At 42.7% G+C, this 57,671-nt stretch carries 47 protein-coding genes and 3 tRNA genes (2 of these 50 running past the window's edge); 23 read left to right on the top strand and 27 right to left on the bottom strand.

From position 1 onward, the window contains the following. The 6 genes from ISG33_RS05885 to dnaQ form a co-directional block, all read right to left on the bottom strand. Positions 1-40, bottom strand: the beginning of a protein-coding gene (locus tag ISG33_RS05885; protein ID WP_195732573.1) for an ABC transporter ATP-binding protein. It extends 653 nt beyond the left edge of the window; only the first 40 of its 693 coding nucleotides appear in the window; it begins with the start codon at positions 38-40; its stop codon lies beyond the left edge, outside the window. A 142-nt stretch (positions 41-182) separates the two neighbouring features. Further along, positions 183-259: transfer RNA gene (locus ISG33_RS05890), tRNA-Asp, on the bottom strand. A gap of 80 nt (positions 260-339) precedes the next feature. Then, positions 340-416: transfer RNA gene (locus ISG33_RS05895), tRNA-Asp, on the bottom strand. A gap of 27 nt (positions 417-443) precedes the next feature. Continuing rightward, positions 444-520 (bottom strand) — tRNA-Asp (locus ISG33_RS05900). A 189-nt stretch (positions 521-709) separates the two neighbouring features. Then, entirely contained in the window at positions 710-2,245 is a 1,536-nt protein-coding gene (locus tag ISG33_RS05905) for a TIGR03503 family protein (RefSeq protein ID WP_229333460.1), read from the bottom strand. Then, positions 2,208-2,909 carry a DNA polymerase III subunit epsilon gene (gene dnaQ / locus ISG33_RS05910; RefSeq protein WP_195732574.1) on the bottom strand — a complete coding sequence of 234 codons (702 nt, stop codon included), beginning with the start codon at positions 2,907-2,909 and terminating at the stop codon, positions 2,208-2,210. The genes ISG33_RS05905 and dnaQ overlap by 38 nt, the downstream gene beginning before the upstream one ends. Before the next feature lie 94 nt (positions 2,910-3,003). Between dnaQ and rnhA the strand changes: the two genes are divergently transcribed. Both rnhA and ISG33_RS05920 read left to right on the top strand, forming a co-directional pair. After that, positions 3,004-3,474, top strand: a complete 471-nt coding sequence (rnhA, locus tag ISG33_RS05915; RefSeq protein WP_370545296.1) for a ribonuclease HI — start codon at positions 3,004-3,006, stop codon at positions 3,472-3,474. After that, positions 3,471-4,652, top strand: coding sequence for a class I SAM-dependent rRNA methyltransferase (locus ISG33_RS05920; protein ID WP_195732575.1), 1,182 nt, complete (start codon positions 3,471-3,473; stop codon positions 4,650-4,652). The genes rnhA and ISG33_RS05920 overlap by 4 nt, the downstream gene beginning before the upstream one ends. 10 nt (positions 4,653-4,662) lie before the next feature. Here the strand turns inward: ISG33_RS05920 and ISG33_RS05925 are convergent, their stop codons facing one another. The 4 genes from ISG33_RS05925 to ISG33_RS05940 all read right to left on the bottom strand — a co-directional run bounded on the left by ISG33_RS05925 (position 4,663) and on the right by ISG33_RS05940 (position 10,701). Continuing rightward, positions 4,663-4,965 carry a PilZ domain-containing protein gene (locus tag ISG33_RS05925; protein WP_195732576.1) on the bottom strand — a complete coding sequence of 101 codons (303 nt, stop codon included), beginning with the start codon at positions 4,963-4,965 and terminating at the stop codon, positions 4,663-4,665. A 111-nt stretch (positions 4,966-5,076) separates the two neighbouring features. Beyond that, entirely contained in the window at positions 5,077-8,985 is a 3,909-nt protein-coding gene (hrpA, locus tag ISG33_RS05930; protein ID WP_195732577.1) for an ATP-dependent RNA helicase HrpA, read from the bottom strand. A gap of 183 nt (positions 8,986-9,168) precedes the next feature. Continuing rightward, positions 9,169-10,215, bottom strand: coding sequence for an isoaspartyl peptidase/L-asparaginase family protein (locus ISG33_RS05935; protein ID WP_195732578.1), 1,047 nt, complete (start codon positions 10,213-10,215; stop codon positions 9,169-9,171). A gap of 231 nt (positions 10,216-10,446) precedes the next feature. Then, complete coding sequence (locus tag ISG33_RS05940) at positions 10,447-10,701, bottom strand: hypothetical protein (protein WP_195732579.1); 255 nt, start codon at positions 10,699-10,701, stop codon at positions 10,447-10,449. A gap of 455 nt (positions 10,702-11,156) precedes the next feature. On the opposite strand from ISG33_RS05940, the gene sbcB reads away from it, so the two are divergent. Both sbcB and ISG33_RS05950 read left to right on the top strand, forming a co-directional pair. Continuing rightward, entirely contained in the window at positions 11,157-12,674 is a 1,518-nt protein-coding gene (gene sbcB / locus ISG33_RS05945; protein ID WP_195732580.1) for an exodeoxyribonuclease I, read from the top strand. A gap of 80 nt (positions 12,675-12,754) precedes the next feature. Continuing rightward, positions 12,755-14,401 carry a flagellar assembly protein A gene (locus tag ISG33_RS05950; protein WP_229333461.1) on the top strand — a complete coding sequence of 549 codons (1,647 nt, stop codon included), beginning with the start codon at positions 12,755-12,757 and terminating at the stop codon, positions 14,399-14,401. 76 nt (positions 14,402-14,477) lie between these two features. Here the strand turns inward: ISG33_RS05950 and ISG33_RS05955 are convergent, their stop codons facing one another. Then, a complete protein-coding gene (locus ISG33_RS05955; RefSeq protein ID WP_195732581.1) occupies positions 14,478-15,650 on the bottom strand; it encodes a thiolase family protein in 1,173 nt (390 codons plus the stop codon). Between the two features lie 256 nt (positions 15,651-15,906). Between ISG33_RS05955 and ISG33_RS05960 the strand changes: the two genes are divergently transcribed. From ISG33_RS05960 to ISG33_RS05985, 6 genes are read left to right on the top strand one after another with little or no spacing between them, the layout of a single operon-like run. Then, positions 15,907-16,299, top strand: a complete 393-nt coding sequence (locus ISG33_RS05960; protein WP_195732582.1) for a MerR family transcriptional regulator — start codon at positions 15,907-15,909, stop codon at positions 16,297-16,299. Further along, the gene (locus tag ISG33_RS05965) at positions 16,299-17,468 is read left to right on the top strand and encodes an isovaleryl-CoA dehydrogenase (protein ID WP_195733058.1); all 1,170 of its coding nucleotides are present in this window, start codon (positions 16,299-16,301) and stop codon (positions 17,466-17,468) included. The genes ISG33_RS05960 and ISG33_RS05965 overlap by 1 nt, the downstream gene beginning before the upstream one ends. 31 nt (positions 17,469-17,499) lie before the next feature. Continuing rightward, a complete protein-coding gene (locus ISG33_RS05970) occupies positions 17,500-19,107 on the top strand; it encodes a carboxyl transferase domain-containing protein (protein WP_195732583.1) in 1,608 nt (535 codons plus the stop codon). 39 nt (positions 19,108-19,146) lie between these two features. Further along, positions 19,147-19,974, top strand: coding sequence for an enoyl-CoA hydratase/isomerase family protein (locus ISG33_RS05975; RefSeq protein WP_195732584.1), 828 nt, complete (start codon positions 19,147-19,149; stop codon positions 19,972-19,974). Positions 19,975-19,991: 17 nt separating this feature from the next. Then, positions 19,992-22,019: an acetyl/propionyl/methylcrotonyl-CoA carboxylase subunit alpha gene (locus ISG33_RS05980; protein ID WP_195732585.1), complete on the top strand. Its 2,028-nt coding sequence runs from the start codon at positions 19,992-19,994 to the stop codon at positions 22,017-22,019. Further along, entirely contained in the window at positions 22,016-22,930 is a 915-nt protein-coding gene (locus tag ISG33_RS05985; RefSeq protein WP_195732586.1) for a hydroxymethylglutaryl-CoA lyase, read from the top strand. The genes ISG33_RS05980 and ISG33_RS05985 overlap by 4 nt, the downstream gene beginning before the upstream one ends. 40 nt (positions 22,931-22,970) lie before the next feature. Here the strand turns inward: ISG33_RS05985 and ISG33_RS05990 are convergent, their stop codons facing one another. Further along, a complete protein-coding gene (locus tag ISG33_RS05990; protein ID WP_229333462.1) occupies positions 22,971-24,257 on the bottom strand; it encodes an MFS transporter permease in 1,287 nt (428 codons plus the stop codon). Positions 24,258-24,589: 332 nt separating this feature from the next. On the opposite strand from ISG33_RS05990, the gene ISG33_RS05995 reads away from it, so the two are divergent. Both ISG33_RS05995 and glgC read left to right on the top strand, forming a co-directional pair. Continuing rightward, a complete protein-coding gene (locus tag ISG33_RS05995; protein ID WP_229333463.1) occupies positions 24,590-25,363 on the top strand; it encodes a mechanosensitive ion channel family protein in 774 nt (257 codons plus the stop codon). Positions 25,364-25,448: 85 nt separating this feature from the next. Further along, positions 25,449-26,696 (top strand): glucose-1-phosphate adenylyltransferase, encoded by a 1,248-nt coding sequence (gene glgC / locus ISG33_RS06000; protein WP_195732588.1) that lies wholly within the window; start codon positions 25,449-25,451, stop codon positions 26,694-26,696. Between the two features lie 11 nt (positions 26,697-26,707). Here glgC and ISG33_RS06005 read toward each other — a convergent pair whose 3' ends face one another. Both ISG33_RS06005 and ISG33_RS06010 read right to left on the bottom strand, forming a co-directional pair. Continuing rightward, positions 26,708-27,535 carry an alpha/beta fold hydrolase gene (locus tag ISG33_RS06005; protein ID WP_195732589.1) on the bottom strand — a complete coding sequence of 276 codons (828 nt, stop codon included), beginning with the start codon at positions 27,533-27,535 and terminating at the stop codon, positions 26,708-26,710. Position 27,536: 1 nt separating this feature from the next. Next, positions 27,537-28,559, bottom strand: a complete 1,023-nt coding sequence (locus ISG33_RS06010) for an AraC family transcriptional regulator (RefSeq protein WP_195732590.1) — start codon at positions 28,557-28,559, stop codon at positions 27,537-27,539. 170 nt (positions 28,560-28,729) lie between these two features. Here ISG33_RS06010 and ISG33_RS06015 point away from each other — a divergent pair, with 170 nt between their 5' ends. Beyond that, positions 28,730-29,965 carry an alkane 1-monooxygenase gene (locus ISG33_RS06015; RefSeq protein WP_195732591.1) on the top strand — a complete coding sequence of 412 codons (1,236 nt, stop codon included), beginning with the start codon at positions 28,730-28,732 and terminating at the stop codon, positions 29,963-29,965. A 214-nt stretch (positions 29,966-30,179) separates the two neighbouring features. Further along, entirely contained in the window at positions 30,180-30,983 is an 804-nt protein-coding gene (locus ISG33_RS06020) for an acyl-CoA thioesterase (RefSeq protein ID WP_195732592.1), read from the top strand. Positions 30,984-31,008: 25 nt separating this feature from the next. Here the strand turns inward: ISG33_RS06020 and ISG33_RS06025 are convergent, their stop codons facing one another. Continuing rightward, positions 31,009-31,854: an HDOD domain-containing protein gene (locus ISG33_RS06025; protein WP_195732593.1), complete on the bottom strand. Its 846-nt coding sequence runs from the start codon at positions 31,852-31,854 to the stop codon at positions 31,009-31,011. Positions 31,855-32,635: 781 nt separating this feature from the next. On the opposite strand from ISG33_RS06025, the gene ISG33_RS06030 reads away from it, so the two are divergent. Together ISG33_RS06030 and ISG33_RS06035 are read left to right on the top strand one after the other, a co-directional pair. Beyond that, positions 32,636-33,490, top strand: coding sequence for a GGDEF domain-containing protein (locus ISG33_RS06030; RefSeq protein WP_229333464.1), 855 nt, complete (start codon positions 32,636-32,638; stop codon positions 33,488-33,490). A gap of 87 nt (positions 33,491-33,577) precedes the next feature. Beyond that, positions 33,578-34,870 carry a glycosyltransferase gene (locus ISG33_RS06035; protein WP_229333465.1) on the top strand — a complete coding sequence of 431 codons (1,293 nt, stop codon included), beginning with the start codon at positions 33,578-33,580 and terminating at the stop codon, positions 34,868-34,870. 8 nt (positions 34,871-34,878) lie between these two features. On the opposite strand, the gene ISG33_RS06040 is transcribed toward ISG33_RS06035, so the two are convergent. Continuing rightward, positions 34,879-36,612, bottom strand: coding sequence for an aminotransferase class V-fold PLP-dependent enzyme (locus tag ISG33_RS06040; RefSeq protein WP_195732594.1), 1,734 nt, complete (start codon positions 36,610-36,612; stop codon positions 34,879-34,881). Positions 36,613-36,720: 108 nt separating this feature from the next. Here ISG33_RS06040 and ISG33_RS06045 point away from each other — a divergent pair, with 108 nt between their 5' ends. Continuing rightward, entirely contained in the window at positions 36,721-37,365 is a 645-nt protein-coding gene (locus ISG33_RS06045) for an energy-coupling factor ABC transporter permease (RefSeq protein ID WP_195732595.1), read from the top strand. A gap of 25 nt (positions 37,366-37,390) precedes the next feature. Here ISG33_RS06045 and ISG33_RS06050 read toward each other — a convergent pair whose 3' ends face one another. After that, positions 37,391-37,954 (bottom strand): phosphoribosyltransferase, encoded by a 564-nt coding sequence (locus ISG33_RS06050; protein ID WP_195732596.1) that lies wholly within the window; start codon positions 37,952-37,954, stop codon positions 37,391-37,393. A 71-nt stretch (positions 37,955-38,025) separates the two neighbouring features. Continuing rightward, complete coding sequence (locus ISG33_RS06055) at positions 38,026-39,231, bottom strand: lipoprotein-releasing ABC transporter permease subunit (protein WP_229333466.1); 1,206 nt, start codon at positions 39,229-39,231, stop codon at positions 38,026-38,028. A gap of 248 nt (positions 39,232-39,479) precedes the next feature. On the opposite strand from ISG33_RS06055, the gene ISG33_RS06060 reads away from it, so the two are divergent. The 4 genes from ISG33_RS06060 to ISG33_RS06075 all read left to right on the top strand — a co-directional run bounded on the left by ISG33_RS06060 (position 39,480) and on the right by ISG33_RS06075 (position 45,385). Beyond that, on the top strand, positions 39,480-40,061 hold the full coding sequence (locus ISG33_RS06060) for a PilZ domain-containing protein (protein ID WP_195732597.1): 582 nt from the start codon (positions 39,480-39,482) through the stop codon (positions 40,059-40,061). Positions 40,062-40,126: 65 nt separating this feature from the next. Then, complete coding sequence (gene mfd, locus ISG33_RS06065) at positions 40,127-43,654, top strand: transcription-repair coupling factor (RefSeq protein WP_195732598.1); 3,528 nt, start codon at positions 40,127-40,129, stop codon at positions 43,652-43,654. Next, entirely contained in the window at positions 43,644-44,777 is a 1,134-nt protein-coding gene (locus ISG33_RS06070; protein WP_195732599.1) for a CsiV family protein, read from the top strand. The genes mfd and ISG33_RS06070 overlap by 11 nt, the downstream gene beginning before the upstream one ends. Further along, positions 44,774-45,385, top strand: a complete 612-nt coding sequence (locus tag ISG33_RS06075) for a cob(I)yrinic acid a,c-diamide adenosyltransferase (protein ID WP_195732600.1) — start codon at positions 44,774-44,776, stop codon at positions 45,383-45,385. The genes ISG33_RS06070 and ISG33_RS06075 overlap by 4 nt, the downstream gene beginning before the upstream one ends. Here ISG33_RS06075 and nagZ read toward each other — a convergent pair. Then, entirely contained in the window at positions 45,382-46,455 is a 1,074-nt protein-coding gene (gene nagZ / locus ISG33_RS06080; protein ID WP_229333467.1) for a beta-N-acetylhexosaminidase, read from the bottom strand. The genes ISG33_RS06075 and nagZ overlap by 4 nt on opposite strands. 126 nt (positions 46,456-46,581) lie before the next feature. On the opposite strand from nagZ, the gene ISG33_RS06085 reads away from it, so the two are divergent. Then, positions 46,582-48,969: a penicillin acylase family protein gene (locus ISG33_RS06085; protein WP_195732601.1), complete on the top strand. Its 2,388-nt coding sequence runs from the start codon at positions 46,582-46,584 to the stop codon at positions 48,967-48,969. Here ISG33_RS06085 and ISG33_RS06090 read toward each other — a convergent pair. The 8 genes from ISG33_RS06090 to thrS form a co-directional block, all read right to left on the bottom strand. Continuing rightward, a complete protein-coding gene (locus ISG33_RS06090; protein ID WP_195732602.1) occupies positions 48,929-49,534 on the bottom strand; it encodes a hypothetical protein in 606 nt (201 codons plus the stop codon). The genes ISG33_RS06085 and ISG33_RS06090 overlap by 41 nt on opposite strands. 39 nt (positions 49,535-49,573) lie before the next feature. Beyond that, complete coding sequence (locus ISG33_RS06095) at positions 49,574-49,867, bottom strand: integration host factor subunit alpha (RefSeq protein ID WP_195732603.1); 294 nt, start codon at positions 49,865-49,867, stop codon at positions 49,574-49,576. 4 nt (positions 49,868-49,871) lie between these two features. Next, positions 49,872-52,259: a phenylalanine--tRNA ligase subunit beta gene (pheT, locus tag ISG33_RS06100; RefSeq protein ID WP_195732604.1), complete on the bottom strand. Its 2,388-nt coding sequence runs from the start codon at positions 52,257-52,259 to the stop codon at positions 49,872-49,874. A 14-nt stretch (positions 52,260-52,273) separates the two neighbouring features. Beyond that, positions 52,274-53,254 carry a phenylalanine--tRNA ligase subunit alpha gene (pheS, locus tag ISG33_RS06105; RefSeq protein ID WP_195732605.1) on the bottom strand — a complete coding sequence of 327 codons (981 nt, stop codon included), beginning with the start codon at positions 53,252-53,254 and terminating at the stop codon, positions 52,274-52,276. 388 nt (positions 53,255-53,642) lie between these two features. Further along, positions 53,643-53,999, bottom strand: coding sequence for a 50S ribosomal protein L20 (rplT, locus tag ISG33_RS06110; RefSeq protein ID WP_195732606.1), 357 nt, complete (start codon positions 53,997-53,999; stop codon positions 53,643-53,645). A 23-nt stretch (positions 54,000-54,022) separates the two neighbouring features. Next, positions 54,023-54,220: a 50S ribosomal protein L35 gene (rpmI, locus tag ISG33_RS06115; RefSeq protein ID WP_195732607.1), complete on the bottom strand. Its 198-nt coding sequence runs from the start codon at positions 54,218-54,220 to the stop codon at positions 54,023-54,025. A 112-nt stretch (positions 54,221-54,332) separates the two neighbouring features. Next, entirely contained in the window at positions 54,333-54,878 is a 546-nt protein-coding gene (infC, locus tag ISG33_RS06120) for a translation initiation factor IF-3 (RefSeq protein WP_195732608.1), read from the bottom strand. A 99-nt stretch (positions 54,879-54,977) separates the two neighbouring features. Further along, positions 54,978-56,894, bottom strand: a complete 1,917-nt coding sequence (gene thrS / locus ISG33_RS06125) for a threonine--tRNA ligase (protein ID WP_195732609.1) — start codon at positions 56,892-56,894, stop codon at positions 54,978-54,980. 190 nt (positions 56,895-57,084) lie between these two features. Here thrS and ISG33_RS06130 point away from each other — a divergent pair, with 190 nt between their 5' ends. Continuing rightward, positions 57,085-57,671, top strand: partial view of an SRPBCC family protein gene (locus ISG33_RS06130; RefSeq protein WP_195732610.1) — the 5' portion only. Its footprint extends 82 nt past the window's final position; only the first 587 of its 669 coding nucleotides appear in the window; its start codon is at positions 57,085-57,087; its stop codon lies off the right edge, out of view.

The raw sequence follows: 57,671 nt of genomic DNA on the forward strand, positions 1-57,671 counted from the left end.
ATTTGCTAATTTTTTGCGCATTGAAGAGTATATCAACCATGGTTTGTTTTCTTATTTTATCAGTCGGTATAGTTTACATGCATAAGGGATCTCAACCAACAGAAAGCGTAAAACTAGAGTGCAGTAGTTGTGTTTTCGAAGAATGTTAATTTAAGTGGAAGCGCGAGATACGATGAAATGAATGGCGGAGTGGACGGGACTCGAACCCGCGACCCCCGGCGTGACAGGCCGGTATTCTAACCAACTGAACTACCACTCCGCAGTGGCTTGCAAAACTACTCCTGCAAGGAGCAGATTGCTAGTAATGTTTGCGTTTGCATTTTACAAGACCAAGCTAAATGGCGGAGTGGACGGGACTCGAACCCGCGACCCCCGGCGTGACAGGCCGGTATTCTAACCAACTGAACTACCACTCCGCATTATGCGTTGTACTTGTTGTTAAATGGCGGAGTGGACGGGACTCGAACCCGCGACCCCCGGCGTGACAGGCCGGTATTCTAACCAACTGAACTACCACTCCGCTTTAACAAGCAAAATCAATGAGTTACATTTTTCCTTAGAAGCATGCTCCTTCATTGCGGCGCAGATAATACGGTTTCAACCTTTGTGAGTCAACAGCTTTTTTAAAAACATGTGTTTGTTGACGAAAAATTATACGCATTTAAGAATAATGCGAGCAGATAGATTGAAATACCCTGTTTGTAAGCGACTAAGATCCACTCTTAGTCTCTTTATTAATCTGACTTTCGTCACCCTCTTCGCTGTCTTCACTCTTAACTTTAGTTAATTTCTTGCTCACGATAGTCTTTATTTTTCCGAACGAGCCAAGCGCGGCTTGTTGCATTCTTTGCATAATATAATCGTCAGGGTTGTTCCTTTTATTAATGATTAGAAACAAGCCAATTGACCCAAATAACACGATAAATAAGTTAATAGAGATAACAATCGTAATGGTATCGGCCTCACTCCAACCTGGTTCGCTTGGCTGAATAAACTCTGATACATCCAATGGCTCAGTTCTCTCAAGGCCTTCTTCAGAGACTAATTCGACTACTTCAGGCGCTTTGGTTGCGAAGGTATACTCTGGCACATCAATGATCACGTCCCGATTGTCAACTGTCTCAGCAAATGCAGTTAACTTAATACGATATTTTCCAAAGCTATCATTTGGAATCTCAATTTCCTTTATATTTGGATTGGTTTCGGTCAACGCTATTTTCTGACTCTCACCATTTGGCCGACGTATCCTGCCGTCAAGTAATAGTGAATCCAATTTAATATGTTGCGTATCAACACTCACAAAGAGACGATGCGCTGCCTCATTTGTTTCATCTACTTGCAGCTCTAACTTTATTGGATTTGGATGCAGAATCACGGTTTCATTAACTTGCTCACGATTGTACATCGGGGTTCTGATGCTAAACGTTGGACGCCACTCCCCACTCGGAATTCCTAAATTAAATTGCCCGGTAAAAATACCATCTGCGGCTACTTCGTCGAGGCCTTCTCCATTATCTTGGAATCGTGCAATAGAACGCGAACCTAAGCCAAAATTTTCAAAGTTTGGATTGTTATTACTAACGAAGTCTATACTCAGTGTCACTACGTCACGAAATGGCGAAAAATCGACTTTTTCACCATTATTCTCGAGCACTGCAGTTTGCTTAATAATTTCACCTGAATAAATGTTTGTCGGGATTGGCTCCGCGTTCAAAGTAATATCTGCAATTATCATTACTCTCGAACCTGGCAGGATTTGACCAACCGCTTGCCACGGCCCAGGCATTGGCTTTTTGAGAGAAATCATATCGTAGGTTTCAGTTTCGTACCAACGCAGCATATCATTACGATCATCATCTTCAAGAAACACCTTCGAACCATCGGGTCTAACCAAAACTATTGGAGATGAGCCCGCCTCTCGAAAGAATATCATGGTCACTTCCTCAACATCGTTGTCAATACGGAAGCGGTTATCAAGAAATTCAATACTATTTTGGAATTCGTTACCAAGTTCAATAATAGGTACGGTAGGTTGCTTCACTTCGCTTTCATCAACAACAGGTCTTTGTAGCAAGGAATCAAGATCAGGGGTGCGCTCTTCCTGAGCATGTAAAGGAAGAGAGAAAAAACTAAATATAAGGATGATGAGCAGTGAGCTGGCGCATGCACGGCCCGCTCGCGAGAGGCAAGCGAGTGTTACTTTGTGGCTAAGTGCGCCAGAGTGCTTGTGATGATTTTTTTTCAATTTTGTCTAAATATGCTTCATGATTACTTAGTTCATCGGCAGATGCCTTAACAACCTTTAAAGAACCAGTAAGATTTACTTTCCTTGGAGCATTTTTAGCCGCAGGGTCTGTATTATCTGACTCTGTCGCCCAATTCATTGCTGTTTGCCCACCTGTCATCCACAGGTAAACTTCAGCTAGTATTTCGGAATCTAACAGGGCACCATGATAAGTTCGATGCGCATTATCGACACCATAAACTTTGCATAATGCATCTAAATTATTTTTTTGACCTGGGCGCATTTCTCGCGCCATAACCAAGGTATCGATAACCGAACAAATCTCGCTCGTTTTCGATACACTCGACTTGTTAATGGCAAATTCATGGTCCATAAAGCCAATATCAAAAGGGGCATTGTGAATGATTAATTCTGCACCTCGAATAAAGTCAATAAATGCAGGCGCTATTTCTTTAAACGACGGTTTGTCTTTTAGGAACTCATTGGTAATACCATGCACTGCAACCGCTTCCTCCTCCACTTCGCGAAAAGGATTCACGTACTGATGGTAAGTATTTCCTGTGAGTTTCCTGTTCACCATTTCAACACAGCCAATTTCAATGATGCGGTGGCCGTCTTTGGGGTCGATTCCGGTTGTTTCTGTGTCTAATACTACTTGGCGCATATTATTTCATCTCTTTAGGAAAAGCGGAGCATATTCGTCTGTATCCTAGTATACTGAGAAGCATCATATTCAGACAGTCCTTAATTAAATAAAAATGAAAAAACTTACAATATACACCGACGGTTCTTGTCTCGGTAATCCAGGCCCTGGTGGCTACGGCGCTCTGTTGATATTCAACAAACATAAAAAACGAATTTCTAAAGGCTTTAAACTAACGACCAATAATAGAATGGAGTTACTTGCGCCGATTGTTGCTTTAAATAGCTTAACAGAGCGATGCGACGTTGCTATTTATACCGACAGTCAATACGTCAAAAATGGTATCAACCAGTGGATCCACAACTGGAAAAAGAACGGTTGGAAAACCAAAGATAAAAAAGCCGTGAAAAACGCTGATTTATGGAAGAAGTTGGATGAAGCGGTAAACCAACATGAAGTTGAGTGGCATTGGGTTAAGGGGCATTCTGGCCAAGCTGAAAATGAAGAAGTCGACGACTTAGCCCGCGAGGCTGCATCGGGAAGTAAGCTCGATGTCGATACGGAATATGAGAAGGAAAGCAAATGAGTGCAATTACGCTTAGGCAGGAACGAGAAAAGTCGATGCTTCGCAGGCATCCGTGGATCTTTGAAGGCGCAATAGAAAAAGCGGAAGGCACTCTTCGTTCGGGAGAAACGGTTGACGTACTAGCTCATGACGGTACATGGTTAGCAAAAGCGGCATATTCCCCTTCTTCTCAAATTCGTGCCCGTGTGTGGTCATTTGAGCGCGATGAAGTGATAGATAACAGCTTTTTTAAACGCAAAATGCAGCAGGCACTTGGGCGCAAGCAGCATATTCTTGAAAAACACAATACCAACGCCTATCGTCTCATCGCTGCCGAGGCTGATGGCCTGCCAGGCATTACTATCGATGTCTATGCTGATGTTGTTGTTGTGCAATTATTAAGTGCTGGCGCTGAGAAACACCGAAAGAAAATCACATGGGCAATTGAACAACTTTATCCCACCGCGGTTATTCATGAACGTTCCGATTTAGACGTGCGTAAGAAAGAAGGCCTAGAGCCACTGGTACAAACGCTCAAGGGGGATTTGCCCGACTCTGTTGTTATTAGGGAGAACGGGATCAGCATTATTGTCGATCTAATCAACGGCCACAAAACTGGTTTTTATCTCGACCAACGAGAAAACAGACGAATTGCCGGTAGCTATTGCAAAGACAAACATGTACTAAACTGCTTCAGCTTCAGCGGTACTTTTGGTCTTTATGCTATGAATGCTGGCGCTAAGAGCGTTGTAAACGTAGATGCCTCATCATCTGCATTAGCCTTAAGCAAGGATATACTTGCCCTTAATAAGCTCGACAGCACAAAGGTGTCGCATTTAAAAAGGGATGTATTTGAGTTATTAAGAGAATATAAGGAAGCTGACAAACGCTTTGACGTTATTATACTCGACCCGCCGAAGTTTGTTGATAGCAAACACAATTTGAATAAAGCGGCTCGCGGATATAAAGATATTAATAGATTGGCTTTATCATTGTTGAATGAAAATGGTATTTTGTTGAGCTTTAGTTGTTCTGGCTTAATGCCACAAGACTTGTTTCAGAAAATTGTGGCCGATGCCGCACTAGATGCGCATAAAGATGTTTATTTCACCCAACGAATGAGTCAGAGCGAAGACCATCCAGTGAGTGGTAACTTTCCTGAAGGATACTATCTAAAAGGCTTAGTTTGCTCGGTGTAATGAGATGAAACTACTTCATCTCACTTATTTCTACACCAACCAGACAGGCGTTGTCGCCTTCTGGCTCGCAACGAAGTACTTTTGCTTTTGCATTAAGCGATGGGATTTGATCATTATTAGATTCGATAGCCACCTCTAGCAAAGTCCCTATTTCCATAGAGGCCTCCTCTATTTCAAGCGACATACCGGTTGCACTAATATCTTTGCATATTGCCGCAGTTTTACGCTGCGTGGGGTCGTCAAGTAGAGTCAGCTCACAAGGTGAGTTGATCATCATTCGGTAAAAATTGCGTTTGTCGTCATAGCCTAACATTAAATACTCCAGACTCTTTTTGTTATTGCAAACCGAGTGAGAGCTACTTGTTGATTTTTACTCTCGCTTTATCCTTTATATTGCTCTGAGAATCAGATGTCAACTGCTAGGCTACAATTCTGACAAGTTATTAGCTATTCGTTTAAGAGATATTGGCCTATTTGTTCCCAATTGTTGGGCAAATAAAGACACCTTAAATTCCTCTATCATCCACTTGATCTCATGTAAGTCATCTGGATATTCACCTAGCTTTTTATATTTACTCTCCACTTCGTCAAAACGAGACTGCGCTTTGTCCACTTCAATTTGATTCATTCTATCGCGATTAGGATCTACTTTAAGTTTTTCGAAGCGTTGGCTAAGGGCTTGTACATACCGATTCCAATCGTCCAAGCGTGTATTTCCAAAATCAAAAACAAAACCTTTATACACAAGCCGATTTAACTGTGTCTTTATTGCAGCAATGTTGCTCAATAAGTTTACGGGAATATTCCCTTTGCATTGCTTCTGTATATGGTGAGCTGTCGTCATACCCTTTTCAATTTTAAACGCAATGTCGAGAGCTTGATCGTTAATGTTAGCTCGAACGAGCTCACATACGGCATTAAAATCATCCTTAGTACGAATAGTCCGTTTGTTGTCATTTTCATAGGCTCGCACTAATGCATCTATTGCTGCGAGAATAATATCATCGATCAACACCGACACCTGACCAAACGGTGTAAAATACAAGCTCAACTTGGCCTTATTAGGTAATTTTTGCTGCAAATACTTCACGGGCGATGGAACGGTATTTCTAACAAGTTGATAAACACCCAAACGATGTTGTTTCTCTGCTTCATCAGCATTGTCTAGCAACACAATGTCAACTTTGTTCTGACGCTTCTGCAGGGCTGGATAGGCTTTTATCTGGTAGCCAGCATGTTGCTGTTCAAAAGATCGTGGAAGCGCATCGAAATCCCAATTCGTTAAGTCTTGACGCTCCAGTTCGGGGCTTGCAACTTTCTCGATTGTTTCTTTTACTTTAGCTTTTAACTTATTTTGTAAAGCAAGTAAGTCTTTCCCGCTCTTTTGTACTTTTCCATTTTCATCAACAATGGAAAATGTCATTTGAAGATGATTGGGCAGTTCACTACTATTAAAGTCTTCTTCTGACAAACGAACACCGGTCATTTTGAATAACTTATCCGCCACTGCACTTATAATCGTTTGCGGTGCGCCATTGTTGTCGATAGGTTGAATCTCGGCTAAACAAGCGTCTGCGAAGTTTGGTGCTGGCACAAAGTTCCGCCTTAAACGCTTCGGCAAGCCTTTGATAATAGCAACGACAAGCTCATGCTGGAAACCAGGCACCAACCAGTCGAAACCAATATTGTTAACTTGATTCAATAAAGCCAAGGGAATATTCACATTCACACCGTCACTCGGGGAGTTCGGTTCAAAAACATAAGTCAAGGGAAGGCGCATATTGCCTTGCTTCCATTCGTCGGGGAAATCCCGTTGATTGATCGACGATGTATCTCTCTTTAGCAAAGAATCAAGGTCGACATCTAATAAACGAGGTTGTTTTTCTACGGTTATTCGCCACCACTTTTTGAAACTCACTTCATTGCATACATCCTCAGGAAGTTTTGTTGCATAGAATTCACATAAGTCATCTTCATCTGCTAATAAATCCCTGCGTCGTGACTTATGCTCTAAATCTTCGACCTGAGCAATCAAGCCTTGATTCTTTCTCAAAAATGCGTATTGCATTCTTGTATCGCCGTTTACTAATGCTTCCCTGATAAAGAGCTCTCTACACAGAGCTGTGTCAATCGAAGAATAATTCACTAGGCGCCGAGAGACTATAGGCAAACCATATAGATTTACCGTCATGTAAGCCATTACCGCGCCTTTGTTTTTACTCCAATGTGGCTCAGCAAATTGTTTATTTACGAGGTGGGTGGAAAGCTCTTCTAAACACTTAACATCAATTTTTGCTACTTGCCGAGCATATAGCTTTGACGTTTCAACTAATTCAGCCGCCATTAACCATTTCGGACTGGCTTTAAAAACACCAGAGCCAGGAAAAATATAGAAGCGAGTATTACGTGCTCCTAAATATTCTCTGTTCTTATCTTTCATGCCAACTTGAGATAACAATCCCGAGGCGATGCTAGTGTGAATATTCTCATATTTTGCATCGCCACTGTTGAGCCTGTAACCAACTTCTACGAGCGACTTTTTCATTTGACTGACAATGTCTTGCCATTCTCGCATTCGCAAGTAATGAATATAGTTTTGCTTGCACCACTTGCGTACTTGGCTGTTTGATAAATTTTGCTGTTGTTCTCCAAACACTTTCCATAGGTTCAACAAGGAAATAAAATCGGAATCAGCGTCAGCAAATGCCTGATGCTTTTCATCCGCCGCTTGTTTTTTGTCTTGAGGTCTTTCACGTGGGTCTTGAACACTTAAGCCAGCGGTGATGACCATAACTTCTTTGGCACAATCACGCTGCGCAGCCTCAATAACCATCTTGGCATATCGAGGGTCCACTGGAAGTCGAGCAATCTTCCGTCCCACTTGAGTTAACTTTATCTTCCCAGCTTGCCTGGTGATTGCCTGAATCTCCTCTAAAAGCTTCATACCATCATTAATATTTTTATCATCTGGCGGCTGAACAAAAGGAAACTCGCTCACATTACCAAGCCCTAAGGAAAGCATTTGCAAGATAACTGAAGACAAATGCGTTCTGACTATTTCAGGATCCGTAAACTCGGGTCTTGATAAAAAATCTTGCTCGGAATAAAGGCGAATACAAATACCATTTGAAACCCTTCCACATCGCCCGGCTCTCTGATTCGCAGAGGCCTGGGAAATAGCTTCAATTGGCAGACGCTGTACTTTGCTGCGGTAACTGTAGCGCGACATTCTGGCTAAGCCAGGGTCAATAACGTACTTGATTCCTGGCACAGTGAGCGAAGTCTCTGCCACGTTTGTTGCCAAGACGATACGCCTACCAGAGTGTGCTTGAAAAATTCGGTTTTGCTCTGATGCCGACAGACGAGCATACAGAGGCACAATTTCAGTATTCCTATAGTGTTGTTTTTGCAATATATCTTGGGTATCTCTAATATCTCTTTCGCCACTTAAAAAGACCAATATATCACCAGGCTTTTCGCGCATTAATTCATCTACGGCATGAACAATCGCCTCACTTTGGTCAGCAACATCGCCACTTGTTTCATTGAGGCCTTCACTCGCACTATTCGGTTCATGATAACGGATTTCCACAGGATAGGTGCGCCCACTCACCTGTATGATAGGAGCATTATCAAAATGCGAGGAAAAGCGTTCAGGGTCGATAGTTGCCGAAGTAATTATCAGTTTTAGATCTTTTCGTTTCGGCAATAACTGCTTGAAATAACCCAAAAGAAAATCAATATTGAGACTTCTTTCGTGAGCTTCATCAATGATGATTGTGTCGTACTGTTGTAGAAATCTATCTTGCTGAATTTCCGCTAGTAGAATTCCGTCGGTCATTAGTTTTACATGACTGGTTTTACTTACGTTATCTGAGAAACGGATTTTAAAACCAACCGACTCACCCAATTCGCACTCTAGTTCTTCAGCAATACGATTAGCGACACTTCGAGCTGCAAGACGCCTCGGTTGTGTGTGCCCGATAAATCCATCAACGCCCCGCCCTAACTCCAAACACATTTTGGGAATTTGTGTTGTTTTTCCTGAGCCCGTTTCGCCAGCAATTATCACCACCTGGTTATGTTCTATGGCTTGCTTTATATCCTCGCGTTTGTTGGATACAGGAAGATCGGGATAGCTAATTTTAGGAACACTATCGAGCCTATGTCGACGCTCTGTTTGTGACGCATCAATCTTATGAAGAAGTGTTTCAAATGCCGCAAGTTTCTCGTCACCGCCGGCCAGAGAGCTGATTTTTTGATATTGTTTGTGTAAATGGAAGCGGTCTTTAAGGAGACAACGTTCCAGAGCGTCATTTATTTTAAACTGCATAGGATTATATCGGTTTGTTTTGATTATTTTAGATGAATTACAACAGTGGCAGTGCTTACGCGAAAATAAGGCTATTTGACCAAATCTACTATAAAAAACCTTTTATCTGTTTCGTTGATGACCGCATTTTACAGCCACCAACAATCGATAACGTAATTTTTCGTTATAATAGCACTTTGTTTGCTAATCGTTGCCATAAATACCGATATAAACGTCACCTTTTGTGTCAATACTGGCTCGATACATGCCTTCAGTATTAAAGGGCATGGCAATATTTCCTTGAGCGTCGATAGCGATGACGCCGCCGGTCCCCCCTGCATCTTTCAATACGCCGTTTATCACTTTAGAAGCCGCATCTTCAATACTCAGTTGCTGATATTCAACGCGGGCACAAATGTCAGCGGCAACATTATAACGGATAAAGAATTCTCCGTGTCCTGTGCTAGATACCGCGCAGCTGTTGTTGTCGGCGAAAGTGCCTGCCCCGATAATAGGAGAATCGCCTACACGGCCATATCGCTTTGCCGTCATACCTCCCGTCGAAGTTCCTGCCACCAGATTTCCGTTTTTATCCAATACAACAACACCAACCGTGCCGTATTTATAATCGATGTTGTGTGGAGCGCTATAAAAAGCTTGTTCATCCTTGAGTATTTCTTTCTTAGCTTTCTTTAAGGCGTCTAGGCGACGCGAAGAATTAAAATAGCGATTATCAACTTTTTCTAAGCCCTTTGCGAATGCGAAGCTTTCCGCCCCCTCACCTGATAGTAGTACATGCACCGACTCCGTTCTAACGAGGTTTGCAGCAGCAATAGGACTTCTAATTGTTTTCACTCCAGCTACAGCACCTGCAGAACGATCCGCACCATGCATAATAGAAGCGTCGAGCTCATGTTCTTCATCAAAAGTATATACCGCACCCACTCCAGCGTTGAACAATACGGAATCTTCCATTAACTGAATAGCCTTAATGACCGCAACTGTGCCATCCTCACCACTCTTTAATACTTCATAACCTGCTTTCAATGCCTTTTCCAGAATTTCTCGGTATGCCGCCTCTTGAGCGGGTGACAAATTAGCTTTAGAAATTGTTCCTGCTCCGCCATGAATGGCGATGGCGATGTTATTGCTCGTCGTAGCTTGCTCGTCATCAGCCTTGACGAAGGGTGCAAAACTGAATACGTGGAGCATTATGAGTGTGCTAGCGAAAGTACTAAGAAAAGTGTGCATGTGTAAAACTCCCTATTTTTCTACACAGTACAAAGACTTATCGACCTTGTCTATAGCCAAGTCTTTTTGATTAATATTTAGGAGCGAGGCTAATGCGTGCGGCGCAAGCTAAAGTGCCAAGCTAAGTCTACTTATAGAGCTTCGTGTCATAGCGAGTAGAGGAGAAGCGCTGCTTTCACGTGAGTCATACGGTCACCCAACAACGTTGAAAAGAAGCGCTTCAATAGTGATTTATCGGCGAGATGCTATGGACTGCCATTTGTTTAGCTCTATTTGTGGTGCAACAGCCGACATAACTTGGCTCTTGAAGGCGTCGTAGCTAGAGAATTCAAACCCGTTCGTTCCATTAAGTTCGTTGTATATCAATCTTAATTTCCTCACCGAAAAAAACGGCAGAATGGTACTATCTAAAGATGGTTGAGTTGAGGATATTCCATCATCAAGGTGGCTATTAAAGTCACTATCCATTTTTATTACTTCACGCATGTTGGCTTCCTAATTAAAAATGACCGTCGCATATTAGCGTCACATTAGGTGAAAAACATATTCTAAGATCGAACAAAAATGTTTTTTTTATTCCAAAAAACTATTAGATATCTTGAAAGCCAGTCTGCATTTATCCTTTAGCGGCATTGACTATTTTAGTATATATTTCTTAGAGTATTTTATTCTCACAAATTACAAAAGTGATACAAAACAAAATAACTAAAGAAAACACTAAATTATGAAAACATCAACGAAAACATAAAGTTAAATCTATTGACTTATCTTAAACACTTCATTTCCCTAACATTTATTTACAAACACAACATGGCATTTTCAAACGAGAAACGAAAGCATCAATTCTTAGGCTGAAGTCAAAAAAACACAAAGATCAGCTTTAATGCTTGAATAAGTTTGATACCATCGGTACTAATCCATGACCCTGCTGTAAGATTTCAATGTCAACTGAATCACTGAAAGACAATTTTTCATCCTTTTTGGTTGATATAACCGCCAAAAATGAACTTCCTGTTAAATCTGACTACGTAGGTCCTACTCTGCTATTTCATGACTATGAAAGTTGGGGAGTTAACGCAAAATATGACTTTCCTAGCCAATTTGCAGCCATTAGAACTGATCTCGACCTAAACATTATTGAGAAACCTGTTAGTTTTTATTGTCAGATACCCAATGACTATATCCCAAACCCTATGGCTTGCTTGGTCACTGGCATTACACCTCAAAAAACCCTTAAAGATGGTTACAATGAAATCGTTTTCGCACAGAAAATAAATGAACTAATGACACGAAGCGACACCTGCGTTGTTGGATATAACAGTATACGCTACGACGATGAGGTGACTCGCAACCTTTTTTACCGAAACTTTTATGACCCATACGAACGAGAGTGGAAAAACGGAAATAGTCGCTGGGATATCATTGATTTGGTGAGAGCCTGCTACGCGCTGAGACCAGAGGGTATTACGTGGCCAAAGCATGAAAACGGACTACCGTCGTTTCGCTTGGAAGATCTCACAAAAGCCAATGATGTTCTTCACGAGAATGCCCACGATGCGATATCAGACGTTAAGGCAACAATAGCGATGGCCAAGCTTATAAAAGAGAAACAGCCAAAGCTTTATGACTTTTATTTTGGTTTGAGAAATAAAAACACAGTATTGAATCACATCGATATCGACGCCAAGCTTCCCTTCCTTCATATAAGTGGCATGCTCCCCTCTACGCAAGGCTGCTGCTCGTGGTTCCTGCCAATATGCCAACACCCTACTAATAAGAACGCTATCATTTGTATTGATCTCTCCCAAGATGCGAGTGTGCTAGCAGAACTTTCAAGTAAACAGCTAAATCAATTACTCTACACAGCAGTTGCTGAAATGAAACCAGGCCAACATCGCCCTCCGGTAAAATTAGTGCACATAAATAAGTGCCCCTTTGTTGCTCCGGCCAAAACACTTACCCCAGAACATGCTCATCGATTGGGTATAGATCGAGAACACTGTCTACAACAATTGAAAATGGTAACGGGTATTACAGGTCTTGCAGAAAAGCTCAGTGATATGTTTATCGAAAACGAACGTAGTAATGAGGGCTTAGATGTCGACGGTGCATTATATTCTAGAGCTTTTCCCTCGTCTGCCGATAAACAGTGGAAAGCAGAAGTAAGAACCAGTGTTCCAGAACAACTCATTGTTTGGCAGTCGAAAGCACCAAACGATGATTATGCCGAACAATTATTTAGGTTACGGGCACGAAACTATCCTGGGACGCTAGAGCAACATGAATTTGACCGCTGGCAGCAACATCGTAAAACGCGTTTTACTATGAACGCTAAAAAGCAGTGTCTCTCTGTAGAAGAATGCCAGCAAGAAATGGCGGAGTTGGCCGAACGCTTCGCCGATGAGCCCAAAAAATTGGCAGTATTATCTGCAGTGGCTCGCTACCTTGAAGAGCTATAGATCGATTAATATTGACTCGGGCAATATAGCCAATAAACTAAATTAACATGTATTTTTGACTTACACGCGGTAAACAATAAATGATGAAAGGTGTAACACTTTTAGCAAACAAAGGAGCTAAGCAGCTCTCAGCTACCGTCGACCCACTTCTTTTTGAAGGTGTGTTAGAGCCTGCTGCCCTTGAAAAATATGTGTTATCAACCGAACATAAGAGTTTCTTTATGTTACCTAACGCCATTGCTGCTCTGTGCGAGAAGGCCAACAAGGCCAAGTCGAGCGATAGCATGGAAGAGCAGACAGCAGTGATAGGTGAAGTCAGAGACGCAGCAATCTCCGTCTCTATTGCCGACGACCAAATGAGCGCAGAGCTAACCATCGAGTCACCTTGGGCGGGTAAGGTGCCTTCATATGAAGGCGTTTTAGCCCTCGTCAACCAACAAGGCGTAGTAAGAGGAATTAGTAAAAAGCGTATTATTTCATTGATAAACGAAGCTGAACAAGGGAGTTCTGGCTCAGAATTCAAGGATGTGATTGCGAAAGGTTTAGTTCCTCGAAACGGCAAAGACTCATACTTAAAACCTTTGGTACCAAATGCCTTGGAACGGATTCTGCAGCCTCAAGATGCAGGTGACAATAAGGTCGATATGCGGAATCTTGGCGATATTTTATGTGTGCCTGCAAAAACGCCGGTCGCTCGTAGACAAAACCCGGGAAATGGAAGAGATGGTTTCACTGTGACAGGCGCCCCCTTGTCGCCAGATCCAGGCCAATGGAAAGATATCAAACTGGGTGTGAACACCATAATAAGCCCAAATGACGAAAACCTAATTATCGCCAGCGTCACTGGGCAACCAAAGTTCGAAAACGATGTAATGAATGTCGACGATACTTTTCAAACAAAAGGTGTAAACGTAGGCACCGGCAACATCAATTATGACGGTGCCGTACTAGTGAATGGTGACGTTACGGAAAGCATGCAGATAATAGCTAAGGGCGATGTTACGATAAATGGTTTCGTTGAGTCGGCAGTGATTCGGGCTGGCGGTGATATTATCATCACTGAGGGTGCGATGGGCAAAATGAACGAAGAGGACTGTCAGTTGATAGCCAAAGGTTCTGTTTTTGTGCAGCACGGACAAGGGCTCAACATCGTTGCTGGAAAGTCACTCAATGTAAGGCGCCAGCTTGCTTATTCCCGTGTGCGCTGTAATGGCAAGGTCGTAATAGGTGATATCGATAAACCTAATGGCAATCTGTTTGCGAGTGAAATTCATTGTAGCTCTACCCTCATTGCGGGCACAGTAGGTGCAGTCTCTGGAAGCTCTTTAACAATCGACTTTTCTGAAGGCATTAACCTGCTAAATAATCGCTACGATGCTCTCCTAAGTGCCTTGAAACAGCTAAGAGAAAACAACTTCGACCATGAGGTGAAACTCAGAGAGTTACACTCACAGCATATTCCCAATGCAATGTTTAATCAGCTTGAAAAAATTGATTCCGCATTTGAATCCGAAAAACACTTGCTAAATTGGCTCGAGAACATTGAAGACGACATGAGAAAGGCGCGTGACGACTATGAAAAAAATGCAAAGGTTATCGCCAATAAAGAACTTTTTCACGGAGTATCTGTAAAAATGAACAAGCGGAATTGGCGTTCTGAAAAAGAATATAAGAAGTCTGTTATCGAATTGAAAGACGGTCGCTGGCAATACACACCGTTAGTATAAGTCTGGTAATTGAACGAATGTAGTGAGCAACTCTACATCCGTTCTTTATTTACAAAAAGTGCTTTTCAGTAAATTGTTACATCATCTCCAGCGCCAAGGCAGTGCCTTCACCGCCACCGATACAAAGCGCTGCTATGCCTTTTTTCTTACCTTGCTGCTTCAGAGCATGCAACAAGGTAACGACAATACGAGCGCCAGATGCTCCTATTGGGTGACCTAAAGCACAAGCGCCTCCTTTAATATTTACTTTTGCAGCATCAAGACCTAGTTTATTTATGGCAAGCATAGTTACCATCGCAAATGCTTCGTTTATTTCAAAAAGGTCAACCTCATCTTTAGACCAGCCAGAAGCATCAAGTACCTTCTCGATAGCGCCTACTGGAGCTATGGTGAAGTCTTCAGGCTTTATCGAGTTTGTTGCATGGGCAATAACCTTCGCTAATGGCGTCAAACCAAATTCCTTAGCTTTCGATTCACTCATGACCACTAGCGCTGCAGCGCCATCAGAAATTGAACTCGAATTGGCTGCCGTGACTGTCCCATCTTTTTTAAAAGCCGGACGTAAGCTAGGGATTTTTTCTGGTTTAGCATTTCCAGGCCCCTCATCTTTATCAACGCTGACTTCGCCCTTGCGGCTATTGAAGACAACCGGCACAATCTCATCATCAAAACTACCTAGTTCAATTGCTTGCGTCGCCCGCGATAATGATGTGAGGGCAAACTCATCCATCTGCTCACGGCTGATAGCTTCGCCATCCGCGGTATCTTGTGCAAAACACCCCATTGCTTTGCCATCATATGCATTCTCAAGACCATCCAGCATCATGTGGTCGAGCACTTCACCGTGCCCCATGCGATAACCAGCCCTGGCCTTCGGCAGTAAATATGGCGCACAGCTCATGCTTTCCATCCCACCAGCCACAACCACATTGGCTGAGCCAGCCTTGATTAGGTCGCTAGCTAACATGATTGCTTTCATACCAGAGCCACACACCTTGTTGATCGTTGTAGCTCCAGTATTAATGGGTAAGCCCGCACCTAATGAAGCTTGTCGTGCTGGTGCTTGGCCCAATCCAGCAGGTAACACACAACCCATAATAACTTCATCAATAGCATTGACATTAATATCGGCAGTGGCAGCTTTTATGGCTGTTGCTCCTAGATCAGTTGAACTTACAGATGACAAAGCTCCCATAAATCCACCCATCGGCGTTCGTTTTGCGCTAACGATAACAATTGATTCACTCATATTTACTGTCCTATATTCATAGTTCTACACCCTCAAAAAAGGGCTGATTGTTTTCTTTACGCTTCCTAAGAAGTCAAAGCAATAATAATTTGAATTTTGTTGATATATTGATAACTTTACTTTACCTTTACGTTAACCCGACTTTACGTAAACGTAAAGAGGAATTAATATTCATTTTTAAATTGTGAACATTTGTGATCTTTAGCCTCGCAAACTAACGGCTAAGCTTCACAAACCCAATCTAAGGCGACACAGCATGCCAGACCAGCAGTTTAGTATAGGCGAGCTATCGAAAGACTTCGATATCACAGCCCGCTCAATACGCTTTTATGAAGAACAAGGACTCCTTGTACCAGAAAGGCAGGGACAAAGTCGTATTTATCATCTCAAAGATAAAGTTCGTCTAAAGCTAATTTTGCGTGGCAAGCGCTTAGGTTTTTCACTCGCTGAAATTAAAACTCTTTTTGAACTTTACGACACTAACCCTAATAGTGCAGCTCAGCTTAAAACAATGTTAGAACTAACAGAGCAAAAAAGAGCAGTATTAAATCAGCAACTTAGTGATATTCAAATGCTTATGACTGAGCTCAACGATGTTGAAGCTCGTTGTAAGGAAGAACTACTAGACTTACAAAAAGGTGATAAATGATGAATGCGCCCTACCCAACGTTAAACTTCGGTCTTGGTGAAGAAATAGATATGTTGCGTGACCACGTATACAACTTTGCACAAACTGAAATCGCTCCGTTAGCCGAAAGCGCTGATGAACAGAATATGTTTCCAAATCAATTGTGGCCAAAATTAGGTGATATGGGCTTACTTGGGGTTACAGTGACTGAAGAGTTTGGCGGTTCAAACATGGGTTATCTAGCTCATACGGTTGCCATGGAAGAGATTTCAAGAGCAAGCGCTGGTATTGGTCTGAGCTATGGCGCTCATTCTAATCTTTGCGTAAATCAATTGGCGAAGAACGGCAGCCAAGCACAAAAAGAAAAATACCTGCCAAAATTAGTTTCCGGTGAATATATCGGCGCACTGGCGATGAGCGAACCTAATGCAGGATCGGATGTTGTAAGCATGAAGTTACGCGCTGAGAAAAAGGGTGATAAGTATATTTTAAATGGCAATAAAATGTGGATCACCAATGGTCCCGACGCCCATGTTTTTATCATATACGCTAAAACAGACATCCATGCAGGTTCTAAAGGCATAACTGCTTTCTTAGTCGAGAAAAACACGCCAGGATTCACTCAGGCTCAGAAGTTAGACAAGCTAGGCATGCGCTCATCCAATACTTGCGAGTTAGTCTTTCAAGACTGTGAAATACCAGCAGAAAACATTGTCGGCGTTGAAGGTGGCGGCGTAAAGGTACTAATGAGTGGTCTAGACTATGAACGTCTTGTGTTGTCAGGCGGTCCGCTCGGTATCATGCAAGCTTGCATGGATGTGGTGGTACCTTACATTCACGATAGAAAGCAATTTGGTCAATCCATCGGTGAGTTTCAATTAGTACAAGGTAAAGTAGCCGACATGTACACTCAAATGAATGCCGCAAGAGCATACGTGTACGCAGTGGCACGCTCATGTGATCGCGGAGAAACCACACGCAAAGACGCAGCAGGTGCTATTCTTTACAGCGCCGAACTTGCCACAAAAATGGCACTAGACGCTATTCAGTTGTTGGGTGGGAATGGGTACATTAACGAATATCCAACAGGTCGTCTTTTGCGAGATGCTAAGCTTTATGAGATTGGCGCGGGTACCAGCGAAATTAGAAGAATGCTGATTGGCCGAGAGTTATTTAACGAATCAGCTTAGATTATCTCCTTAACTACACAGAGGTGCTGCAGTGCCAAAAATTCAATCCAAAATAAATGTTAATAGTCAGGACTTTGCAAACAATAAATCGCATATGCAAAGTCAGGTAGATGATCTGCGTAACTTAGTGCATAAACTCTCTCTTGGTGGTGGCGAAAAGTCTCGGCAACGCCATCTTGATAGGGGTAAGTTACTTCCACGAGATCGCATTAACGCATTGCTCGACAAAAACTCGGCTTTTTTGGAAATTGCTCAGTTAGCTGCTTACGAAGTTTATGATGATTACGTCCCCTGTGCTGGGGTTATTGCTGGCATAGGACGAGTATCTGGCGTTGAATGTATTATTGTTGCTAACGACGCTACGGTAAAAGGCGGAACTTATTATCCGCTCACCGTAAAAAAGCATCTTCGGGCGCAAACGATCGCCGAACAAAATAACCTTCCCTGTATCTATCTGGTTGATTCAGGAGGCGCTAACCTACCCCGTCAAGACGATGTTTTTCCTGATCGAGAGCATTTTGGACGCATATTCTTTAATCAAGCAAACTTGTCAGCACAGAACATTCCGCAGATAGCGGTAGTGATGGGTTCGTGCACAGCCGGCGGTGCTTATGTACCGGCCATGGCCGATGAGTCGATTATTGTGAGAGAGCAAGGCACAATATTTTTAGGTGGGCCACCATTAGTGCAAGCAGCAACCGGCGAAGTTGTTACTGCCGAAGAGCTTGGCGGTGGTGATGTGCATTGCAGAACATCTGGTGTTGTCGACCATTTAGCAAATAATGATTACCACGCACTGCAAATTGCCAGAGATGCTGTTGCTAGGCTCAACCGCAAGAAAGCGCAATCAAGTCTTTATCATAGCCCACAAACACCGGCATACCCGACAGAAGATATATATGGGGTAATTCCTAAAGACACCAAACAACCATACGATGTGAGAGAGGTAATAGCACGAATAGTGGATGCGAGTGAATTTGACGAATTCAAAGCACTTTATGGTACTACGCTTGTTTGTGGCTTTGCTCGAATAGAGGGCTTTACGGTAGGTATTGTTGCTAACAACGGAATTCTGTTTTCTGAGTCGGCACAAAAAGGTGCTCACTTCATTGAATTATGTGCTCAACGTAAAATTCCTCTAGTGTTTTTACAAAACATCACTGGTTTCATGGTAGGGAAACAATATGAGTCGGGCGGTATCGCAAAACATGGAGCCAAAATGGTTACGGCTGTGGCCTGTGCAAAAGTCCCCAAGTTTACCGTTCTTATTGGCGGAAGTTTTGGTGCTGGTAACTACGGAATGTGCGGTCGGGCATACGACCCTCGTTTCTTGTTTATGTGGCCAAACGCGCGCATCTCAGTAATGGGCGGAGAACAAGCCGCGGGTGTGTTGGCGCAAGTCAAAAAAGACCAAGCTACTCGCGCATCCGAAGAGTGGACTGACGAGCAAGATGCAGCAGTGAAACAGCCCGTTATCGATACTTATGAAAAGCAGGGACATCCGTATTATGCGTCAGCCCGACTCTGGGATGACGGCGTTATAGACCCAGCCGATACTAGAAGAGTGTTGGGTTTGGCTATTTCAGCATCTCTTAATAAAGAAATTGAAGAAACACGATTCGGTATATTTAGAATGTAGGTGGGCTGATGCAGCCTGTTTAATTAAAAGAGAATACTAATGACAAATGAAACAGCAGTACTACTTTCTGTGGATGAACGCGGTGTGGCTCACTTATGCTTGAATAGGCCTGAAGTGCACAATGCCTTCGACGATATAGTTATTCAAGAATTGATAGAAGCATTGAACGAAGTCTCGGAAAATAAAGCAGCAAAGGTACTGGTGCTCTCGGCCAACGGAAAGTCATTTTGCGCCGGCGCAGACCTTAATTGGATGAGGAAAATGGCCGCCTATTCCTACGAGGAAAACAAAAAAGATGCTGATCAGTTGGCTCGACTATTTAGCACTCTATACCACCTCAACAAGCCAACCCTTGCCAAAGTGCAAGGCTCAGTATTCGGTGGAGGCGTTGGCCTAGTAGCCTGCTGCGACATGGCAATTGGTAGCAAGTTAAGTAAATTTTGCCTAAGTGAAGTAAAGTTAGGGTTGGTACCTGCAACTATTAGCCCTTATGTTGTTGAAGCCATTGGGCCTCGCCAAGCTAAGCGCTATTTTACAACTGCAGAGGTATTTTCCAGCCGAAGAGCTCGCCGCTTAGGCTTACTCAGTGAAGCCGTAAGTGAAGATGAACTAGATCAGACCGTTGATAACATAGTCAGTGCAATTTTGAATAATGGTCCTGTTGCAGTTGCGTCTGCAAAAGCGTTAGTGAACGAAATAAAATATCAAGCCATCGATCAAGCCTTAATCAACAGTACAAGTGAGCTCATAGCATCGGTCAGGGTTTCTGATGAGGGACAAGAAGGGCTATCAGCCTTTTTAGAAAAGCGACAGCCTAGTTGGAAAACAAATCAAGGCTCAGCAGTAAATACGAATAGCAAGGCGTAACTATGCCGGAGCACAACATGATCAGAAAAATCCTTATTGCCAACCGCGGTGAAATAGCTTGTAGAGTCATTAAAACCGCTAAATTGATGGGCATTTCCACGCTCGCCGTTTATTCAGATGCAGACGCAAATGCCTTACACGTTAAAATGGCAGATGAAGCTGTTAGATTAGGGCCGGCACCATCAAAAGACAGTTATTTGAAAAGCGACCTTATCATTGAAATTAGTAAAAAAATGGATGTGGATGCAATTCATCCTGGTTATGGCTTTTTATCTGAGAATGCAGAGTTTGCTAGAGCTTGTGCACAAAACAATATCATCTTTATTGGGCCTACAATAGAAGCTATCGAAGCAATGGGTTCTAAATCGGCTGCCAAACAAATTATGGAAGAAGCGGGAGTGCCTCTTGTGCCCGGTTACCACGGTGATGATCAAGACCCCGAGATTATCAGAGAAAGTGCTAATCGCATGGGCTATCCAGTTCTGTTAAAAGCCGCTGCTGGGGGCGGTGGTAAAGGAATGAGGCAAGTATGGTCTGCTGAAGAGTTCGATAGCGCTCTAGCAGCGGCAAAACGTGAATCAATGTCGAGCTTCAACGACGATAAAATGTTGGTAGAAAAATATCTTACCGAACCTCGCCACGTTGAAATTCAAGTATTCTGCGACAACCATAAACAAGGCGTTTACCTTTTTGAGCGTGATTGTTCTATTCAACGTCGTCATCAAAAGGTAATAGAAGAAGCGCCTGCACCAAATTTGTCCCATGCACTTAGAGAGCAGATGGGCGAAGCAGCCCTCAAGGCGGCATTTGCAATTAACTACTCAGGTGCGGGTACGGTTGAGTTTCTATTAGATACTGACGGTAGTTTCTACTTCATGGAAATGAACACTCGCTTGCAAGTGGAGCATCCGGTCACTGAAATGATTACCGGTGAAGATCTCGTTGAATGGCAAATTCGGGTTGCCAATAATGAGCCGCTGCCGAAGTCTCAAGAGCAACTCAGCATGCGTGGCCATGCCTTCGAAGCAAGAATTTATGCTGAAGACCCAAACAATGAGTTTTTGCCTGCCACCGGCACGCTTTCTATGTTAAGTGCACCAAAAGAAAGTGCTAATGTAAGAGTCGATACAGGAGTTGAGCAAGGCGACGAAGTATCAATTTATTACGACCCGATGATAGCAAAGCTCATTGTCTGGGATGAAAGTCGAGAGAAAGCATTAGCAAGATTAGCCACTTGTTTAGAAGACTATGCAATTGGCGGCGTTGTAACTAACATCGATTACTTAAAACGCATAGCGCAGTCCTCTCCATTTAAAAAAGCACAATTAACTACCGACTTCATCGAGCGTCACGAAGCAGTTATATCTACACAATCTACTGTGCCAACAAGTCAGTTTATAGCTGAGCTTACTCTTTTTACCCTGTTGTCGCACAAACAGGCTATAGACATCGCTCAACAAGCAACCTTTAATCAAGACCCATGGAGCCTTCAAGACAATTATCGAAGTAACATTGTGCATCGCGAGAACTTGACACTGACGATAGGTGACGATGTGTTTACTGTGCATTGTGAAGAAATCGAAGCAGGCACATGGGCATTGAACATAAGCTCACCAACAACAGCAATAATGCAGCCGAACCTCGTCATAGGCGGAACGCTCAGCACAGGCGAGCTCCACGTTCAACGCGAGGGTATAAAGCGCAGCTACAAAGTAATGCATGACGATCTCTTATATGTATTATTTACCAAAGAAGGGCTAGTTCAAGCAAAGCTTATGGAAAATGATCTGGGTGAAAGTGGTGACGCTGAACAGGCAAATTCTGTGGTTGCTCCTATGAATGGTACCGTTGTCGATGTCGTTGTAAACGAAGGTAGCCTGGTTAACAAAGGAGACCTTTTGATTATCGTTGAAGCAATGAAAATGGAACATGCAATAAAAGCCCCCTACGCTGGTGTTATAAAAGAGTGTTTCTTTAAAAAAGGGGATTTAGTGAGTGGCGGTGTCCCTCTTATGGACATTGAAGCTGTTGAGGGTGAAAAATGAGCCTTAGCAGCAGTGTATTGCCAAAAAAAGTACAAATTGTCGAGGTTGGCCCTCGTGACGGACTGCAAAATGAAAAGTTAAGCCTGAGTGTTGAGACCAAAGTGGCACTGATAGATGATTTGTCTAGCACGGGACTCACTAGAATTGAGGCTGGTAGCTTTGTGTCCCCCAAATGGGTCCCTCAAATGGCAAATTCAGACAGCGTATTGGCGCAAATTACTCGTCGTGAAAATGTGAGATATAGCGCGCTAACACCCAACATGAAGGGGTTTGAGCTTGCCCTTGCTGCGGGAGCGCAAGAAGTTGCTGTTTTCGGTGCAGCGTCGGAGGCATTTTCACAAAAGAACATTAATTGCAGCATTAAAGAAAGTTTGGCTCGATTTGAAACCGTCATTGCCGCCGCACATCAAAACAAACTGCCTGTGCGAGGCTATGTCTCTTGTGTTTTGGGTTGTCCTTACCAAGGTAATGTTGCCATTGAAGATGTGGTTGAAGTCAGCAAGCGACTTATCGATATGGGATGTTATGAAGTTTCACTTGGCGACACCATAGGTGTAGGCACTCCCTTAAAAACTCAAACCCTGCTTCAGGCTTGTCTACAGGAAATTTCCCATGAGCAGCTTGCTGTGCATTTCCATGACACCTATGGACAGGCGCTAGCTAACATATTGAGCGCCTTAGAATTGGGCATCCATATTGTTGATAGCTCAGTTGCCGGTTTAGGTGGCTGCCCCTATGCAAAAGGCGCATCAGGAAATGTAGCCAGCGAAGATGTTATATACATGCTGCACAATATGGGGATTGAGACAGGGGTAAACCTTGAAAAGTTAGTGCAAGTCGGGCGAGCTATATCCGAGCAACTTCAACGCACAAATAATTCTAAGGTTGGACTGGCAATGAGCGCAGCATAGCAAAGCGTATTTTCAGAGGCTAATTGCTTTTTGGGGGTGGTTATTTTTCGGCGCTCATTCCCAAGCTCAGCAACAAACCCAATACTAGACTACTGGCCATTAGCGCCATTACCCATATATTTCCCAGAAAACTTAGGGCCGAGTAGCACAGCCCTAAGGTAAGCAGCACAACACCGATTGCGCTATTTGCTTTACTAATGAAGTCTGTCCTATCTGCACCAGATTTTATATCCAAGGCATATACCTTTCGACCAGCTCGCGCCCCCTCATGCCCTAAGCTAAGAAAAAAATACAAAACAACGATCATGACACCAGAGAGCTGATTTTCGGCGGATACTGACAATTTTAAGTACAGCACTAAGCCTATTACCAAAAATACAGTCAACGCACCTAACTGCATTGTCAGGCGAGCATTTTTGTCAGAGATCTTACCCCAAGCATAGGACGACAAAATGGCAGCACTGGCTTGCGCAATAATAAAGGAAGATAAACTCAACCACTTATTTTGCTCGCCCTGCTCGATTGCCCATACGATAAAAAATGGCGCGACTAAAGCGGTATGAACAAAACATGCGCGAACTAATACAAAACGCCCCAAACTGCCCCGAAAGATAGCCAGGAAGCTCTTTATCTTGAGTAAATAATACAAAGGCGGAGAGCCACTATTGTTATGAGCAGTGTCTGAAGAGGCAGCTTCCCGAGACTTTGACTCTACATTAGTGGACAAACCTGCCATCGAGAAAATGGACAGCGCCATCAAGACGACACTCAGGCAAGCTATTATGAATATAAGGTCATTATCAAGTTTACCAGACACTAAGCTTACACTCGCAAATAGCAGCGAAAGTAACCCTGCACAGGTTGAGGAAATACCAACTAAGTCTCCCCGTCGGCCTTTGTCAATGTGTTTACCTTGTATATCTTTCATAGTGAGCGACGTGAGCGCCCTAGCGATACTCAACAAGGCTAAGCTGGTTAACACGATCAATCCCAACAATAAGGCATTATCGCCGCCTCCAAAATATATCGCGCAATAAGGAGTGCCAAACATGATGACGATACTCAAGGTTTGCAAAACCATGCTGAATCGCCATTGCCCTTGTCGATTAGTTTTGTTTTGTAAGTATTTCCCCAAAAATGCCTGAGGTAGCAATGAACCGGATTCACGAATCGGTACCAGCAATGGGAGCATCCAAGATGGTGCGCCCAAATTAGTTAAGAAAGTAGGAAGCGTGGTTTTAGCTGACAACAATATGTCTACAATTTTGCTGAAAAAAAGACTGGTAACAATTTTCCATTTCGATTTATTTTCTATTACTTCTGACATCTGCCCTCGTTTTTTTGCAACTTTTAACACCTAATGAAGTGCTTATATAAGTTCATATCGATGAAGGTGCTTACAGCGAAAAAATGCAATTCGATCATTCTGTATGGTGGCTATGTAATGACTCTATCGAACAAAAAGCTCGCTTTCGGCTTTTCTGGTTTAGCTATTAGTCGTAATCTTTGATAGTGTTGATGGGAGAAATTCATGCTTACAGGACTCAGCCTAATTATATGCCTTATGAACAAGTTCTCACGTATCTAGACGACCCTACTCTGCAAAAGTCTATCATTAGTGTTTGTTTAATAATACTTGTCGGTATCACGAAATCCATATTGAAAAGAGTACTTGTAGATAGAGGCAAGAAGCACAAGAAAAACTATCGTTCACAGGTTAATACCCTCAACAATTCCCTCAATATTAGCTTAGTGTTTTTTATCGTTATCTTTTGGTCTGGGGAAATACAAGAATTCGCACTTTCCATTGCTGCTTTCATGTTTGCAATTGTATTTGCAACCAAGGAGTACATTCAGTGTTTTCTTGGTTACTTCTTCTATTTGAGTGCTAGGCCATTCCGAATTGGAGATTGGATACAAGTTCAAGATGGTATCGGAGAAGTTATCGCCGCAGACTGGACAAAGGTAACCCTCCTTGAGGTTGACCCCCATTCCAATGCTTACACCGGTAAACATCTATTTATTCCTAACAATCAATTGCTACTGAAAACCGTAAAGAACCTGAACTTCTTAAGGCGGTACTCAATGCATCAATTTACCATCACTTGTGAACCATTAATTGACATTGTTCCTATCGTAAGTCATTTGGAAAAGCGAGCGGAGCAGTATTTAGCAGACTTTCACGATGTAGCTGAGCGCTACAAAAGCGTTATTGAAAAACGCATGGATATAGAATTTATTGAAATAAAACCGCATTTTCATATACATACCAATAAATTTGCTAAAGTATGTATTACGGTAGATCTATTTTGCCCTGTAGAGCAGAACTTAGCGATCGAACAATCGATTACCCAAGAATTCTTTCAACTCTGGCATCTTGAGCTCAACAAACTACCCGTTCACGAAACGCTGAAACCTGCTTCTTTGAGTTAACTCAATAAGATGTGGATGATTTATGTACAAAAAAAAATAAATGCGTAAACTCATATAAAGAATAAACGAGTGAAGGAATACAAGCATGCCATCAGAAAATAACGTTCGCTATATTAGTAACTTGACTAAAGACACCTATGCCTTGGTCCTCGCTGGCGGAAGAGGCTCAAGACTTCATGAATTGACTAACTGGCGCGCCAAGCCTGCGCTATATTTTGGTGGTAAATTTAGAATCATTGATTTCCCTCTCTCAAATTGCGTTAACTCTGGCATCAGAAATATCGGAGTACTAACACAATATAAATCACATTCCCTTATCCGGCACTTAGTAAGGGGTTGGGGCCACTTCAAGAAAGAGCTAGGTGAATCGGTTGAGATTTTACCGGCATCTCAGCGTTTTTCTGAAGAATGGTATCAAGGTACCGCAGACGCCGTTTATCAAAATATTGATATCATCAGAGACGAATTACCCAAGTATGTCATGGTGCTCTCTGGTGACCATATTTACAGGCAAGATTACGGACACATTCTGGCGCAACACGTCGAGTCAGGTGCGAAAATGACAGTCAGCACTATTGCTGTTCCTGTCGAGCAAGCCAGAAACGCCTTTGGGGTGATATCGGTAGACGATAACAACAAAATCATAGATTTTCATGAAAAACCCTCCAATCCAACACCATTAGCAGGGAATGAAAGTCATTGCTTGGCATCGATGGGGAATTATGTTTTTGATACTGATTTCTTGTTCGAGCAATTAGAAAGAGACTCTCAAACACAAGGCTCCGAGCGTGATTTTGGCAAAGACATCATTCCAGCAATTATTGACAATCATGACGTTTATGCCTTTGAGTTTTCTAAAAGCAGCAAAAATGCTTCCTATTGGCGCGATGTGGGTACTCTCGACTCATATTGGGAGGCCAACATGGAATTGGTGGCACCGGTTCCAGCTTTAAATATCTATGATAAAGACTGGCCCATATGGACTTATCAAGAACAATTACCGCCAGCAAAATTTGTTATGGAAAGTGACGATAATAGAGGTGAGGCATTAAACTCTGTAGTGTCAGGCGGTTGCATTGTTTCTGGTTCAACACTCATAAAAAGCGTTTGTTTCAGTAATGTTAGAATTCAGTCTGGTAGTGCAGTTGAGCAAAGCGTACTCTTACCAGGTGTTACCATCGGTAAAAATACAAAGATAAGAAAGGCAATCGTCGACAGAGGAACCATCATACCTGACAACTTTGTTATTGGGCATAACCACGACGAAGACCGCAAAAGAGGCTTCCGCGTCTCGGAAAATGGAGTGGTATTAGTCACTAAAGACTCTATATAAAAGGCCAAATATTAGCCCACTATTTCCTTAAGTAAAACGTTAAGCCGTTGCGCCAGTTCAATCGGCCTTTCGAGCGGAAACATGTGCCCTCCAAATGTGAGCTCTTCGTGCTCAAGTGTAGGGTTAGCCTTTAGGAATCGCTTTCTTAGACTGGGAATACATACATCCGTTTCTGAGCCAGTAACAAGAAAGCCTGGGCACTGTAACTGACCAGAGAACTGATGCAGGTTATCTGGTAGCGTCCTAAAAATATTTGCTTCAACGTCGGTTGAAAAAGTTAAGTGTAGATGGTCACCCTCGCGAGACGTTACTGCATCTACATAATCAGCGATACACTCAGGATCCATATTCCTAAAAAGCGCTCGCTGGCTAAAATATTCGACTAAATCATCACTATGGTGCCATTGTTTATTCCTAATGTTGGTTTTCCCTGCTGGGGTAATTTTATCAATCAAGCGATTTCGCTTTGCGAATTTGAAGATCCAGCTTGCAGCCCCAGTTACTAGAGGAGGATCTAACATGATGAGCCCTGCAAACATGCTTGGGCATTTGCAGGCAGCCAAATAAGAGATAACAGCACCAAAGGAATGCCCTACCAATATTACAGGTAGCGAGGCTTGTAGTGCTTGCTGTTCACTTTCAAGGTAATCAAGCAGTTCCTCTACTTGATTAGCCCAATTATTATTCAAAGGAAAGCGTGGATTGTGGGCAAACTTCTCTAAGGCAATAAGCTTGAAGTTAGGATCGATGGAAGTCATTAATTTCCGGTAACTTTGGGCTGGAAAGCCGTTGGCATGAGCGAAATGAATCATGGCCTTATACTTTGCTGTTGTGTCCATTTTATCCTCGTTTACTCTTTAGCCAGTCTCGCGGCGATAAGCCATACCATGTTTTAAAGGCGCGCCGGAAGTTGGCTGCATCAGAATACCCCAGTTCATCGGCAACATTAGATATTGACATATTTTCTATCAGTAATAAGCGCTTGGCTTCATCTGAACGTCGCTTTTGCAGCAGGGCTTTGAAACTCGTACCTTCAGCCTCAAGACTCCTGTGTAAGGTGCGCTTGCTCATAAACAAGCGCTCGGCAACTTGCTCTAAACTGAGAGTGCAACCCTGATCCATACACAGTAATGAATACACTGCATCTTTGGTCGAATGTGTATGTTGTTGATAGCCCTCGAGTTCTTTTTTGCAGCGCGCAATTGCTCGTTGAAAACTAAACTCATCAACCATTGCTAATGCTCGTTGCAAATATTTATCAGAGAAAGTAATGCTGCATATTGCTTGTTCAAATTTTAATTCTTTGGCCTTCATCGCCTCATATTTTGCTACATAACTTGGCTTGCTATAGTCAAAACTAGCGCTCAAAATTTCAATTTTGGAAGCATCTTGAAAGTTGATGGAATGTAACATATTCACAATGGCAATACATATTGCCTCAGTTACTGAGCGATGTAAGCTCATTTGCCAATGCTTATCTTGCAACTCAATTTTTACGGTAGCGTTAACAAGCTTATAATCAAAGCTCACGAAGGGTAAACGGATTGATATAAATTGATTATGAAAATCAAGAACATCTTTAAGTGATGCGCAATTGAGCACAGCGAGACCAAAATCACCGTGATGAGCAAGCTCTAAACGCTTACCAACACTTATCCCAAAGTCTTCAAAACCATGATTTTCGATGACAACTTTCATCAACGCATCAAAGCGCTCAACGCTAACCCGAGCGTCAAGCTCGGTAAGTTCATCCATGTTCAAGTCCTGTGATGCGAGCCACTTATCCACTTGTACACCAGCACTTTTAAGCACGGCAATTACATGACCAAAATAATAGGTCGGCAGGCTGAGATGTTTGCGCACTTTTTCGGTCCTTTTACTGCAATTAAAAGCAAAGTTACTCAATTTATAGTCTTTTTAAAGCTACTCTAAAAATGTCAACTTGGCAATAAATGACTTTTTATTGGCAATTTTACCTACGATGACTTGTCAAATAGTGTGTCAATCTAAGCATGTCAAAAAAGGAGACAAACATGCTTCATTATCTTAAATTTGCAAATTATTTTTTATCGACAATGGCTGGGGTCACGGCGATTTTATTTGCTCAGCACTGGATATTGCTCGGTTTCGCCATATTCGTTGTATTTTATGTGTTAGGAGATGCGTTTTTTGGCGAAGACCTAAGTCAGCCCGAACTCAACAATAAGGCACTGCTAAATATAATGTTATATGCATCAGTGCCAACTACTATGCTGTTACTTGCGGTGAGTCTGTGGTTGGTAACGCCTTACGACTGGGCCATTATGCAATGGTTATCAGCCACTAGCGCCTATGATTTTATAGCGGCAAAAGAAGCGACCAACGCCTTCGAAATTGGCGTTGCCTTAGTGTTTTGTGGCTTAATGTTGAGCGGCGTAGCGACTGTCGTCGGACACGAACTCATACATCGAATTGGTAATAAAAAAGCGGTAACGACTGGCCGCTGGCTATTGGCTATCAGCTTTGATGCAAGCTTTTCAATTGAACATGTATTTAACCACCACGTTCATGTCGCCACAGAAAAAGATCCTGTAACGGCTAAACGAGGAACATCGGTTTACGCCCAAGTACCTCTAGCAATCATTCGCACAAGTATGGCGGCATGGCAAATAGAAAAAAAACGCCTAACACGTAAAAAGCAAAGTATTTTTAGTTTCCACAATCAGTACATTACTGGTTGGCTAATGTCTGTAGCTTGGTTAAGCCTCGCGACAGTTTTGGGTGGATGGCAAGGTTTGCTATTTGTTACTGGCGTAGGCATTGCAGCAAAAGTTATTCTTGAGATAGTAAATTACATGGAACACTATGGCTTAGTCAGACACCCTAGAGAGCCTGTAAGACCCAGACATTCCTGGAACAACAACCGACGGATATCATGTTGGGCAATGTTCAATTTGCCTCGCCATAGCCATCATCATGCAAAAGGCGCAGTACCATTTGAAAAACTAGAGGCTATGCCTGATGCTCCCATTATGATTGGAGGTTACATATCAACTATGCTTCTAGTATTAATACCACCTTTATGGTTTTCACTTATGCGTCCGAAACTCCAACATTGGGATAAGACGATGGCTAACGAGAAAGAACTGGAGATAATTGCGCAGCAAGCACAAGATGCAGTAGAGCGAAAAGAAAAGCGTCTGGCATTAATCAAAAGCCTGCATCCTATGCGTTTTATTCAAATCATGCTAGCTATGATGAAAAATCCAATCAAAGGTAACAATAGATAAAAATTAATAGAAATCTATCCACTTAGGTGAGGTATTAATTACCTCACCTTCCCCTCTGCCTGCAAAACACTCACTTTTCACGATTATCTTCGTTTCATCAAAAAGCAAAAGTACGCAAAAGCACTTGCACACTGGGAACAGTGCTCTACAATCACTAATCCGACCAGTGGCTTTGTTGATTAAACAAAACTCAAAGATAAAGGTACAGACATTCATGAACATTGATGACCTCATTGATGCCAGCGCCAATCATAAGCAAGATCCTGATGCCTCATTCATTGCATCTTCACAATGGGCACAAGGTAGAACTGTTTATGGCGGCTTATCCGCTGCCATGCTTTACGCGGCCGCCCGCCCCTACGTAGCGAGTGATAGAGTGATGCGCGCAAACTCTATCAATTTTGTTGGCCCACTTCTCAGCGATGCGCCATTTCAGATCACCATTGAAATCGTTCGCGAAGGAAAAAATGTAAGCCAAATTATGGCAAGAGCCTTACAAAATGGAAAAACCTGTGTTGTGTCGCAAATATGCTTTGGTTTGGGAAGGCATTCAAAAGTTAAAGTCGAGAGTGATGATACTCACGACATGCCGCTACCTAAAAAAGGCAAATTTATTCCTCAGATACCAAAAGTTACGCCTAAGTTTCTTAAGAATATTGACCTAGCGATTATCAGTGGTGGCATACCATTTACTGGCCGTAAAACATCTCACTACCATGGTTGGATGCGCCTAAAACAAGCACCTAAAGCAATTTCTGATGCTCATATCATCAGCTTAATAGATGCATGGCCACCCACTCTGCTGCAAATGATGAAATGGCCGGCCCCGGCCAGCACGGTCAGTTGGAATTTAGAATTCATTCACCCTCACCGTAAGATTGAGCCGACGGATTGGTTCGCTTACAAATCTGAAACAAGACAAGCGGCTGATGGGTATGGGCACACTGAAGCAAACATATGGGATGCTCACGGCGAGCTAATTGCTATATCGCGACAAACAGTTGCAATATTTGACTAGGCAGATTTGACTGGGCAGTGCGAAGCTATGCGACTTTAAATACATCTGGGTTAAATAAATGTATAACTTGTTCAACTTGATAGTTTGTAGAGTCCAATGCTTCCTCGACTTCGTCTAACGAGATGTTCAATGATTCGTAAAGAAAAGGACTAATGTGCTCTGCCACATTGTAGTGATGCCCATAAGTATTCACGATAGATAAGGAATATGCTAGCTGAATGATCTGAACTTCCATACTATCAGACGCCTTATCATCGTGATGTTGCATAGCAATCGTCGATACAATTGAGTCTGGGAGCAACCATTGTTGGCTTAAGGCCGCGGATATTTCAGCATAGGTAAATCCCAAGATATCGTATTGACATTCCTTGGGACTAAGTTTGGTATCGAACAACGAGCAGTCTTTAGCTAAGCCCGGATTTACCTTCAGCATTACAAGCTCACCTACATTATGAAGTAAACCGCTCACGAATACTCTATCTGCGTCTTTCATCCCATTGAGACTCGCGAAATGCTTGGCCAGTAACGCACAGCAAACGCTTTGTTCCCAAAATTTATCAAGGTCGACAAACTCTTTTTGGTCATTCCCAAACGCATTTGTCATTCCAAAAACCAAGGCATAATCGTAAACCGCGCTGGTGCCGATCACCTGTATTGCTCGCTGAAGGGTTTCGATTTTCCGCGGAAAACGATAAATAGCACTGTTTGCAATTTTGAGTATGTGCACTGAGAGACCAGGGTCAGTTTTCACTAAACTGGCAATACTGTCTGCGTCTGAGTGTTCGTCTTCAATTAGCTTTTTGACTCTCATTGCCGTTTTAGGCACGGCGAAGAGTTCAGTAACTTGTTTAGCGTAATCAATGGCGTTCATCTTTTTTATTTCAGCTCTTATAGTAATGTTTGATGTGCTTTAGTCATTTTGACAATAAACAAAATGTGCTTGGCTTAGCAAGCTTGTCTTTAATTTTCTACAGTGTTTTTCAGTCAACTTCAAGACATTTACGACGGTAAAATGAAGTTTTTCATCGAAAAAACCGCATTCTACACGTATTAACTTGACGAAAATGCATAAGCTAACCAGAATAGGATGACTATAAAAAGAACCAAAGCTTAGGTTAGCCCCTGTTTTTCAACTAGTTTTATGTGGGTGCGCTTAGGTATAGTTTTCACAACCTTTGTCTTAAAAATTAGCAGGAAGTTACTATTGATAGATGTAAAATCACAGCGTAATGTTAGCATCACCAGAGAAGGACAATGTCCTTAAGCTTATGACAGCAAAGACGTCTGCAATTTTCATTTCGCTTTTATCTGTCACGTGCCTTTTGCTAAAGGTGCTACTAGAGCTTCAATGGTCTGATTTTTTTGATTTAGAGCCACTATCATTACTTCCTTATATTACAATAAGCATGTGTTTTATTGTTCTATTTACTTTATCCATGAAGCAAGCTGTCACGATGTATGTGGCTTGTATAATAGGGCTTACTTGCTTAGCACATTTTTATGTTTTGCCCATACTGAATAAAAGCCTTGAGTCCCCTCTGCCTACCACTAGCGATTTACTCATTTCATTTATTATCTTGATCCCAATTTTTGCTTTGATAACGATACCATCATATAGAGTTTTAAAGAGCTTGTTATACCTAGGCGGTAGCTTGATAACATGGGTGTTTTTTGCAGTTCTTTTTGCAAAGTTCGATCCCGTTGTCAACACCTTCTCAGAGCTTGCCTTCGAAGCAGCATCAATGGATAACCCTTTTGCTGTGCTTCCTCTCAGCCCTTTGCATGTTTTACTTCTTTGCGTAAGTGCAATAACGATGGTCGTGGTATTAGTTACGTCGATGAAAGTTCTTTACTTGATGATAATCGCGGTGATGGCGGCTCACACCCTTTATTATTTCAGTGATTTAGGAATCATCCTACTTGGGCTTTTTGGGACACTACTGTGCATGTGTTCGGCTTTTCTGACAGCAAGAAACATGGCCTTCTGTGATGAACTCACAGGTATACCGGGGCGCAGGTCTTTGATGCAGATGTCTGAAGAACTACACCCACAATACTCGGTCGTCATGGTTGATATTGATTTCTTTAAGCGCTTTAACGACAGATATGGACATAGTTCCGGTGATGACGCAATAAAACTTGTCGCTAGTAAAATTACTAAAACTAAGAACGGAGCAAAGGGTTTTCGCTATGGTGGTGAAGAATTCGTATTGATATTTGATAACAAGCATATTGATGATATACGCGAGACAATCGAAAATTTGCGCGTCGAAATCGAAAGCTACCCGATGGCTATCAGGACACAAAAACGCCAAAACGAATCGGCCTCGCAGGCCAGGAATAGAAGGCAGAACCCGGTACGCCAACAGATAGTCAAAGTTACGTGCAGTTTTGGTATTTCTGACACCTACATGGGCAGTAAGGACTTCAAAAATACACTTAAGCGAGCTGATATGGCAATGTATAAAGCCAAAAAAGCTGGGCGCAACTGTGTAAGAACGGCATAAAACACTATTACCGTTTATGAAAACTAAAAATCGCCGGTAGGAAAGGTTATACTTGCTTATCGAGTTAACAACCAGAGTTTCATCCTCTTGACAAAACGCCAGCGTATCTTAATTATCGGTTTAGTGTGGCCTGAGCTAAGATCTTCAGCAGCCAGTCAAAATATTTTGAGTTATGCCTCACTGTTGAAGGATGCAGGGCACTATATTTGTTTTGCCAGCGCTGCAGACAAAACCCCACAATCTACTCAGCTTGATAATGTTGTTGACGAAGAACAAAGTATCTTGCTCAACAGCAGCACTTTCGATGACTTTGTAAGCAGTTTTTCACCCACTATTGTTATTTTCGACCGCTATCTTTGCGAAGAACAATTTGGTTGGCGGGTCTCGCAGTCCGCACCTTCATGTGTAAAAATATTAGATTGCGAAGATTTACATTTTTTACGAGACGCCCGGCATAAAGCTTACAAAAATAATGTAAACCCAGCGAATGAAAATGCAATTACAGAGTATTTATACAGTGACATGTGCAAGCGAGAGATCGCTTCAATCTTACGCTGTGATTTAAGTATTTTGTTATCTGATATTGAAATTAGGCTACTTGTCGAACGGTTTGGAGTGCCTGCTTCGCTCTTGCATCATTGTCGTTTTTTATTACCACAACTTGAGCAACGCATAACGAACAATGCCACAACGAATACATACGCCCAGAGAGATGGATTTATCAGCATTGGTAACTTTCGTCATGCCCCTAACTGGGATGCGGTATTGACGATCAAAACAAAGCTATGGCCAAGAATTCGTAAAGCGCTTCCTAATGCACAGTGCCACATCTACGGGGCATATTTACCACCGAAGGCGAAGCAGCTTGAAAATAGAAAAGAAGGTTTTTTGGTGCATGGTTTTGCTAAGGATGCGTTTTCTGTTTTAAGCTCAGCAAAAGTGCTTCTTGCGCCAATTAATTTTGGCGCCGGTATTAAAGGGAAGCTTATTGATGCCATGATGTGCTCTACTCCAAGTATTACCTCACCCATAGGTGCTGAAGGTCTTAGCATTGATGAAGGGAATACTGAATGGCCCGGTAGTATTATGCCATTGTTTGAAAACGAGGATGCCTTTGCGGATCAAGCTGTTCGCCTTTACGCGGATGAAGAATATTGGCTTCGTTCAAGTGAGTACAGCCATTTGTATTTAACGAGTATTTTTTCTTACCCTAAACAACGAGCATCACTTATAAAAAGAATTGAAGCGCTAACAAATATGCTTGGCGAACATCGTCGTCAACACTTTATCGGCCAGGTTCTTCAACATCACACCTTAGCTAGCACAAAGTACATGAGCCAATGGATTGAAGCAAAAAATAAGCGTCCTACCGACTCATGATAATCTGACTAATCTTCATTTGTCTTTGCATTTGCATTTGCATTTGCATTTGTCTTCATTATGACATCAATTGTCTTAATGGCGTTGGCAATACCGTCTCTTCTTCCTTCAGAAAAGTAGTGTGACAGGCCCAAAAACTCAAGATATTGAAGATAATCAAAATCATGAATACCGCAAGAGATATTGTGATCGGCTCTTTCAATCAAGAGCGCTAAGATACCTCTTACAACTTTACTTTGTGAATAAGCAGCAAAGCGATCATCCGCCATAGCCAGCCACAGGTCTGTTTCACATCCTGACACTGAAGTCAGCGAAGTTCGCAATTCCTGAGGCAAAATACGTAAACTCTTACTCGCTAGAAGGAGTTGGCGATACACATTATCCCATCCCCTAGATTGCTGAACCTTACTCGCAAGTAAAAAGTGCTGCTTGTTCTCATCAACACTCTTTGTTTCGGTCAATGCATGAAGCCGTGCTTGGCTCTCGTCCAAGCGCAAGAAGTGACTTATGTGCTCAATCAGATAGTCAATATCTTTTAAATCGCTATAGCATGCAAGTGACACCCTTAGCGTACCTTGCAGTTTCAACCGTTTCATTAAGGGCATAGCGCAGTGGTGTCCTACTCGTACAGCAACTCCCGCTTGCGATAAATAAAGTGCGAGGTCGTTAAGCTGCTGATTTTTGACTGTAAAAGAAAGCGTTCCAATACTAAGGTGCTCCGAAAAATCGTGATTGTTGATATTGTTTTTTGTGGGTAGCGCAGCTGAATTGCCGACCATGATGAGACTATCAAACTGACTCAATTGTCTTATTAAGTATTGGTGCAGCTTTTCCTCATGTCTTTTTATTTCTTCAATATTATTTTTTACAAATTCAGCAGCTTCACCTAAGCCTATCGCGCCAGCGATATTTGGCGTTCCGCCTTCAAATTTGAGAGGTGGCATCTGAAAACTCACCGCGCTGAAATCTACATCTACCACCATTTCACCACCAAGTTTAGATGGAGCCAGTGCTGTTAAGGCTTCGTATTTTCCATAAAGAACGCCAATCCCACAAGGACCATACATCTTATGCCCACTGAACACATAAAAATCACAATTCAGCTTTTGAACGTCGACGGAAATATGTGCAAGCGCTTGAGTGCCATCGACTACTGACACAATGTTATGCTTTGCAGCCTTCTCTATGATGTCTTCCAGCGGATAAATATTACCCAGTGCATTAGATACATGCGCTATCGCTATCAGTGCGATGTCGTCGCTTAGTTGTTCATACAAACGCGATAACTCTCTTTCCGAAAAGATACCATCGCTTGATAGCTCAATAACATCCATATTGAGTTTATGACGCTTGGCAAAAGCCTGCCAAGGCAATAAATTCGCATGATGTTCACTTGCCATGACTAAAATAGTCGTTCCCGACAAATCGTTTATTGATAAACCATTTGCGATCATGTTGATACTTTCAGTGGCACCACTCGTAAAGATGACTTCATCGGCTTTTTTTGCAGAAATGAGCTGTTGAATTTTTACTCTTGCTTGCTCATACGCCTTGGTAGCAAGTTGTGCGCTTTGATAGGCGCCGCGATGGACGCTCGCATTATATTCCTGATGATAGTTATCCATAGCAAGCAATACGGAATCAAGCTTTTGTGTGGTAGCCGCGCTGTCTAGATAAACGCGCGTGTTTTTGTTCTTATCATCGGCGTTTACAGAAAAATAAGGGAAACGTGATTTAAACAAAAATGCGACTCCAAGAATTAAACAAAACAGAATACGTGAAATGAGTCACGTATATTAGGTATCATATAAGCTAAGTCAAACCTAACTTTTCGCCTCATAGGAAAAAACATGACCTTTTTGCAATTCGTAGCGTTGTTAATAAGCTGTTTCATGCTACTTGCTGTGGTCAAAAATACGCAGATAAGCGCACTCAAATCCGATACAAAGATGCAGCATCGCTTCTTTGGCGCTACGGCGCTTGTTTTTATACTCTGGATATTTAGAACCGGCATCACCGAGGGCTTGGTTGTGCATTTTATGTGGTTAACGTCGTTAAGCCTAGTGTTAGGTTTTCGATGGGCCTTGCTGTCAGCGAGCATAGTGCTGGTTGCGGTAACAGGTTTAGGCTATGAAAAACCGAGCATGCTTGGGATTAATTGGCTGCTTGGAGTAGCCATCCCTATCGCCATCAGTTATGGCATATTTAGTTGGTCATTCCACAAACTTCCAAAAAATGTGTTTGTTTATCTTTTCGTTTGCGCTTTTTTTCCTGGGGCTATCAGCATCAGCCTAAAAATGCTCATGATGTCTGCCTACTTTGCTGGTGATACTGATTTAACTTGGAATGTGATTTATCAGAACTATTTGTTGCTAACACCTTTGATGTTGTTTCCAGAGGCTTTTTTCAATGGTATGACCATGACAGTCTTGGTAGTGCATAAACCTCAATGGGTCTATACCTACCACGACAAATTTTATATAGACAACAAATAGATATCAGATCGAATCACTTATAAAGCTACTCGTCCAATAACACATCTATGATGGCACTAAGCTCAGACTTTCCTTCTTTAATCTCGTCTTTTGATAAACCCGCTAGCTCGTGCGGGAACACTAGCCACTCGTCGCTTTCGTTAACGTAGTAGTTAGGAATAATATCGGTTTTATTGTTTGTAGGTTTATACCACGGCGTTGCAATTCGAATATCTTTTGGCGCATTTAAACGCATTAACGCTTCAATTTGATTTACTAAAGCCTCAACGCTTCTGCCCGAATCGAAAACATCATCGACAATCAACAGTCTATCGTCAGCATTCGCATTCTCAATAAGGTAATGCAAACCATGCACTTTTATTTCTTTGGCTTGTTGATTAATACCGTAGTAAGAAGAGGTTCTCACAGCGATATGATCGGTAGGCGTATTTTTATACTCAAAGAACTCCTGTACTGCGATACCAATCGGCGCACCGCCACGCCATATACCAATAATAAAATCAGGCTTGAAGCCATCCTTAAATACCTTAGAGGCTAAACGAAAGCTGTCTTCTAATAACGATTGGGAACTGATGTATTTTTTACTCAAAATTTTGGCTCTCTTAGCAGTTGGCGCTGATATTAGCGTTAGGACTGTATTGCATGTTCATAGTATAGCGATTATTGTGCCTGTAGGCTATTTGCTGGGTTAATTGATGCCGCTTTGAACGCTGGGTAAAGCGTTGCGCCTACACACAAGACCAACGAACCTAGGGAAATGTAAAGAATTTCGACTAAGCGTAAATCAATTGGCAGACCGGTGCCATTGGGGCCAAAAGCAAGCGGTGAACCCAATAGGCGCAGTATATCATTCAGATTCCACACCAATAGCAAGCCTAGCACGACTCCTGCAAGTATGCCTTTAAAGCCATTAAATATACCGTTAAGGATAAAAATTAACATAACATCTTTCGGTAATAAGCCTTGAGTTTGTAAAATAGCAATATCTGCTGTTTTTTCACTCACCACCATGACCAATGCCGAGACGATGTTGAATGCTGCAACCGCAATGATGAGAAGTAGCATGAGTGACATCATCGCCTTTTCCATACTCACTGCATCGAAAAGTGGTCCTTGCCGTTCTCGCCATGTTCTAAAGTCAATACCGTAGCTTGATAACTCATCCGTCACTGTTTTAAAGTCAAAGGCATCCTTCAGATACAAACGCTTGCTCGCAAAGTCGATATTACGCTGACGTGATAATTTAGCTACATCATCAATGTTCATTAGCACAACGCTGTCGTCGGCTTCGCTATCTAGCTGAAACAAACCACTCACGACAACTAGGCGTTGGCTCGGCATGCGCCCCAGTGGTGTAAATACGCTCGCTGATGGGCTAATCACCCTGAGTTGTTCCCCAACACTTACCCGTAACTTATTCGCTAAGGAGCGGCTTATTACAACCTTAAAGCTTCCCTTGGACATACTTTCCCATTTTCCAGAAACCATAGCATTAGCAATAACCGACTGACTTTTCTCTTTATCCACATCGATGCCCTGTAAAATTACCCCTTTGATAGTATTGCTGGACTGTAAAATGATTTCTTGTTCGACAAAGTCACTGCTGAACACTATTTTACGCTGCGCGGTCTCGCTCAAAGGCGGGAGTTGGCGCGTATCGACAACCACATGCGGTACGATGCCCAGTATTTTCTGTTTGAGTTGCCCCTCTAGTCCATTCATCACCGAGATAACAGTAATTAATGATGCAATGCCCAGAGCAATGCCAACAACGGAAAACATATTAATGAAGGAGACAAAGCTTCGTTTGTTTGAGGTTTTAGAGTAGCGCAAGCCAATTTTCGCAGCGATTGGTAGCATTGACATAGTTTGATGGTGATTCCAGTTAACAGCCGAATTGGGGCTTTATGAGAGCCATGGGTAGAGCAAAAAGCGGTCGATTTACAAAAGAAGGATTAACTTCAAGCTAAACAACAGTGTAAACAAGCCTCAACTTTGGTAAATTATGCACAATCGAAAACACATAGTCTATGCTATGAAGTTAGCGAAAACAAAAATCTCTGCACTTGATACTAAGCTTCTGCAGTTAACAGTGCCAATTTAGCGACCAAGGAATGTTATTAGTGAAAACAAGAGAAGAAAAACAAGCGAGTTTTGAATCATACTTTCTAATAAATCATCCTACAAAAGTCAATATCGAACCGGTTAATGAATCTGAAGCCACACTCTCTCTGGCAGAATTTGAGGCATCGATGCCTTACGCTTTTAGAATCGCGTCAGAGCTATCTGAGATTGAGTCCCAAGCTCTCAAACCGCTGCGCTCTCTTGGTGATAGCCTCGCAGACCTAGTAGATTACTTGCAACTGCAAGCAAGAAAAATCGACTTAATGATGTCATACATTTTACTCGAACAAGATCTCCCCGAACATCGTAAAACAGCCAGCAAGTTTGGTGGCGGTGGTGTCATTATTGAAAGTGAAACGGCGGTGGAGATTGGCTCGTTTGCCAAAATAAAGATATTTCTTGAGGCTGAAGCCGCTGCAATTTATTGTGTTGGTGAAGCAATTGATCAGTCGAAGAAGGATGATCTTTATCAGGTAAGCTACGTTTACACTCTCATTCGAGAGCAGGACCAGGAGCTATTAGTTCGCGCTAGTCTGCATTTACAAACAGCTCAGCTTAGAAAAGGACGCTGAAGCTCATATCATGCTTTCGATTCTTGTCCTTTCCAAATAATTTTAAATAAGTCGATTTTTCCTCTATGGCAAACTTGTTAAACCTTCCTTTACCTAAGACTCGTAGTACTAGCTCAAATGATAGAATAGTCGACCATATTCATTGGGGGGAATTGCATGGCGCAAGCCAAGCCTTAAGTATCGCAAAAGCCGCGAATGCTCACCATGGGCCGCTCATTGTTGTCACAGAAGACTCTGTACAAGCAATTAAGTTAGAAAAGGAACTTGCTTTCTTTTTGCGAACTGAAGATATACACGTGCAACTATTTCCTGATTGGGAGACCCTTCCCTATGATGGATTTTCACCGCACCAAGATATAGTCTCCCAGCGTCTAGAGACCCTCTATTTACTCAGTAAGAAACAAGCCGGAATTTTTATCGTTCCTATGAATACCCTGTTACAACGCTTGGCACCTGTCGAATACGTTGGACAACATCTGTTGTATTTAAAGGTAGGAGAAAGAATTGACACCGACCACTTCAAAAGAAAGCTTGAAAAATCCGGATACTTACACGTAAGCCAAGTAATGACACACAGCGAGTTTTCAGTAAGAGGGAGTATTGTTGATCTGTTCCCCATGGGCAGCGATCAACCTTTTCGAATCGATTTATTTGATGATGAAATCGATTCTATTCGCTTTTTTGATCCCGAAACCCAGCGCAGCCTGGATCAAACTGAAGAAATCAGACTACTTCCAGCACGTGAATTCCCTACCGACAAAGACGCCATTACCGGCTTCAGGGAGCGCTATTTAGAAAAATTTGAACGCAGTAATACGGCTGATAAAGAATCTATTTTCTATCAGGTGAGTAAAGGCACGATGCCAAGTGGTATTGAATATTATTTACCCTTATTCTTTCGCTCTACCGCCAGCCTGTTCGACTACCTTCACGATGACAGCCTTATTTTTTGCCTCGGAGATATGCAAGCTGCAGCCGACCAATTTACCAAGGACCTCGAACAGCGTTACGAACAATATCGCTATAATTTGGCGCGGCCACTGTTGGCGCCCATCGACTTATATTTAAACACGCAAGAATTACTTACTTCACTAAAGCAATGGCCTCGTGCCTTTATTAGTGATGCCAAGCAGCAAAACAAAGCCGGGAAATTTAACTTTTCCTGTAAGCCTATCAATAACATTGATATCGATCTCAGCGCGACTAACCCCTATCGGGCACTGCAGGCTGAGGTAAAAAAAGCAAAGGAAAAGAAAAAAACGGTTATATTTTGTGCCGAATCTGAAGGGCGTAAAGAAAACCTGATTGACGTGCTAGCAAAAGCTAAGATCTACCCGAGCAATACACCAACCCTCCATGACGCACTGCAAAGGACGGCATCAGAGACAAGCGGCAAAGATGTCTATGTTTGCATCGGTATGGTGGAAAATAGCTTTGAATTTATTGATGACAACAACGGATTTTTGTTCATCACTGAAACGCAATTGCTCGGTCATAAAGTTAGTCGACGAAAACTTAAAGATAAACGAAAGGCCACTGATGAAGCTGCGATTGTCAGAAATCTTGCCGAGCTATCCGAAGGGCAACCCGTTGTTCATATCGACCACGGCGTGGGACGCTTCCTTGGTTTACAAACGCTAGACGCGGGCGGTGTAACTACTGAATACCTCACGATACTTTATGCAAAAGAAGCAAAGTTATACGTACCTGTATCGAGTCTGCACCTGATTAGTCGCTATAGCGGTGGCGATCCTGAACATGCTCCAATTCACAATTTAGGTAATGATACATGGAGTAAAGCCAAGCAAAAAGCGGCTGAAAAAGTACGCGACGTCGCGGCTCAATTGTTAGACGTTTATGCCAAACGAGCTGCTAAACCTGGTTACGCCTACCCCATCGATTGGCAAGAATACCATAGCTTTGAGGATTCTTTTCCCTTCGAGGAAACGGTCGACCAAAAATCTGCAATCAACGCCGTACTGCAGGATATGGGTAGCCCTAACGCGATGGATCGACTTGTTTGTGGTGACGTAGGATTTGGGAAAACAGAAGTTGCAATGAGAGCCGCCTTTATAGCAGCGTCAACAGGAAAGCAAGTTGCTATTCTTGTTCCTACTACCCTGTTAGCGCAACAACACTTTGAGAATTTTAAGAATAGATTTGCGCAATGGCCATTTAAAATTGAAGTGATTTCGAGATTCGGCAGCAGCAAAGAACAGAAACTCGTGATAGACGATTTAGCCAGCGGTCAGGCCGATATCGTTGTTGGCACTCATAAGCTGCTGCAAGACGATGTAAAGTTCAAAGATTTAGGCTTAGTGATTATTGATGAAGAACACCGTTTTGGTGTTCGCCAAAAAGAGAAATTCAAAGCATTGAGAGCGGATGTCGATATTTTAACTCTCACTGCCACACCAATACCGCGCACACTCAATATGGCCTTGAGCGGCATGCGTGACTTGTCGATCATAGCAACACCGCCAGCAAAACGTTTGGCTATCAAAACTTTCGTACAAATGCGCCAACAAGATATTATTCGCGAGGCCATCATGCGCGAGATATTGCGCGGTGGCCAGGTATATTTTTTACACAATGAAGTAAAGACTATTGAAAAAACCGCTCGAGAAATTGAAGAAATAATACCCGAAGCTCGCATAGCGATAGGTCATGGACAAATGCGCGAGCGTGAGCTTGAAGCAGTGATGAATGACTTCTATCATCAACGCTACAATGTATTAGTATGCACCACTATTGTTGAAACCGGTATTGATGTACCCACCGCCAATACAATAATCATGGACAGAGCTGATCATTTGGGACTGGCACAACTGCATCAGCTTCGAGGCCGCGTTGGACGCTCTCACCATCAAGCCTATGCTTATTTACTAACACCTCACCCGAAAAGAATGACAAAAGATGCTAGCAAACGTTTAGAGGCTATTGCTTCATTAGAAGACTTAGGCGCGGGCTTTGCCCTTGCAACTCATGATCTCGAAATACGCGGTGCGGGAGAATTGCTTGGTGACGATCAGTCAGGACAAATCAACACCATCGGTTTTAGCCTTTACATGGATATGCTTGAACAGGCCGTAGAAGCCTTAAAAGAAGGCAAAGAGCCATCGCTTGATGATGTGCTTGCAGCGCAAACCGAGGTTGACTTGCGAATTCCAGCACTACTTCCTGATGACTACATAGGAGACGTAAACACACGCTTATCACTTTATAAAAAGCTGGCTAATTGTAAAACCCAAAACGAGATCGATGAATATCAAATCGAGTTAATCGACAGGTTTGGTTTATTGCCACAAAGCGCTAAAAACCTAGTCAGGCAGTCTGGTCTGAAGCTAACTGCACAAAAGCTTGGGATCAGAAAAATTGAAACTACACATACTGGTGGCTCAATAGAATTTGAAGCTAAGGCTAAAATCGATCCAGGCTATCTGATTCAATTAATACAAAAATTTCCATCTCAATATAAATTTGATGGACCACAGAAGCTTCGTTTCATGAAAAAGCTCGACAGCGCCCAACAAAAATTAGATCATGTGCGTGAATTATTGGATAAATTTGTGAAGGAATGCCATGTTGGCTAATGCTAGACGCTTGTTACCTATTATTTTATCGCTCGCTCTACTTGGCGCTACTCTCTTTGCCAATGCGCAAGGACAAAATGAACCCGACTGGTGGTTTGATGTTGAGCTCATCGCATTTAAAAGGGATATCGCAAGTAGCTCAGACGAGAAGTTTTCTGTATCTCCTAACAACATTACTGTAAACCCTTCAGCAAATAAAGCCAGCATCGACTTGCTTAGTGTGAGCTTGTTACAAGCTGAAAACCCCTTCTATTATTTGGCAAAAATGGCTTTTGAGTGCTCGCCATTGAGCTTCGGGTCTGTAGGCTCATCCTTGTCACAAGTACGAGGTTTTATGGATAGCAGCCAACGAATGCAGATCCTACTGAGTGATGATGCTTGCCCAGCAAACTTGGGAACAAACGAAAACAAGAAAAATGATTTCCTGCAAAACTACCTAGTACTCAAGGACCCAACAGAAGTGCCTATTTACCTCGATGCACCAAGTAGAGAAACCTTATCTTCGTCGCACTTGCTACCAAAAGAACAATTGCAAATGGCCGATTTTGCTCAACGCATATTTGCACAAAGAGACATCAAAGCATTAGCGCACTTTTCATGGCGTCAGCCTGTTGTGTTTGGTGAGGATAACGCAAGCTTCTATCGAGTTTATTCTGGAAAGAAGATTAAACAAGCAAAGCCAGCATCAAAATCGTTTGAGGAATTGCAAGCAATGTTTGAACCTGAAGGCATTGATGTGATTGATAAAGACTCGTCACGCTTTTTTGAGGAACTCAAGACACAATTGGCAGATGCTAAAGCCATTCAATGGAAAGAAGATGCCACTGCTCAAGACGGTAAATTGCTCGCGTCTTTTTCAGCTGAGCCTTGGGAGCTGGATGGCTATGTTAAAGTCTATCTACAATATGTTAACAGAGTACCTTATTTACATATTGAAGCCGATTTCGATTACCATGAGCTTGGCATTGATTCCTCTGGCGAGCCTGTCATTAAAAAGTTTCCTTTTAAGCAGCGCCGACGAATTATCAGCAAGCAGATCCACTATTTCGATCATCCAAAGATCGGTTTTGCGTTGCGACTAGTTCGCTTTGAGCGCCCATCAAATGAAGAGATTATAAATTGAAAATCTACACCAAAACAGGCGACAAGGGTGCTACCCAAATTTACACCTCAGATATGCTACGGGTATCTAAGAGCGACATGATTCTTGATTGTTACGGTACACTCGACGAACTTAATAGTCACATTGGGCTGTTGGCTGCTGCGATAGAGGAAAGTGAAAGCATTCGTAGCTTCATTCAAGCGGAAAAAATAGCGAGCCAAGACAACAACTTTGAATCAATTCAACCGACATTTTTTAAAAACATTCAGCTAAATATTTTTGCTATCGGATTTGCTATATCAGACAAACCTCAGCTAGAAGCTGAAGCAACTTTACAATTAGAAGAGGCTATCGACCAACTTCAATTAACTTTACCAGCTCAGACTAAATTCATACTTCCAGGAGGCAGCGTTCTAGCCGCCCAAGCTCATGTTGCTCGTACCGTTGCACGACGAGCCGAAAGGCAATTAGTTGCCTTATCGCTGCACCAGCAATCAAATAGCGAATTGGTGAGCTCAGAGCCCGTCCCTGACGTTTGTTTAAGTTACGTAAATCGATTATCTGACTACCTATTTGTTGTTGCTCGAGTTGTTAATAAACTACAACAAATCGACGACATAGAAGTTTAAGCTAGCACTACTTTAGCCTTGTTGATCACACGCAGGGCTTGTTCGTAACTATCTTTAGTAGTGATAAGTGCCGGCATCTTGTTTCTAGGTAGCAGGAGTTGGTGCCAATGGGCACTTTTCCCTTCTTGAAAATAGTGTTCAGATGGTAAATGATCGAGCACTTTCTCTGCTTGTTCAGGTTTATTACACACTAATATCATCGTGCAGCCTGCTGATAATGCCATATCGGCCCGGTCACAAATATTTCCGGCTACTGAAGCTGCCTCCATAGTAAGATCGTCGGAGAACACTACGCCGCTGAACCCGAGTGTTTCTCTCAGGATTTGCTTAATCCATCTATGCGAGAAGCCAGCAGGCTTCTCGTCGACTTCGGAATATATTACATGAGCTGGCATAATTGCATCGAGCTTGTTATTAGCAATTAATTGTCTGAAAACCTGCATGTCTACTTTATCAATTTCGTCGAACATGCGCTTATCTACCGGCAAGTTGATATGGCTATCTTCTTTAACAGAGCCATGGCCTGGGAAATGCTTACCACAGGCTTTCATACCCGCACACGCCATCCCTGTTGCATAGTGAGACCCTAAGCGTATTACCTCATCAGTCATAGCGGAAAAAGCTCGAGATCCGATAACGTCACTCACACCATTAAGATCAAGTACCGGTGCAAAACTCAAATCTATATCGTGAGCAATGAGTTCATGTGCCATCACATAACCCATACTATGAGCCAATCCATTTTGCAGATCATGTTGCTGCGGGTACGCAAGCTCTATATCTTGCATTGCTGGAATTTCGCTGAAGCCCTCTCGAAAACGCTGAACACGCCCCCCTTCATGATCAACTGACACTAAAAAAGGCCGCTTAACTGTTGCACGGATGTCCTTCACTAGGGCGCTTAACTGCGCAGGCTCAGCATAATTTCGACTGAATAAAATGAGCCCTCCAACGGCAGGATGCGCTAACTTCTCGCGCTCCACATTATCTAATTCGAAAGATTCAACATCCAATATCACGGGCGACATCATAGGGCCCTTGGCGCTTGTTACTGAGTAAGACTTGGTCATATTTGTATTCTTTTTCACAACCCTAGAAAAATGATGATAATTATCATCCACTAATTTGCAGCGCTTGTATGCTTGTTCACTTTGGCATAGCCTAGCATTATCTTGAACAAACAATACGAAAATTAGATGAAGTTTATCAAGCCTTCTTTAAGCGTGTTAGCAGTATTACTGCTTATCCTTCTATTAAGTGTCATCATTGTACTCAAAGCAAGCTTGCCCCAGCTAGATTCCACTATACAAAGCCATGTCGTCAGTGCAGATACGATACTTGAAAGGGACGACATAGGCACGGCTATTATCACCGCACACAATCGTGCTGATGCATCATTCGCTCTCGGTTACGCTCATGGTCAAGATCGACTTTTCCAGATTGATCTCTTGCGTCGTAGCGCTGCGGGTGAGCTATCTGAAATACTTGGAACGGCTGCGCTTGGCATTGACAAGCGTAGTCGCTTTCATCAGTTCAGGAAGCGTGCAGAAAGTGTTTTTATGCAATTACCTAAAGCACAACAGTCAGTTCTATTAGCGTATAGCGCTGGCGTAAATAAAGCGCTAAGTGAATATACGGTTAAGCCCTTCGAGTATCTGCTCACCAATAGTGCATTTGCAAAGTGGAAGCCTGAAGACAGTTTACTAGTTAGTTACAGCATGTATTTGGACTTGCAAGGTGGGCAAGTTGAGCGTGACTTGGTAAATACCATTATTAAACAGCATTTTGGTAATACAATGCTACAGTTTTTTAATCTCGCGAGCCCATACCAAGCAGCGCTGGACGGCAGTATTATGTCTAGCCCGTCAATCTCTATACCCGAAATGAATCCATATATTTTATCTCGCAATGAAGAACAACCCAGAGACTATGACGCTCATAATCCCAAGAGTCTGGCGTTTTCAACACAGCAGTATGGCTATGATAGCATTGAAGAGCTAAATGAGATGGGTAGTAACAACTGGGCAGTCACTGGCAAGCTGACCGAAAGTGGCCATGCAATGATGAGCGACGACATGCATCTAGGTTTGCGAGTACCACCTATTTGGTATCGTGCGCAGCTAAACTATGAGCACCAAGGCAAGCCTATCACCATAACTGGCGTCTCATTACCAGGTACTCCACTGATTATAGCCGGAAGTAACGGAAACCTTGCTTGGGGCTTTACCAACGCTAATCTAGATAACGCAGATTGGATAGCGTTGGATGACCTTAGCAAAACAGAGAGGGTTGTTGAGGTAATTAAAACTAAGGAAGGCCATAAAGACTTATACATTGAAATTAGCGAGCATGGACCTGTGCGAACACTAATGGGTAAAAAATATGCATTAGCATGGGTTGCCCACCAGCCATATGCGGTGAATATGACCATGACGGATATGGCTCATGCAGCCTCGCTAGAGGAGGCTTTTTCGATTGCTGATTCGGTTCGAATTCCGGTGCAAAACCTAATACTCGCGGATAGCAAAGGCAATGCTGGTTGGAGGCCTATCGGTGCAGTAAGTGCTAGAGATAATCCCAGTTTAGCTGCGATACCTGAACAGCACTACTCCAGTAAATGGCGGTATGCAGAAACGCAGCTACCAAGTCATGTTAACCCAGATGAAGGTCGGCTCTGGACTGCAAACGCTAGAGTGATGGCAACTAGCGATATGAAACGTTTTGGTGACGGTGGTTATGCTTTAGGAGTGCGCGGATTACAAATACGCGATCGCATGTTTGAAAAAACTTCCTTTGATGAACAAGCTTTCTATGACATACAGTTAGACAATGAGGCAAGATTTCTTCAGCCCTGGCATAGCTTGCTCTTAAAGACATTGCGAGCTCAACCTAATGCCGAGGATTACCAACAAGACATACAAGCGCTTGAAAATTGGGGAGGCTGTGCATGCGGTGACTCAATTGGCTATACCCTTGCACGAAAGTATCGTAGCGCGGTAATCAATAGCTTGCTGGCTCCTATCGATAGAAAAGTCAGGGAGTATAACTACTCATTAAGAAATGCCCTTCGCAAAATCGAACCCGCTGTTTGGTTACTACTTGATAATCAAGTCTTCTCTTGGCTTCCATCTGGCGAGCTTTCTTACGATAGCTTTCTAATAAATACTTACGATAAGCTTAGAAGGGATTTAGTTGAAGACTACTCTGCAAATTCACTAACGCTAGTAGGGCTCGAATGGGGTGAGGTTAACAAGCTTGCGGTACAACATCCCTTTTCGGCAAAGTTAGGCCCTTTGGGTAGTCTGTTAAACATGCCAGAAGTAAAAGGTTTCGGGGATAGTTATATGCCAGCAGTCCAAAGCACGAGTTTTGGTGCATCCCAACGTTTTATTGCGCAACCTGGAATGGAAGAAAATGCGATATTGACACTGCCAGGTGGTCAATCAGGACATCCCCTTTCAGACTTCTATAAAAAAGGCTTTGAGGAATATGCAACACATCAACCCCAAGCATTGCTTCCTGGTAAAGCAATACATAAGCTCGTCATTCAGAAACAGGAAGTGGCATCGAATAGCCCAAAATAAGTTCGACTTTACCGCTGTTTATCATGAAGTCTCGCCATTGTCGGCGGGCCTCGGCTTGAACATCCCCCTCAAAACCATCTTCTTGAAGCACAATCATGGCCTTGCTGACTAACGCATCACGCTGTTCAACAAGCATCTCGGCCTTATTGTGCAAAGCTTCTAAGTGCGGAAATTGGTTAATAAGCGTATCAAGGCTCTCAAACTCAAGTAAACGTTTTACAAACTCTTCATTAAATATGAGCTTTTTGGCCTGATATTCGAGAAAACGCAGCCCCTGCTCTGAACTCAACAAAGCAATATCTTTCTGGCTAAGTCTAGCTTCTACTGCGACTAACAGGGCTTGCTCCTGCCAATATAAATATAGATCGCGGTCGTTTTGTGTATATGCTTGCTTGATGCCTTCTTGCAAATCGCTGGCACTTAACAGCTCAGACAAGCTTAGTAAGGCTTGCACGTCGGTATTATCGCTAACGGTAGATTTCTCTGAAGGACTGCATGCCAGTAGGCATAAAAAAACGCTCGCCATTAGCGAACGTTTTGCAAAAATATTAGCGTTAACTCTCATTCAAAGCCCAAACAAGCCTACGGAAAAAATCCAAAGAAGTTAGCTCAACTTGACGTTTTCAACACGGCTTTTTAACTTTTGCCCAGGTCGAAATGTTACTACACGCCTTGCTTTTATAGGAATGTCTTCACCGGTTTTGGGGTTTCTTCCGGGGCGCTCATTCTTGGTACGAAGGTCAAAATTACCAAAGCCAGAAAGCTTAACTTGTTCTCCAGATTCCAAGCACGCTTTAATCTCTTCAAAGAAAGCTTCCACAAGATCCTTTGCGTCGCGTTTATTTAAACCCAATTTTTCAAACAAATGTTCAGCCATTTCGGCTTTGGTTAATGCCATTCGATTAATCTCTCAAAGATGCACTAAAGTTATTTTCCAGCGCTTGCACTACTTTATCGACAGATTTTTGAATATCTGCATCTTCAAGTGTGCGCTCGGAATTCTGCAACCAAATTGATAAAGCGAGACTCTTATAGCCAGGCTCGATACCTTTACCTTGGTATACGTCGAATAAGTTTAGGTCAATCAAATCAGTTACGCCAAGTTTTTCGATACTTTTTAGTAATTTACCAGTATCGACCGTTTCTTTTACTGTAACAGCAATGTCGCGGCGATTCACTGGAAATTTAGAAATTGCTTTGATCCAAGGCAATGTTCTTGTTGAAATACTAACCAATTCCAACTCAAATGCAAAGGTCTTACCTTGTAATCCTAGTCCTTTTTCAAGTTTAGGATGGATTGCACCAACATAACCAATCAGTTTATCGTCTTTAAATACGCCTGCGCATTGTCCAGGGTGGAACGCAGAATGAGTTTCTGCTTTAAATTCAATATTCTGCTCGTTTCTGCTTAGAGAGAGAATGTTTTCAACAACAGCTTTCGCATCGAAGAAATCAAGTGCTACAGAAGGAATAGACCAATGCTCGTTAGCTCGGTTACCAGACAGGACACCAGACAACATATTTTCTTGTACGACACCTGACTTTTCGTGCTCACTTGGAGTGAAACGTAAACCTGTTTCAAATAACTTAATGTTGCTTTGTTGTCGTTTTTGATTATACGACAGCGCACCAAGCAAACCAGGTAATAAGCTGACTCTCATGACCGACATATCTGCAGATATAGGATGAGGTAGTACTAAGCCTTGGAGGTCAGGAAACAACAAAGATTGTTTTTTAGGATCAACAAATGAGTACGTAATCGCCTCTTGGAATCCTTCGTCTACTAATAAGTCTTTAAAGCGATTCAAATCGATACTAGCTTCAGCGCTGTCACACATTTTTAGACTAGCAACAGGGGCTTGATTAGGAATGTTGTTATATCCGTAGACTCGCGCAATTTCTTCTATCAAGTCTTCTTCAATATTCATATCGAAACGGTATAACGGCGCTACAACTTCCCATCGGCCATCTTGTTCACTGACTTCAAGACCCAAACGATGAAGAATATCGCTCACGCGTGCTGAATCGATATTGATCCCCAGTACACGAGCTAAGCGCTCAGCACGTAAAGTAATTTTTGCAGGCGAAGGCACATGCGAAGCGTCTTTGGCTTGAAATACCGGCCCTACTTCACCACCAACTGCGGCGACAAGTAATTCAGTTGCTCGCTCCATTGCCTGCAATTGTAGCTCTGGATCAACACCACGTTCATAGCGGTGAGATGCATCAGTATGCAAACCATATTGGCGCGCTTTGCCCATAATCGCATCCGGCGAGAAAAACGCACTTTCTAGGAAAATGTTTTTTGTTTTTCCACTGACGCCTGAGTGCAATCCGCCAAAAATACCCGCCATCGCTAAGGCTTTATCTTGGTCTGCAATCACTAAAGTGTTCGACTTTAAGGTGACTTCATTCTCATCCAATAAGGTAAGTTTCTCACCTTCTTCAGCCATTCTTACGACGATATCCCCTGATAGGACGTCGTCGTCAAAAGCATGCATTGGGTGACCAAGTTCGAGTAATACGTAGTTAGTCACATCGACAACAGCATCAATACTACGAATACCGCTGCGTCGCAGCTTTTCCTGCATCCACAAAGGGCTTGGTTTTGATAGGTCGACGTTCTTGATAACTCTGCCGAGATAAATCGGGCAAGCTTCAGCTGCCGCTAATTGTATGCCTCGTTGTTCATCGCTAGTCACATTCGCTGGAGTAATGACGACTTCTTTTACATCAAGTTGATTCAGCACGCCGACTTCTCTTGCGATACCTTTCATACCTAAGCAATCTGCGCGGTTTGGGGTCAAATCGACTTCGATACTATTGTCGTCCAAGTCGAGATATTCTCTAATGTCTGTCCCAATAGGTGCGTCCGCTGGTAATTCGAGTATACCACTGTGGTCTTCGCCCATACCGAGTTCAGAAAAACTGCACAACATACCAAAAGAGGGTTGACCGCGAAGTTTCGCCTTTTTAATTTTAAAATTACCAGGCAGTACTGCGCCAACCATAGCAACTGCCACTTTTAAGCCCAAGCGACAGTTTGGTGCACCACAAACGATATCAAGTAGCTCATCACCACCGACGTTGATTTTGGTTACTTGAAGTTTGTCAGCATCTGGATGCTGGCCACATTCAACCACCTCACCGACGACCACACCTGAGAAATCTTCTGCGACCGGCGCTACATCATCTACTTCTAGGCCAGCCATACTTAGCTGTTCGGATAACTCGTTTGTAGAGATTGCTGGGTTCACCCACTCTCTTAACCATTTTTCACTGAATTTCATTGATAAACTCTGTTCTACTTAAATTGCTTCAGGAAACGAAGATCGTTCTCGAAAAAAGCTCGTAAATCATTTACGCCATAACGTAACATTGTTAGCCGCTCTACGCCCATGCCAAAGGCAAAGCCAGTAAACTCTTCTGGGTCAATGTTAACCGCCTTCAGTACATTGGGATGCACCATGCCACAACCCAACACTTCTAGCCACTTGCCATCTTTGCTCATGACGTCTACTTCAGCTGAAGGTTCTGTGAATGGAAAGTATGATGGTCTGAAACGAACTGTCATTTCTTCTTCAAAAAAATGATTTAAGAAGTCGTGCAATATCCCTTTTAACTCAGCAAAGCTAACATTCTTGTCCACCATCAAACCTTCTACTTGGTGAAACATTGGCGTATGCGTTTGGTCGTAGTCATTTCTGTAAACACGCCCTGGGGAAATTATTCGTAAAGGCGGTTTCTGCGATTCCATCGTTCGAATTTGAACGCCTGAAGTTTGCGTACGAAGCATAACATCTGGATTAAAATAGAAAGTATCATGATCAGCTCGCGCTGGATGATTAGCTGGAATATTCAGAGCATCAAAATTATGAAAACCATCTTCGACTTCCGGTCCGGTTTTTACAGCAAAACCCAAGTCGCCGAAAAAGCCTTCTATGCGTTTGATTGTGCGGCTAACAGGATGAATATTGCCCGGAACCTGCGAGCGACCAGGCAAGCTTACGTCAACCGATTCAGAGGCCAACTTAGCGTTCAACTCAGCGTCTTGTAGGGCTTTCAGTTTGGTATTGATTAAACCCTGCACTGACTGTTTCGCGACGTTGATCTTTTGACCAGCTGCAGGCCTTTCTTCATTGGATAAAGCGCCAAGTCCTTTCATTAAACTTGTGACTTTACCTTTTTTACCCATGAAAGCGACACGCACTGCATCTAGTTCTGCAGGTGAATTTGCAGCCTCAACTGCTAAACGCGCTTCCTCTACGATGGCTTCAAGCTCCATTACTTCCTCTTATTGCAAATTTAGTTCTGCATTGTTGCTTAACTAACTCGTCAACAACAAACAGCAATTCAATGACATATTGCTGTTATTTTACATGCTTTTGACTTCATTTACGCAATAAATTTACGCTTTTAAGCGAATATTTATGGTTGTTTTTTGGGGGTTTCAACAATCGTGTTTCGGTAAGGAAAATAAATGACTCGTTGCGCATTACTATCGCTGTATCCAGCACTCTCATTCACTTGTGCAATGAATAAGCTACCGTCTTGATACTCGACTAAGAGCTTTTTTGTAAATGCAGATAGTAGAAAAATAAGATCTTAAGATCAAAAAAGCGAGCATCCTGCTCGCTTTTTCAAAAAGAACTTAAACTATTTGTTAATAGATTTTACGCTAATGCGCCTTTTGCTGCGTTAACAAGTGCAGTGAATGCATTCTTGTCGTGTACAGCGATGTCTGCAAGTATCTTACGATCAATTTCAACAGAAGCTTTTTTCAAGCCATTGATGAAACGGCTGTAAGACATACCATTTTGACGTGCAGCAGCATTAATACGTGCTATCCATAATTGACGGAATTGACGCTTACGTTGACGACGGTCACGATACGCATACTGACCCGCTTTTGTTACCGCTTGTGCCGCTACGCGATACACTCGGCTGCGAGCTCCGTAATAACCTTTAGCTTGCTTTAATACTTTCTTGTGACGTGCGCGTGCAACTACACCGCGTTTTACTCTAGCCATTATTCAGTCTCCTAAGTCTAAGGTTATACGTATGGCAACATACGTTGGATAAGAGCAGTATCACTAGTGTGAACCAATTTCTTTCCACGTAGGTGGCGTTTACGCTTAGAACTCTTCTTGGTCAAAATGTGACGCAAGTGAGACTGTTTACTTTTGAAACGACCAGAAGCAGTTTTTCTAAAACGCTTGGCAGCTCCGCTGTTGGATTTCATTTTAGGCATTGCTAAAACTCCGCATTGTTAATAACTAACTTAGGTTGCAGACCCTGTTAGTGGTTTATGTTTGCAGCAAGGTGAGTATAGGTGTGCAGGCCAATACTACTTTAGACCGTTACTACTTCTTAAGTGGGGCAAGCACCATGATCATCTGACGACCCTCTACCCTATTAGGGAAGGACTCGCAGTTTGCAATGTCCTCTAAATCCTTTTTAACACGATTTAAAAGGTCAATGCCGATCTCTTGGTGAGCCATTTCACGCCCGCGGAAGCGGATGGTTACTTTGGCTTTATCACCGCCTTCTAGAAAGCGACGCAGGTTGCGCAGTTTTACCTGGTAATCGCCTTCATCAGTGCCAGGGCGAAATTTAATCTCCTTGACCTGAATTTGCTTTTGCTTCTTCTTCTGTTCTTTCTGTTCTTTGCTCTTTTCGAACAAGAACTTCCCGTAATCCATTACTTTGCATACGGGCGGCTTTGCATTGGGGCTAATTTCAACTAGGTCTAAGCTTGCTTCGAGAGCAATGCTTTGAGCCTCAGACAGTGTCACAATACCAGCTTGTTCACCGTCTTTACCAATTAGTCTTACTTCAGTACCTGTAATTTCATCGTTAATTCGAGCTTTGTCGCTCTGAGCCTTATTATTAGCGCCTTTAATTTGCATTTCCTCCAAAACATTAAAAGATGCCGAGAAGCAATCGACATTAAAATAGTCGCATGGCTCCTCGAAACCGCATTATTATACCTATATTTTCAATTCCTGCTATGGAATTTTTTTACTTTTAATTTCTTCTTGTAAAAGTAAGACCAACTCACTGACTGGCATCGACCCTAGGTCAAGCCCTTTACGCGTTCTTACCGCTACCATACCTGAGTCTTTTTCTTTGTCACCAACAACTAAAAAGTAAGGTACTTTACGTAAGGTATGTTCACGAATTTTGAACCCAATCTTCTCATTTCGTAAATCGGATTTGACCCGTATTCCAGCCGCTTTTAATTCGGCAACAACACCATTAACGTATTCAGCTTGGCTATCTGTGATATTTGCAACAACTGCTTGAACAGGAGCAAGCCACAATGGATATGCACCCGCGAACTCTTCCGTCAAAATACCAATAAAGCGTTCGAGCGAGCCCAATATTGCTCGATGGATCATTACCGGCGTTTTACGCTCGCCGTCTTCAGCAACATAAGTCGAGCCCAGGCGTTCTGGCATAGAGAAGTCTAATTGAACCGTTCCACACTGCCACGCTCGCTCGAGGCAATCGTATAAAGTAAATTCAATTTTAGGGCCATAGAAGGCACCTTCACCAGGTAAATATTCAAAATCGATATCGTTTGCCTTCAACGCATCAGCAAGTTCTTTCTCGGATTTATCCCAAACCTCATCAGCCCCTACTCTCTTTTCAGGCCGCGTAGATAGTTTCACTGCGATATTGGTAAAGCCGAATGCTGCGTAAGTATCGTACACCATTTTAATACACTTACTTACCTCATCAAGTACTTGATTTTCAGTACAGAAAATATGCGCATCGTCTTGTGTAAACCCTCGTACCCGCATAAGACCATGCAAGGAGCCACTTGGCTCGTTTCTATGACAGCAACCAAATTCCGCCATTTTCAGAGGTAAATCACGATAAGACTTCAAACCTTGATTAAATATTTGAACATGCCCCGGACAATTCATTGGTTTGATGGCGTACTCACGTTTTTCAGACTCGGTTGTGAACATATTTTCGGCGTATTTGTCCCAATGGCCTGATTTTTCCCAGAGGGAACGGTCCATCATCAAAGGTGCTTTTACTTCGTCGTAGTCATACTCGCGCAGCTTCTCGCGCACGAATTTCTCCAACTCAGTATAAATCGTCCAACCGTCGTTATGCCAAAACACCATACCTGGGGCTTCATCCTGCCAATGCCACAAATCCAAGGATTTCCCTATTTTTCTGTGATCGCGTTTTTCGGCTTCTTCCAAGCGTTGTAGATAACCCTTAAGCTGTTTTTTATCTGCCCAAGCTGTGCCGTAAATCCGCTGCAACATTTTATTATCACTATTGCCACGCCAATAAGCGCCAGCCACTTTCATTAATTTAAAATGTTGGCAGAACTTCATATTTGGGACATGGGGCCCGCGGCACATATCAATATATTCTTCATGATGATACAACGCTGGTTGATCGTCTTTTGCGATGTTCTCATCAAGAATTTGCATTTTGTACATCTCATCTCGCGACTCAAAAGTATCTCTTGCAACTTGCCAGTTGACTACTTCTTTAACCACTGAATAACTCGTTTTCGCGAGTTCTTTCATTCGTTTTTCGATTTTGTCGAGGTCGTCTTGATTAATAGCGTGGTCAATATCAACATCATAATAAAAGCCATTATCGATGGTAGGCCCAATTGCCATTTTCACATCGGGGTAAAGCTGTTTAATTGCATGACCGATCAGGTGGGCACATGAATGGCGTATTATCTCTAAGCCTTCGTCATCTTTTGCTGTAATAATTTGCAGAGTTGCGTCGTCTTCAATCATGTCGCAAGCGTCTGCTAATTTGCCATTAATTTTACCGGCAATGGTGGCCTTTGCTAGACCTGGACCGATATCCGAAGCGACATCGAGGATTGAAACAGACTTGTCGAAAGTACGCTGACTTCCATCGGGGAGTGTAATGACTGGCATAAAATTCCTATACAGTGGTGACACCTACGATGTGCCACTTGATATTTTTCGTCGAAATTGACGTATAAATAATTGGTTGTGCTAAGTTAATTGTAGTTAGCGCGACCGGCGTGTTATGCCAAATTATACAGACATGCATCGCATTCTTGCAATTGCTTGTTCACATTAAACGAGAGATGGTTGGGAAAGCATGTGTAAAATACATTATCAGCGGGCTTATCACCGCACATTGCTCTGGCTAGCCTTTATCTTTATTAGTATACAAAGCGCTTCAGCAAAAGAGCCTCAGCCGGGTGATACTAATGGGATCTACACAGAAGCCATTGTTGAAGCTAAGCGTTGGCACGTTGAAGCCTCGATGAGTGTATCGATGACAGCACAACAGTTTGTTAATGTATTGAACCGTTCGCCTCACGATTGTACTTGGTTACAAAACTGCAAATCAGTGCATCTGTTGGCTACACCCTCGGAAAACAGTCAAATAATCGCGACCCGTTTTGACAGTCCTTGGCCACTAAATGACAGAATCATGATAACTCGAGTTGTCGTTACTTTTTCTAATGATGGGCGCAGTGTTATCGTTAGCATTGATTCAAAAGGCTTGAGCAACTCAAGCTTATTAAATGAAAGCGGCGCTATTGGTCCAGAAAGTGCGCCTTATGTTCTTGTAAATAAACCGTCGGGAGTATGGAAGCTTAGCAGTACAGTGAATGGACATAATATACTCAGTTACAAAGGTTCAGCAGAAAAAGACCGAGGCTTCCCGCTATTTCTATT

The organism is Marinibium conchae (assembly GCF_015595035.1).
Taxonomy (GTDB): domain Bacteria; phylum Pseudomonadota; class Gammaproteobacteria; order Enterobacterales; family Alteromonadaceae; genus Glaciecola.

Coding starts and splice junctions, on each gene's coding strand:
- dnaQ (WP_195732574.1), bottom strand. CDS start 2,909: ATGCGCCAAGTAGTATTAGACACAGAAACAACCGGAATCGACCCCAAA.
- rnhA (WP_370545296.1), top strand. CDS start 3,004: ATGAAAAAACTTACAATATACACCGACGGTTCTTGTCTCGGTAATCCA.
- ISG33_RS05920 (WP_195732575.1), top strand. CDS start 3,471: ATGAGTGCAATTACGCTTAGGCAGGAACGAGAAAAGTCGATGCTTCGC.
- ISG33_RS05925 (WP_195732576.1), bottom strand. CDS start 4,965: ATGTTAGGCTATGACGACAAACGCAATTTTTACCGAATGATGATCAAC.
- hrpA (WP_195732577.1), bottom strand. CDS start 8,985: ATGCAGTTTAAAATAAATGACGCTCTGGAACGTTGTCTCCTTAAAGAC.
- ISG33_RS05935 (WP_195732578.1), bottom strand. CDS start 10,215: ATGCACACTTTTCTTAGTACTTTCGCTAGCACACTCATAATGCTCCAC.
- ISG33_RS05940 (WP_195732579.1), bottom strand. CDS start 10,701: ATGCGTGAAGTAATAAAAATGGATAGTGACTTTAATAGCCACCTTGAT.
- sbcB (WP_195732580.1), top strand. CDS start 11,157: ATGTCAACTGAATCACTGAAAGACAATTTTTCATCCTTTTTGGTTGAT.
- ISG33_RS05950 (WP_229333461.1), top strand. CDS start 12,755: ATGATGAAAGGTGTAACACTTTTAGCAAACAAAGGAGCTAAGCAGCTC.
- ISG33_RS05955 (WP_195732581.1), bottom strand. CDS start 15,650: ATGAGTGAATCAATTGTTATCGTTAGCGCAAAACGAACGCCGATGGGT.
- ISG33_RS05960 (WP_195732582.1), top strand. CDS start 15,907: ATGCCAGACCAGCAGTTTAGTATAGGCGAGCTATCGAAAGACTTCGAT.
- ISG33_RS05965 (WP_195733058.1), top strand. CDS start 16,299: ATGAATGCGCCCTACCCAACGTTAAACTTCGGTCTTGGTGAAGAAATA.
- ISG33_RS05975 (WP_195732584.1), top strand. CDS start 19,147: ATGACAAATGAAACAGCAGTACTACTTTCTGTGGATGAACGCGGTGTG.
- ISG33_RS05980 (WP_195732585.1), top strand. CDS start 19,992: ATGATCAGAAAAATCCTTATTGCCAACCGCGGTGAAATAGCTTGTAGA.
- ISG33_RS05985 (WP_195732586.1), top strand. CDS start 22,016: ATGAGCCTTAGCAGCAGTGTATTGCCAAAAAAAGTACAAATTGTCGAG.
- ISG33_RS05990 (WP_229333462.1), bottom strand. CDS start 24,257: ATGTCAGAAGTAATAGAAAATAAATCGAAATGGAAAATTGTTACCAGT.
- glgC (WP_195732588.1), top strand. CDS start 25,449: ATGCCATCAGAAAATAACGTTCGCTATATTAGTAACTTGACTAAAGAC.
- ISG33_RS06005 (WP_195732589.1), bottom strand. CDS start 27,535: ATGGACACAACAGCAAAGTATAAGGCCATGATTCATTTCGCTCATGCC.
- ISG33_RS06015 (WP_195732591.1), top strand. CDS start 28,730: ATGCTTCATTATCTTAAATTTGCAAATTATTTTTTATCGACAATGGCT.
- ISG33_RS06020 (WP_195732592.1), top strand. CDS start 30,180: ATGAACATTGATGACCTCATTGATGCCAGCGCCAATCATAAGCAAGAT.
- ISG33_RS06025 (WP_195732593.1), bottom strand. CDS start 31,854: ATGAACGCCATTGATTACGCTAAACAAGTTACTGAACTCTTCGCCGTG.
- ISG33_RS06045 (WP_195732595.1), top strand. CDS start 36,721: ATGACCTTTTTGCAATTCGTAGCGTTGTTAATAAGCTGTTTCATGCTA.
- ISG33_RS06055 (WP_229333466.1), bottom strand. CDS start 39,231: ATGTCAATGCTACCAATCGCTGCGAAAATTGGCTTGCGCTACTCTAAA.
- ISG33_RS06060 (WP_195732597.1), top strand. CDS start 39,480: ATGTTATTAGTGAAAACAAGAGAAGAAAAACAAGCGAGTTTTGAATCA.
- mfd (WP_195732598.1), top strand. CDS start 40,127: ATGGCAAACTTGTTAAACCTTCCTTTACCTAAGACTCGTAGTACTAGC.
- ISG33_RS06070 (WP_195732599.1), top strand. CDS start 43,644: ATGTTGGCTAATGCTAGACGCTTGTTACCTATTATTTTATCGCTCGCT.
- nagZ (WP_229333467.1), bottom strand. CDS start 46,455: ATGACCAAGTCTTACTCAGTAACAAGCGCCAAGGGCCCTATGATGTCG.
- ISG33_RS06085 (WP_195732601.1), top strand. CDS start 46,582: ATGAAGTTTATCAAGCCTTCTTTAAGCGTGTTAGCAGTATTACTGCTT.
- ISG33_RS06090 (WP_195732602.1), bottom strand. CDS start 49,534: ATGAGAGTTAACGCTAATATTTTTGCAAAACGTTCGCTAATGGCGAGC.
- ISG33_RS06095 (WP_195732603.1), bottom strand. CDS start 49,867: ATGGCATTAACCAAAGCCGAAATGGCTGAACATTTGTTTGAAAAATTG.
- pheT (WP_195732604.1), bottom strand. CDS start 52,259: ATGAAATTCAGTGAAAAATGGTTAAGAGAGTGGGTGAACCCAGCAATC.
- pheS (WP_195732605.1), bottom strand. CDS start 53,254: ATGGAGCTTGAAGCCATCGTAGAGGAAGCGCGTTTAGCAGTTGAGGCT.
- rplT (WP_195732606.1), bottom strand. CDS start 53,999: ATGGCTAGAGTAAAACGCGGTGTAGTTGCACGCGCACGTCACAAGAAA.
- rpmI (WP_195732607.1), bottom strand. CDS start 54,220: ATGCCTAAAATGAAATCCAACAGCGGAGCTGCCAAGCGTTTTAGAAAA.
- infC (WP_195732608.1), bottom strand. CDS start 54,878: ATGCAAATTAAAGGCGCTAATAATAAGGCTCAGAGCGACAAAGCTCGA.
- thrS (WP_195732609.1), bottom strand. CDS start 56,894: ATGCCAGTCATTACACTCCCCGATGGAAGTCAGCGTACTTTCGACAAG.